At 69.8% G+C, this 55,902-nt stretch carries 53 protein-coding genes and 1 tRNA gene (2 of these 54 cut by a window edge); 24 read left to right on the forward strand and 30 right to left on the reverse strand.

Annotated elements, in window-relative coordinates:
- The 4 genes in view from mmsB to DJ021_RS16310 are tightly spaced (at most 50 nt apart) and all read right to left on the reverse strand, a layout consistent with a single transcriptional unit that may run on beyond the window.
- Positions 1–345, reverse strand: the start of a protein-coding gene (gene mmsB / locus DJ021_RS16295; protein ID WP_243626057.1) for a 3-hydroxyisobutyrate dehydrogenase. The gene continues 681 nt to the left of window position 1, outside the view; the window shows 345 of its 1,026 coding nt (coding positions 1–345); it begins with the start codon at positions 343–345; the stop codon falls past the left edge of the window.
- Positions 233–988, reverse strand: a complete 756-nt coding sequence (locus DJ021_RS16300; RefSeq protein WP_111458543.1) for a class I SAM-dependent methyltransferase — start codon at positions 986–988, stop codon at positions 233–235. Before DJ021_RS16300 ends, mmsB begins: the two co-directional genes overlap by 113 nt.
- 50 nt (positions 989–1,038) lie before the next feature.
- Positions 1,039–2,091, reverse strand: coding sequence for an enoyl-CoA hydratase/isomerase family protein (locus DJ021_RS16305; RefSeq protein WP_111458544.1), 1,053 nt, complete (start codon positions 2,089–2,091; stop codon positions 1,039–1,041).
- Positions 2,088–3,227 carry an isobutyryl-CoA dehydrogenase gene (locus DJ021_RS16310; RefSeq protein WP_111458545.1) on the reverse strand — a complete coding sequence of 380 codons (1,140 nt, stop codon included), beginning with the start codon at positions 3,225–3,227 and terminating at the stop codon, positions 2,088–2,090. The genes DJ021_RS16305 and DJ021_RS16310 overlap by 4 nt, the downstream gene beginning before the upstream one ends.
- Positions 3,228–3,333: 106 nt before the next feature.
- On the opposite strand from DJ021_RS16310, the gene hemB reads away from it, so the two are divergent.
- Positions 3,334–4,350 (forward strand): porphobilinogen synthase, encoded by a 1,017-nt coding sequence (gene hemB / locus DJ021_RS16315; protein ID WP_111458546.1) that lies wholly within the window; start codon positions 3,334–3,336, stop codon positions 4,348–4,350.
- A 155-nt stretch (positions 4,351–4,505) separates the two neighbouring features.
- Here the strand turns inward: hemB and DJ021_RS16320 are convergent, their stop codons facing one another.
- Both DJ021_RS16320 and DJ021_RS16325 read right to left on the reverse strand, forming a co-directional pair.
- Entirely contained in the window at positions 4,506–5,015 is a 510-nt protein-coding gene (locus DJ021_RS16320; protein WP_111458547.1) for a GNAT family N-acetyltransferase, read from the reverse strand.
- A gap of 13 nt (positions 5,016–5,028) precedes the next feature.
- Positions 5,029–5,889 (reverse strand): NAD(P)-dependent oxidoreductase, encoded by an 861-nt coding sequence (locus tag DJ021_RS16325; RefSeq protein ID WP_111458548.1) that lies wholly within the window; start codon positions 5,887–5,889, stop codon positions 5,029–5,031.
- A gap of 85 nt (positions 5,890–5,974) precedes the next feature.
- Here DJ021_RS16325 and DJ021_RS16330 point away from each other — a divergent pair, with 85 nt between their 5' ends.
- The 6 genes from DJ021_RS16330 (at position 5,975) to DJ021_RS16355 (ending at position 13,252) form a co-directional block, all read left to right on the forward strand.
- Positions 5,975–6,877, forward strand: a complete 903-nt coding sequence (locus tag DJ021_RS16330; protein WP_111458549.1) for a flagellar motor protein MotB — start codon at positions 5,975–5,977, stop codon at positions 6,875–6,877.
- A 77-nt stretch (positions 6,878–6,954) separates the two neighbouring features.
- Positions 6,955–7,722: an arginyltransferase gene (locus DJ021_RS16335; protein WP_111459150.1), complete on the forward strand. Its 768-nt coding sequence runs from the start codon at positions 6,955–6,957 to the stop codon at positions 7,720–7,722.
- A 119-nt stretch (positions 7,723–7,841) separates the two neighbouring features.
- Positions 7,842–8,504, forward strand: a complete 663-nt coding sequence (locus DJ021_RS16340; RefSeq protein WP_111458550.1) for a DnaA ATPase domain-containing protein — start codon at positions 7,842–7,844, stop codon at positions 8,502–8,504.
- A 66-nt stretch (positions 8,505–8,570) separates the two neighbouring features.
- Positions 8,571–10,781, forward strand: a complete 2,211-nt coding sequence (locus DJ021_RS16345) for an RNA degradosome polyphosphate kinase (RefSeq protein WP_111458551.1) — start codon at positions 8,571–8,573, stop codon at positions 10,779–10,781.
- Complete coding sequence (locus DJ021_RS16350) at positions 10,762–12,261, forward strand: Ppx/GppA phosphatase family protein (RefSeq protein WP_111458552.1); 1,500 nt, start codon at positions 10,762–10,764, stop codon at positions 12,259–12,261. Before DJ021_RS16345 ends, DJ021_RS16350 begins: the two co-directional genes overlap by 20 nt.
- Positions 12,262–12,265: 4 nt before the next feature.
- Positions 12,266–13,252 carry a D-2-hydroxyacid dehydrogenase gene (locus DJ021_RS16355; RefSeq protein WP_111458553.1) on the forward strand — a complete coding sequence of 329 codons (987 nt, stop codon included), beginning with the start codon at positions 12,266–12,268 and terminating at the stop codon, positions 13,250–13,252.
- A gap of 427 nt (positions 13,253–13,679) precedes the next feature.
- Here the strand turns inward: DJ021_RS16355 and rnd are convergent, their stop codons facing one another.
- Positions 13,680–14,861: a ribonuclease D gene (rnd, locus tag DJ021_RS16360; RefSeq protein WP_111458554.1), complete on the reverse strand. Its 1,182-nt coding sequence runs from the start codon at positions 14,859–14,861 to the stop codon at positions 13,680–13,682.
- An 82-nt stretch (positions 14,862–14,943) separates the two neighbouring features.
- Here rnd and purM point away from each other — a divergent pair, with 82 nt between their 5' ends.
- Entirely contained in the window at positions 14,944–15,969 is a 1,026-nt protein-coding gene (purM, locus tag DJ021_RS16365; RefSeq protein WP_111458555.1) for a phosphoribosylformylglycinamidine cyclo-ligase, read from the forward strand.
- Here the strand turns inward: purM and DJ021_RS16370 are convergent.
- Genes DJ021_RS16370 through DJ021_RS16380 form a run of 3 tightly spaced genes read right to left on the reverse strand, consistent with a single transcriptional unit; the run spans position 15,966 to position 20,616 of the window.
- Positions 15,966–17,021, reverse strand: a complete 1,056-nt coding sequence (locus tag DJ021_RS16370) for a 2-oxoacid:ferredoxin oxidoreductase subunit beta (protein ID WP_111458556.1) — start codon at positions 17,019–17,021, stop codon at positions 15,966–15,968. The genes purM and DJ021_RS16370 overlap by 4 nt on opposite strands.
- A complete protein-coding gene (locus tag DJ021_RS16375; protein WP_111458557.1) occupies positions 17,018–18,844 on the reverse strand; it encodes a 2-oxoacid:acceptor oxidoreductase subunit alpha in 1,827 nt (608 codons plus the stop codon). Before DJ021_RS16375 ends, DJ021_RS16370 begins: the two co-directional genes overlap by 4 nt.
- Positions 18,829–20,616, reverse strand: coding sequence for an FAD-dependent oxidoreductase (locus DJ021_RS16380; protein WP_111458558.1), 1,788 nt, complete (start codon positions 20,614–20,616; stop codon positions 18,829–18,831). Before DJ021_RS16380 ends, DJ021_RS16375 begins: the two co-directional genes overlap by 16 nt.
- A gap of 310 nt (positions 20,617–20,926) precedes the next feature.
- Between DJ021_RS16380 and DJ021_RS18750 the strand changes: the two genes are divergently transcribed.
- Complete coding sequence (locus tag DJ021_RS18750; protein ID WP_133255043.1) at positions 20,927–21,106, forward strand: hypothetical protein; 180 nt, start codon at positions 20,927–20,929, stop codon at positions 21,104–21,106.
- A 96-nt stretch (positions 21,107–21,202) separates the two neighbouring features.
- Here DJ021_RS18750 and tig read toward each other — a convergent pair whose 3' ends face one another.
- Both tig and DJ021_RS16390 read right to left on the reverse strand, forming a co-directional pair.
- Positions 21,203–22,561, reverse strand: coding sequence for a trigger factor (gene tig, locus DJ021_RS16385; RefSeq protein WP_279386496.1), 1,359 nt, complete (start codon positions 22,559–22,561; stop codon positions 21,203–21,205).
- A 161-nt stretch (positions 22,562–22,722) separates the two neighbouring features.
- Positions 22,723–22,807: transfer RNA gene (locus DJ021_RS16390), tRNA-Leu, on the reverse strand.
- Between the two features lie 106 nt (positions 22,808–22,913).
- Here DJ021_RS16390 and DJ021_RS16395 point away from each other — a divergent pair.
- Positions 22,914–23,771, forward strand: coding sequence for an HAD family hydrolase (locus DJ021_RS16395; RefSeq protein ID WP_111458560.1), 858 nt, complete (start codon positions 22,914–22,916; stop codon positions 23,769–23,771).
- Positions 23,772–23,812: 41 nt separating this feature from the next.
- Positions 23,813–23,977 (forward strand): hypothetical protein, encoded by a 165-nt coding sequence (locus tag DJ021_RS19000; protein ID WP_165837246.1) that lies wholly within the window; start codon positions 23,813–23,815, stop codon positions 23,975–23,977.
- Between the two features lie 74 nt (positions 23,978–24,051).
- On the opposite strand, the gene DJ021_RS16400 is transcribed toward DJ021_RS19000, so the two are convergent.
- Positions 24,052–24,669 (reverse strand): ATP-dependent Clp protease proteolytic subunit, encoded by a 618-nt coding sequence (locus DJ021_RS16400; protein WP_111458561.1) that lies wholly within the window; start codon positions 24,667–24,669, stop codon positions 24,052–24,054.
- 173 nt (positions 24,670–24,842) lie between these two features.
- On the opposite strand from DJ021_RS16400, the gene DJ021_RS16405 reads away from it, so the two are divergent.
- The gene (locus DJ021_RS16405; protein WP_165837247.1) at positions 24,843–26,093 is read left to right on the forward strand and encodes a glutamate carboxypeptidase; all 1,251 of its coding nucleotides are present in this window, start codon (positions 24,843–24,845) and stop codon (positions 26,091–26,093) included.
- Positions 26,094–26,095: 2 nt separating this feature from the next.
- Here the strand turns inward: DJ021_RS16405 and DJ021_RS16410 are convergent, their stop codons facing one another.
- A complete protein-coding gene (locus tag DJ021_RS16410; protein ID WP_111458563.1) occupies positions 26,096–26,734 on the reverse strand; it encodes a DsbA family protein in 639 nt (212 codons plus the stop codon).
- Between the two features lie 213 nt (positions 26,735–26,947).
- On the opposite strand from DJ021_RS16410, the gene DJ021_RS16415 reads away from it, so the two are divergent.
- Positions 26,948–27,160 carry a hypothetical protein gene (locus tag DJ021_RS16415; RefSeq protein WP_111458564.1) on the forward strand — a complete coding sequence of 71 codons (213 nt, stop codon included), beginning with the start codon at positions 26,948–26,950 and terminating at the stop codon, positions 27,158–27,160.
- On the opposite strand, the gene DJ021_RS16420 is transcribed toward DJ021_RS16415, so the two are convergent.
- Both DJ021_RS16420 and ndk read right to left on the reverse strand, forming a co-directional pair.
- Entirely contained in the window at positions 27,157–27,507 is a 351-nt protein-coding gene (locus DJ021_RS16420; RefSeq protein WP_111458565.1) for a DUF6481 family protein, read from the reverse strand. The two genes, DJ021_RS16415 and DJ021_RS16420, sit on opposite strands and share 4 nt — an antisense overlap.
- 66 nt (positions 27,508–27,573) lie before the next feature.
- Positions 27,574–27,993, reverse strand: a complete 420-nt coding sequence (ndk, locus tag DJ021_RS16425) for a nucleoside-diphosphate kinase (RefSeq protein WP_111458566.1) — start codon at positions 27,991–27,993, stop codon at positions 27,574–27,576.
- Between the two features lie 254 nt (positions 27,994–28,247).
- Between ndk and DJ021_RS16430 the strand changes: the two genes are divergently transcribed.
- The gene (locus tag DJ021_RS16430) at positions 28,248–30,128 is read left to right on the forward strand and encodes an ABC-F family ATP-binding cassette domain-containing protein (RefSeq protein WP_111458567.1); all 1,881 of its coding nucleotides are present in this window, start codon (positions 28,248–28,250) and stop codon (positions 30,126–30,128) included.
- A 70-nt stretch (positions 30,129–30,198) separates the two neighbouring features.
- Positions 30,199–31,251, forward strand: coding sequence for a YihY/virulence factor BrkB family protein (locus DJ021_RS16435; RefSeq protein WP_111458568.1), 1,053 nt, complete (start codon positions 30,199–30,201; stop codon positions 31,249–31,251).
- Between the two features lie 21 nt (positions 31,252–31,272).
- Here the strand turns inward: DJ021_RS16435 and DJ021_RS16440 are convergent, their stop codons facing one another.
- Complete coding sequence (locus tag DJ021_RS16440) at positions 31,273–31,554, reverse strand: hypothetical protein (RefSeq protein WP_111458569.1); 282 nt, start codon at positions 31,552–31,554, stop codon at positions 31,273–31,275.
- 278 nt (positions 31,555–31,832) lie between these two features.
- Here DJ021_RS16440 and DJ021_RS16445 point away from each other — a divergent pair, with 278 nt between their 5' ends.
- The 3 genes from DJ021_RS16445 to alr all read left to right on the forward strand — a co-directional run bounded on the left by DJ021_RS16445 (position 31,833) and on the right by alr (position 37,019).
- Positions 31,833–34,244, forward strand: coding sequence for a TonB-dependent receptor (locus tag DJ021_RS16445; protein ID WP_111458570.1), 2,412 nt, complete (start codon positions 31,833–31,835; stop codon positions 34,242–34,244).
- Between the two features lie 164 nt (positions 34,245–34,408).
- The gene (locus DJ021_RS16450; protein ID WP_111458571.1) at positions 34,409–35,899 is read left to right on the forward strand and encodes a replicative DNA helicase; all 1,491 of its coding nucleotides are present in this window, start codon (positions 34,409–34,411) and stop codon (positions 35,897–35,899) included.
- Positions 35,900–35,924: 25 nt separating this feature from the next.
- Complete coding sequence (gene alr / locus DJ021_RS16455; protein ID WP_111458572.1) at positions 35,925–37,019, forward strand: alanine racemase; 1,095 nt, start codon at positions 35,925–35,927, stop codon at positions 37,017–37,019.
- On the opposite strand, the gene DJ021_RS16460 is transcribed toward alr, so the two are convergent.
- Complete coding sequence (locus tag DJ021_RS16460) at positions 37,001–37,648, reverse strand: Yip1 family protein (RefSeq protein WP_111458573.1); 648 nt, start codon at positions 37,646–37,648, stop codon at positions 37,001–37,003. The genes alr and DJ021_RS16460 overlap by 19 nt on opposite strands.
- A 133-nt stretch (positions 37,649–37,781) precedes the next feature.
- Here DJ021_RS16460 and radA point away from each other — a divergent pair, with 133 nt between their 5' ends.
- The 5 genes from radA to DJ021_RS16485 are packed head-to-tail and all read left to right on the forward strand — an operon-like array spanning position 37,782 to position 43,026.
- On the forward strand, positions 37,782–39,149 hold the full coding sequence (radA, locus tag DJ021_RS16465; RefSeq protein ID WP_111458574.1) for a DNA repair protein RadA: 1,368 nt from the start codon (positions 37,782–37,784) through the stop codon (positions 39,147–39,149).
- Entirely contained in the window at positions 39,140–39,763 is a 624-nt protein-coding gene (locus DJ021_RS16470) for a CvpA family protein (RefSeq protein ID WP_243626061.1), read from the forward strand. The genes radA and DJ021_RS16470 overlap by 10 nt, the downstream gene beginning before the upstream one ends.
- The gene (gene purF / locus DJ021_RS16475) at positions 39,760–41,250 is read left to right on the forward strand and encodes an amidophosphoribosyltransferase (protein WP_111458576.1); all 1,491 of its coding nucleotides are present in this window, start codon (positions 39,760–39,762) and stop codon (positions 41,248–41,250) included. The genes DJ021_RS16470 and purF overlap by 4 nt, the downstream gene beginning before the upstream one ends.
- Positions 41,247–42,254, forward strand: a complete 1,008-nt coding sequence (locus tag DJ021_RS16480) for a bile acid:sodium symporter family protein (RefSeq protein WP_279386497.1) — start codon at positions 41,247–41,249, stop codon at positions 42,252–42,254. Before purF ends, DJ021_RS16480 begins: the two co-directional genes overlap by 4 nt.
- A 10-nt stretch (positions 42,255–42,264) precedes the next feature.
- Positions 42,265–43,026, forward strand: coding sequence for an SDR family NAD(P)-dependent oxidoreductase (locus DJ021_RS16485; protein WP_111458577.1), 762 nt, complete (start codon positions 42,265–42,267; stop codon positions 43,024–43,026).
- Here the strand turns inward: DJ021_RS16485 and der are convergent.
- From der to DJ021_RS16545, 12 genes are all read right to left on the reverse strand, one after another.
- Positions 42,974–44,566 (reverse strand): ribosome biogenesis GTPase Der, encoded by a 1,593-nt coding sequence (der, locus tag DJ021_RS16490; protein WP_111458578.1) that lies wholly within the window; start codon positions 44,564–44,566, stop codon positions 42,974–42,976. The genes DJ021_RS16485 and der overlap by 53 nt on opposite strands.
- A gap of 23 nt (positions 44,567–44,589) precedes the next feature.
- A complete protein-coding gene (locus tag DJ021_RS16495) occupies positions 44,590–45,978 on the reverse strand; it encodes a PQQ-like beta-propeller repeat protein (protein WP_111458579.1) in 1,389 nt (462 codons plus the stop codon).
- Positions 45,975–46,748 (reverse strand): tetratricopeptide repeat protein, encoded by a 774-nt coding sequence (locus tag DJ021_RS16500; RefSeq protein ID WP_111458580.1) that lies wholly within the window; start codon positions 46,746–46,748, stop codon positions 45,975–45,977. The genes DJ021_RS16495 and DJ021_RS16500 overlap by 4 nt, the downstream gene beginning before the upstream one ends.
- Positions 46,749–46,854: 106 nt before the next feature.
- Entirely contained in the window at positions 46,855–47,682 is an 828-nt protein-coding gene (panB, locus tag DJ021_RS16505) for a 3-methyl-2-oxobutanoate hydroxymethyltransferase (RefSeq protein ID WP_111458581.1), read from the reverse strand.
- A 3-nt stretch (positions 47,683–47,685) separates the two neighbouring features.
- A complete protein-coding gene (locus DJ021_RS16510) occupies positions 47,686–48,063 on the reverse strand; it encodes a hypothetical protein (protein WP_111458582.1) in 378 nt (125 codons plus the stop codon).
- The gene (locus DJ021_RS16515; protein ID WP_111458583.1) at positions 48,056–48,640 is read right to left on the reverse strand and encodes an RNA polymerase sigma factor; all 585 of its coding nucleotides are present in this window, start codon (positions 48,638–48,640) and stop codon (positions 48,056–48,058) included. Before DJ021_RS16515 ends, DJ021_RS16510 begins: the two co-directional genes overlap by 8 nt.
- 25 nt (positions 48,641–48,665) lie before the next feature.
- Positions 48,666–49,046 (reverse strand): DUF6249 domain-containing protein, encoded by a 381-nt coding sequence (locus DJ021_RS16520; protein ID WP_111458584.1) that lies wholly within the window; start codon positions 49,044–49,046, stop codon positions 48,666–48,668.
- A 265-nt stretch (positions 49,047–49,311) separates the two neighbouring features.
- On the reverse strand, positions 49,312–49,659 hold the full coding sequence (locus DJ021_RS16525; protein ID WP_111459152.1) for an ArsC family reductase: 348 nt from the start codon (positions 49,657–49,659) through the stop codon (positions 49,312–49,314).
- An 11-nt stretch (positions 49,660–49,670) separates the two neighbouring features.
- Positions 49,671–50,489, reverse strand: a complete 819-nt coding sequence (locus DJ021_RS16530) for a DUF6065 family protein (RefSeq protein WP_207801864.1) — start codon at positions 50,487–50,489, stop codon at positions 49,671–49,673.
- A gap of 14 nt (positions 50,490–50,503) precedes the next feature.
- Complete coding sequence (locus tag DJ021_RS16535; RefSeq protein WP_207801865.1) at positions 50,504–51,199, reverse strand: L,D-transpeptidase; 696 nt, start codon at positions 51,197–51,199, stop codon at positions 50,504–50,506.
- Positions 51,200–51,226: 27 nt separating this feature from the next.
- Positions 51,227–53,641: a two-partner secretion domain-containing protein gene (locus tag DJ021_RS16540; protein WP_111458585.1), complete on the reverse strand. Its 2,415-nt coding sequence runs from the start codon at positions 53,639–53,641 to the stop codon at positions 51,227–51,229.
- A gap of 53 nt (positions 53,642–53,694) precedes the next feature.
- Positions 53,695–55,329 (reverse strand): ShlB/FhaC/HecB family hemolysin secretion/activation protein, encoded by a 1,635-nt coding sequence (locus DJ021_RS16545; RefSeq protein WP_243626062.1) that lies wholly within the window; start codon positions 55,327–55,329, stop codon positions 53,695–53,697.
- Between the two features lie 541 nt (positions 55,330–55,870).
- Between DJ021_RS16545 and DJ021_RS16550 the strand changes: the two genes are divergently transcribed.
- Positions 55,871–55,902, forward strand: the 5' portion of a protein-coding gene (locus DJ021_RS16550; RefSeq protein ID WP_111458587.1) for a multicopper oxidase family protein. Its footprint extends 1,564 nt past the window's final position; only the first 32 of its 1,596 coding nucleotides appear in the window; the start codon lies at positions 55,871–55,873; its stop codon lies beyond the right edge, outside the window.

Consider the following 55,902-nt stretch of genomic DNA (forward strand, 5'->3'; position numbering starts at 1 on the left):
CTGGCCGGCCGGCAGCATGGTGATGACCACGTCGGCGTCCTTCACCGCCGCGGCGGCGGAGCCGGCCGCCCGGCAGCCGGCGGCGACGGCCTTCTCGACCGCCGCCGCCACCAGGTCGAAGGCCATGACCTCACGCCGGGCCCGGGCCTGGTTGGCGGCCATGCCGCCGCCCATGTTGCCGAGGCCGATGAACGCGATCCGGGTCATGGAAACACCCTTTGTTCTCTGACGCTTACTTCGGTTTACGGAACTTGTAGACGAACTGGTCCGTATGGCCGCGAAGCGCCGGATCGAACACCGCCTTGGAGTGGTCGTCGGTGGCGTTGGCGAGGGTCTTGTCCTCACCGTCGAACTTGAAGCCGGCCGCCTCGACCTCCCGGCGCACCACCGCCGGATCGATGCGGTGCAGGGTGCTGGTGACGTCGGCGCCGGGGGCCGCGGCGTGGTCCAGGACCACATAGACGCCGCCGGGCTTCAGCGCGTCGTAGACCGCCTTGTTGAAGGCGGCGAGGTCGAGGCCCTTGCTGTTATGCAGGTCGTGGTAGTTCTGGGAGGTCCAGACCAGGTCGGCCTTCTGCGGCACGGCGAACGACGCCGGGGTCGCCTGCACCGCCTTGACGTTGGCGTAGGCCGGATCGGCGGCGATGGTCACGGCGCCCGGCGTCGGCGTGGGCTTCGACGGGTCGGCCGGCGCGCGCGGCGGTGGGTAGACGGCATAGACGACGCCCTTCGGCCCCACCGCCTTGGCGAAGATGCGGGTGAAGTAGCCGCCGCCGGGCAGGAAATCGACGACCGTCTGGCCGGGCTTCACGCCGGCGAATTGCAGCATCTCGGCCGGCTTGCGGTCGGCGTCGCGCTTGGTGTCGGCCTCGGGCCGGCTCTTGTCGGCGACCGCCGCGACCACGTAGGGCGCCGGCGCGGCCTGGGCCGAGGCGCCGGCGGACAGGGCGATCGCCGCAACGGCGGCCATCATCAGCTTGGATTTCATGCACATTCCTCCCATCGCAGCGCTCGAGAGTCCCGGCGCGGCATTGGGGGTCACGGTAGCGGTGTCCACGCCTCGCCGGAAGGCAGGGGCGCAAATATCGCGTCCAGCATCTGCTCGGTGACGCCTTCCAGGGTCGGCGGGTCCCACCTGGGCGCGTTGTCCTTCTCGACGATCACGGCGCGCACGCCCTCCAGGAAGTCGTGCCGCCGCACGACCCGGGCGGCGATGCGGTACTCCATCTCCATGTTCTCGGCGAAGGTCTGGGCCTGGCCCAGCCGCAGCTGGCGGAAGGCCACCTTCATCGTCTGCGGCGACTTGGTGGCGAGGATGGCGAGCTGCTCCCGCGCCCAATCGCTGTCGGTGGCCTTCAAGGCCGAGACGATCGCCTCGACGCTCGGCGGGCTGAAGAGCCGGGCGATCTCGTCCTGGTGCGCCGCCAGCGTCGGGCGGCCGGCGTCGGTCTCGAACTCGGTCAGCAGCGTCTCGATGGCCGGCGGATCCTTCACGATCCAGCCCTTCAGCTCTTCGACGTCGGCGCTTTCGACGCAGTCGGTGGCGACGCCCACCAACTCGCAGTCGGCGGCCTTGATCCGCGCGCCGGTCAGCGCCAGCCACAGGCCGATGTGGTCGGGCATGCGCGGCAGGTACCAGCCGCCGCCGACGTCGGGGAACAGGCCGATGCCGGTCTCCGGCATGGCGAAGGTGGTCCGCTCGGTGGCGACCCGGAACCGGCAAGGCCGCGACAGGCCGACGCCGCCGCCCATGGTCACCCCGTCCATGATCGCCACGGTGGTCTTCGGATAGTGGAACAACAGGTGGTTCAGCCGGTACTCGGTGAAGAAGAATTCCCGCGCCGCGCGGCCGTCGCCGGCCCCGCTTTCGGCCAGCATGCGGATGTCGCCGCCGGCGCAGAAGCCGCGCTCGCCCGAGTGGTCCAGCAGCACCAGCTGGACGGCCGGGTCGTCGCGCCAGGCGACGAGCGCCTCGATCATCAGCCGGCACATGTTGGTGGTCAGCGCATGCAGCGCCTGGGGCCGGTTCAGCGTCAGCCGGCCGACGCGGCCTTCGACGCGGGCCAGGACTTCGGGTTCGGCGTCGCTCATTGCCGGAACAGCTCCCGCGCGGTGATCACCCGCATGATCTCGTTGGTGCCTTCGAGGATCTGGTGGACCCGCAGGTCGCGCACGATCCGCTCCAGCGGGAAGTCCTTCAGGTAGCCGTAGCCGCCGTGCAGCTGCAGGGCCTGGTTGGCGACCTCGAAGCCGGCGTCGGTGGCGAACCGCTTGGCCATGGCGCAGTACTGGGTGGCCCTGGGGTCGCGGTTGTCGAGCGCATGCGCCGCGCGGCGCACCATCAGCCGGGCGGCCTCCAGCTCCGTCGCCATGTCCGCCAGCCGCCATTGCAGGCCCTGGAAGTCCTTCAGCGGATGGCCGAACTGCCTGCGGGTTTCCAGGTGGGCCTTGGCGGTGTCGAGCGCCAGGCCGGCGCCGCCCAGCGAGCACGAGGCGATGTTGATCCGCCCGCCGTCGAGCCCGGCCATGGCGATGCGGAAGCCCTCGCCCTCGGCGCCGATGCGGTTGGCCGGCGGCACGCGGCAGTCGTCGAAGTTCACCTGGGCGGTCGGCTGGGCGTTCCAGCCCATCTTCTTCTCCTGCGCGCCGAACGAGAGGCCGGGCGTGTCCTTCTCCACCACAAAGGCCGAGACGCCCTTGGGGCCCGGTCCGCCGGTGCGGGCCATGACCACATAGATGTCGGAGGTGCCGGCCCCGGAGATGAACGCTTTCGAGCCGTTCAGCACGTAGTCGCCCCCGTCCTGGCGCGCGCTGGTCGCCAGCGCCGCGGCGTCGGACCCGGAGCCGGGCTCGGTCAGGCAGTAGGAGGCGATCAGCTCCATGGTGGTCAGCCTGGGCAGGTAGCGGCGGCGCAGCTCGTCGGCGCCGAACCGGTCGATCATCCACGAGGCCATGTTGTGGATCGAGATGAAAGCCGCCGTCGCCACGTCGCCGTAGGACAGCTGCTCGAAGACGATCGAGGCGTCGAGCCGCGACAGCGCCGAGCCGCCGACGTCCTCCTGCACATAGAGGCCGGCGAAGCCCAGTTCCGCGGCCTTGCGGAGCACGTCGACGGGGAAGTGCTTCTCCTCGTCCCAGCGGGCGGAATGGGGGCTGAGCTCGGCGGCGGCGAAGGCGCGGGCGGCGTCCTCGATGGCGCGCTGATCGTCGGTCAGGCTGAAATCCATGGATCGGCTCTTGCTCCGCGCCCCAGCGCTGTCAACGGGGGCTGTCAATCGCCGTGCTGTCAATCAGGCTTGCGCCTGGACGGGCGAAGGTCCACAGGCCGGCGCCATGACGAACGCTCCGCTCGCCGCCTACCCCGCCCTGCGCCTGCGCCGCCTGCGCCAGGCCGACTGGATCCGCCGCCTGGTGCGCGAGACGGTGCTGACGCCCGCCGACCTGATCTGGTCGATGGTGGTGCACGACGGCGAGGGCCAGGTCCCGGTCGCCGCCATGCCGGGCGTCTTTCGCCTGTCGGTCAAGGACGCGGCCGCCGCCGCCAAGGAAGCCCGGGCGCTGGGCATCCCGGCCATCGCCGTCTTCCCGCACATCGACGGGGCCAAGAAGGACGCCGCCGGCAGCCTGGCCGACGATCCCGACGGTCTGATCGCGCGGGCGGTGAAGGCCATGAAGGACGCCGCCCCCGAGGTTGGCGTGATGTGCGACGTGGCCCTCGACCCCTTCACCGACCACGGCCACGACGGGCTGATCGAGAACGGCCGCATCCTCAACGACCCGACCATCGAACGGCTGGTGGCGCAGGGGCTGATGCAGGCCAAGGCCGGCTGCGACATCCTCGCGCCGTCCGACATGATGGACGGCCGCTGCGGCGTGCTGCGTCGGGCGCTGGAGGCCGAAGGCCTGCAGGACGTGATGATCATGTCCTATGCGGCGAAGTTCGCCTCGGCCTTCTACGGCCCCTACCGCGAGGCGATCGGCTCGGGGAAGCTGGGCACGGGCTCGGTGGAGAACCCCGGCGACAAGAAGACCTACCAGATGGATTTCGGCAATTCGGACGAGGCCTTGCGCGAAGTGGCGCTCGACATCGCCGAGGGCGCCGACATGGTCATGGTCAAGCCGGGGATGCCCTACCTCGACATCGTCCGCCGCGTGGTCGACGCCTTCGCCATGCCGACCTTCGCCTTCCAGGTCTCCGGCGAGTACGCCATGCTGATGGCGGCCGCCCAGAACGGCTGGCTGGAGGAAGAGCGCGCGATCATGGAAAGCCTGGGCGCTTTCAAGCGCGCCGGCGCGGCGGGCGTGATCACCTATTTCGCGCCACGGGCGGCGCGGCTGCTGGGCGCGTGACCATCGAGGTCGTGGCCGGGTTGATCCGCGACGCGGAGGGCCGGCTGCTGACCGTGCGCAAGGCCGGGCGCCGAGATCACCGACCTCCTGTGGATCGACCCTGCCGCTCCGGCCGCAACGCGTGACGCGGCGATGTCCGATCCGTCCCCCTCACCCTAGGTGGTGAAGTAGCTGCTCTCGCCGCTGTGGCCCGGCAGCTGGATCATGCCGGCGAACGTCAGGCCGATCTTCTCCAGCACGGCGATCGAGCCGGCGTTGGCGGGCGTGGTGATCGCCACCACCTTCTCGAGGCCAATGGCCAGGCGCGCATGGTCGAGGACCGCGGCGGCGGCCTCCACCGCATAGCCCTGGCCCCAGAAGCGTTCCAGGAAGGCGTAGCCGATGTCGGCGTCCTCAAGCCCCTCGCGCTTCACGAGGCCGCAGATGCCGATCGGCTCGCCGGTCTTCAGCGCGGTCAGCCACAGGCCGTAGCCGTACTTCTGGTAGCTGGCGCCCGGCCCCTCGCTCACATAGCGGCGGGCGTCGTCCAGGGTGCGAACGCCGCGGTCGCCGATGTTGTCGATGAAGCCGCGCTCGTTGAGCAGCTCCAGGATGAAGGGCGCGTCCTCCTCGGTGAGGTGGCGCAGGATGAGCCGCTCCGTGCGGAGCACCTCCACGCCGCTCATTGAGGCGCTCCGCTCATTCGGGTTTCTCCAGCCGCGCGACCAGGCTGGAGGTGTCCCAGCGCTGGCCGCCCAGCGCCTGCACCTCGGCGTAGAAGCCGTCGACCATGCGGGTCATGTCCAGGGCCGCGCCGTTGCGTCCGGCCTCGTCCAGCACCAGGCCGAGGTCCTTGCGCATCCAGTCGACCGCAAAGCCGAAGTCGAACCTGTTCTCGGCCATGGTCTTCCAGCGGTTGTCCATCTGCCAGGACTGGGCGGCGCCCTTGGAGACCGCCTCGTAGACGGCCTGGGTGTCGAGGCCCGCGCGCTTGGCGAAGTGCATCGCCTCGGCCAGCCCCTGGACTACGCCGGCGATGCAGATCTGGTTGACCATCTTGGCGAGCTGGCCGGACCCCGACGCGCCCATCAGCCGCGAGGCCTTGGCGTAGGCGGCGATCACCGGCTCGACGCGGGCGAAGGCTTCCGGTTGGCCGCCGCACATGATGGTCAGCTGGCCGGCTTCCGCGCCCGCCTGGCCGCCGGACACGGGAGCGTCGACGAAGGCGCGGCCGCTCTGCGCGGCCAGGTCGGCCATCTCGCGGGCGACGACCGCCGAGGTGGTGGTGTGGTCGACCACGATACCACCGGGCGCCATCACCGGCAGCGCCTGCGACACCACCTGCCGCACGTCGTCGTCCTTGCCGACGCAGAGCACGAAGACCTCGACGCCGGCCGCGGCTTCGGCCGCCGTCGCGCCGGCGCGGCCGCCGAAGGTCTCGGCCCAGCGGGCGGCCTTCTCCGGGCTGCGATTGAACACCGACACTTCATGCCCGGCCTTGGCCAGATGCCCGGCCATGGGAAAGCCCATGACGCCCAGGCCCGCAAACGCAACCTTCATGCCCTCGAAACTCCCTTGGACTGCAACGCCATCTTAACGCGCCTCGCGCACCTTGCGCCTGTATCAGGCTTAACCGGGGTGAACCATGTCGATGGGCGACCAGCCGATCGTCATCAAGCGGATCAAGAAGGTCAGCGGCGGCGGACACCATGGCGGGGCCTGGAAAGTCGCCTACGCCGATTTCGTGACCGCGATGATGGCCTTCTTCCTGCTGATGTGGCTGATCAACACCACCTCGCCGGAGCAGAAGCGCGGCATCGCCGACTATTTCGCCCCCGCCAGCGTCTCGGAGACCACCTCCGGGTCGGGCGGCATCCTGTCCGGAACGGCGCTCGGCGACGACGGCGCGAAGGGCAACGGCACCCGCTCGGTGATCGAGGAGCTGTCGCCGGAATCCAAGAACCCCGACAACGGCAAGAGCACCGACGGCGGCAAGTCCAGTTCCTCCGATCCGGCGGCTGAAGCGATCAAGGAAGCGCAGCAGAAGCGCGAGGAAGCCGCCTTCGCCTCAGCGGCCCAGTCGCTGCGCCAGGCGCTGCAGGACATGCCGGAACTGGCGGAGCTGTCGAAGAACATCATCGTCGACGAGACGCCCGAGGGCCTGCGCATCCAGCTGGTCGACCAGGAAGGCCGCTCGATGTTCAACCAGGGCTCGGCCCAGCCCAACGACCGGGCCAAGGTGCTGCTGCGGGCGATCGCCAAGACCATCAACCAGCTGCCGAACCGCATCAGCGTCTCCGGCCACACCAGCGCCACCGTCGGCGGCGCCAAGTCCGAGAGCGACTGGCCGCTGTCCGCCGGCCGCGCCGACGCCTCGCGGCGGATCCTGCAGAGCGGCGGCGTGGACGCCGATCGCATCTACCAGGTCTCCGGAAAGGCCACCTCGGAGCCGCTGTACCCGGACGATCCCACCCTCCCCGGCAACCGCCGTATCGCCATCGTGTTGTTGCGCGAGGCGCCGGTTCTTCCCCCGGACCAGGGTCCCTAGCGATCCGCCTTGCGCAAGGGCCCGGCATGACGCCTAATCAGCGAAAGGCGAACTGGGATGAAGGCGACCGGAAGGCCGTGACGCAGCATTTTCCGACACGACAGCTCAGGTTCTTCCTGACGGCGCCGTCGCCCTGCCCCTACTTGCCTGAACGGTTCGAGCGCAAGGTGTTCGCCCACCTGCCGCTGTCCGACGGCGCCTCGGTCAACGACTCGCTCACCCAGGTGGGCTTCCGGCGCTCGCAGAACATCGCCTACCGCCCGGCGTGCGAGTCCTGCACCGCCTGCGTCTCTGCCCGCCTGCCGGCGGCGGACTACGTCTTCTCCCGCTCCGAACGCAAGGTGCTCGGTCGCAACGAGGACCTCGAGCGCCACCTGGTGGAAGCTGAGGCCACGATGGAGCAGTTCGACCTGCTCCGCCGCTACCTGACGGCGCGCCACGCCGACGGCGGCATGGCCGAGATGACCTGGCCGGACTACGTGGCGATGGTGGAGGACACCGCCGTCCGCACCCACCTGATCGAGTACCGGCGCCAGTCGAGGGACGGCGGTCCCGGCGACCTGATCGCCTGCGCCCTGGTGGACCTGATGAGCGACGGCCTGTCGCTGGTCTACAGCTTCTACGATCCGGCCATGAGCCGGCGGAGCCTGGGCTCCTACGTGATCCTCGACCACGTCATCCAGGCCTGCCTGACCAATCTGCCCTACGTCTACCTGGGCTACTGGGTCCGCGGCTCGGAGAAGATGGACTACAAGGCGCGCTTCTCGCCCATCGAGCTGCTGCGGCCGGAGGGCTGGACCCTGATCGCCGCCCGCGACCTCAAGGACCTCGGCGAGCGCCCCTGAGGCGCCCGGCATGCGCCCTGGACATGTGAATGGCGGGGACGGCCGCGCGTGCGCGGTGGCGCCCACCGCGCCGCAGTTGCTACACTCCCCCGCGTGAGTTTCCCCATCGGACCAGGCGCATGGCGCAACAGCTTCGGCTGAGGCTTCGACGCCCCGCCTCCTATTCCAGGGACGAATTCGTCCAGGGCCCCTCCAACGCCCAGGCGACGGCGGCCGTGGACGCCTGGCCCAGCTGGCATGCCGGCTGCCTGGTGCTGGTGGGCGGCGAGGGCGTCGGCAAGACCCACCTGGCGCAGGCTTGGGCGGTCAACGCCAAGGCCGTGGTCCTGGGGCGCGAGGCGCCCGACGTGGCCGCCGCCGCAGGTCGCCCGGTCCTGTTGGAGGACGTCGATCAAGGCGTCCCCGACGAGGCGCTCTTCCACCTGATCAACCTGGCCGGCCACAAGGGCGGCGGCCTGCTGCTGACCGCCCGCACCGCCCCGGCGCGCTGGCCCGCGACCCTGCCCGACCTGCGTTCGCGCCTGAACGCCCTGCCGGTGGCGGAAGTCGAGGAACCCGACGACGTGGTCCTTGAGGGCGTGCTGAGAAAGTTCTTCCGCGAACGGAGCATTCGTCCGCCGAAAGAGGTTTATGCCTACCTGCTGAGGCGCATGGAGAGGTCGATCCCCGGCGCCCGAGAGATCGTGCGGCGTCTGGATGAAGCTGCGGATGGACCGATTTCACGCGTGCTCGCCCGCGAGGTGCTTGAGGGCGATAACCAAAATCTTGACCTTTTCGAGTGAAGACTTGCACCCGAGTCGAGGCGGTTTAAGACGTCGAAACCGCCCGGCGCTCCGGAGCTTGACTTGATGACCTACGTCGCGCCCATCGCCTCGCATCCCGCGAACGACGCAGCGCGCACGCGGGCGACCCTCGACGTCGAGCTGACCGCCTCCCCGGCCCGGTTCTTCAACCGCGAGCTCTCCTGGCTGTCGTTCAACCGCCGGGTGCTCGCCGAGAGCAAGAACCCGCGCCATCCGCTGCTGGAACGGCTGCGGTTCCTGGCGATCTCGGCCAACAACCTCGACGAATTCTACATGGTGCGCGTCGCCGGCCTGAAGGCGCAGGTGCGCGAGGGCGTGCGCGTGCTCAGCCAGGACGGCCTTTCCGCCGCCGAACAGCTGGTGCGGGTCAACGCCGAGGCCGCCGACCTGATGGCCGACCAGCAGACCCGCTGGCTCGAGCTGTGCCAGGAATTGGCCGACGAAGGCCTGCACCTGGTGGGGTCGTCCGACGTCACCAACGCCGAGCTGGACGCGCTGGAGGAGCCGTTCATCTCCCAGCTGTTCCCGGTGCTGACGCCGCTGGCCATCGACCCGGCCCACCCGTTCCCGTTCATCCCGAACCTGGCGTTCTCGCTGGTGCTCAAGCTGAAGCGGATGTCCGATAGCCGGCTGCTCTATGCGCTGGTGCCGATCCCCGCCCAGGTGGCGCGGTTCTGGGAGCTGCCGGCGCAGCGGACCGGCCGCAAGCGCTCGGAGCGCCGGTTCGTGTCCCTGGAAGGGCTCGTCAGCCTGTTCGTCGACCACCTGTTCCCCGGCTGCCAGGTCGAGGGCCAGGGCGTGTTCCGGCTGATCCGCGACAGCGACGTGGAGATGGAGGAAGAGGCCGAGGACCTGGTGCGCGAGTTCGAGGCGCTCCTGAAGCAGCGGCGCATGGGCTCGGTGGTCCGCGTCGAGGTCGAGGCCGCCATGCCCGACGAACTGCGGGCCTTCATCTGCGAGAACCTGCACGCCCAGCCGGAAGACATCATCCTGATCGACGGCCTGCTGGGCCTGGACGAACTCACCCAGCTGATCCCCGCCGACCGCCCCGAGCTGAAGTTCAAGCCGTTCGAGCCGCGCTTCCCCGAGCGGATCCGCGACCATGCCGGCGACTGCTTCGCGGCGATCCGCGAGAAGGACATCCTGGTCCACCATCCGTTCGAGAGCTTCGACGTGGTGGTGCAGTTCCTCCGCCAGGCCGCGCGCGACCCCAACGTGCTCGCGATCAAGCAGACGCTCTATCGGACCTCCAAGGACAGCCCGATCGTCGCCGCCCTGATCGAGGCGGCCGACAACGGCAAGAACGTCACCGCGGTGGTGGAGATCAAGGCCCGCTTCGACGAGGAAGCCAACCTCAAGTGGGCCCGCGATCTGGAGCGCGCCGGGGTCCACGTCGTGTTCGGCTTCGTGGAGTACAAGACCCACGCCAAGCTTTCGACGGTGGTGCGCAAGGAAGGCGACTCGCTGCGCAGCTACTGCCACTTCGGGACCGGCAACTACCACCCGATCACGGCGCGGATCTACACCGACCTGTCGCTGTTCACGACCGATCCGGCGCTCGGCCGCGACTCGGCGCGCCTGTTCAATTTCGTCACCGGCTACGCCCAGCCCGAAGGCCTGGAGAAGCTCTCCTTCTCGCCGATCACCATGAAGCGCGACCTGCTGGGCCTGATCGCGCACGAGGCCGACAACGCCGCCGAGGGCAAGCCGGCCGCCATCTGGGCCAAGCTCAACTCCCTGGTCGATCCGGAGATCATCGACGCCCTCTACGCGGCCAGTGGCGCGGGCGTGGACATCCAGCTGGTGATCCGCGGCATCTGCTGCCTGCGCCCCGGCGTGCCCGGCCTGTCCGAGAACATCCACGTGAAGAGCATCATCGGCCGGTTCCTGGAGCACGGCCGCATTGTCGCCTTCGCCAACGGCTCGCCGATGCCGTCCTCCGAGGCGCGGGTGTTCATCTCCTCGGCCGACTGGATGCCGCGCAACCTCGACCGCCGCGTCGAGGCCCTGACGCCGATCGAGAACCCGACCGTCCACCGGCAGGTGCTCTACCAGATCATGGTCGCCAACCTCCGCGACGAGGCCCAGAGCTGGACGTTGGACAGCGAGGGCCGCTATACCCGGGACCCCGCCTGGGACCACCCGGACGCCTTCTCCGCGCACGAGTATTTCATGACCAATCCCAGCCTCTCCGGACGGGGACACAAGGTGAAGGACATGCCGCGCGCGATCGACGATGTGGCCCCGCGCGGATAGCCGGCCGGAGGGCCGGCAGGCGGCCGTCATCGACGTCGGATCGAACTCGGTCCGCCTGGTGATCTACCGCCTCGAAGGGCGGGCCATCTGGACCATCTTCAACGAGAAGGCGCTGGCCGGCCTCGGCCGCGACCTGCCCGCCTCCGGCCGCCTGTCCCCCGACGGCATCGAGACCGCGATGACGGCGCTGCGCCGGTTCCGCACCCTGCTGGACGGCTGGCGGGCGGAGGATGTCACCGCCGCGGCCACCGCGGCCGTGCGCGACGCCGCCGACGGCTCCGCCTTCCTGCGCCGGGTTCGCGAGGAAACCGGGCTGGAGGTCCGCACCCTCACCGGCGAGGAGGAGGCCCGCTACGCCGCCCTCGGCGTCATCGCCGGCCAGCCGGACGCCCAAGGGGTGGTGGGCGACCTGGGCGGATCGAGCCTGGAGCTGGTGCGCCTGAACGGCGGCGTTGGCCCGACCGACGGCGCCACCCTCCCGCTGGGCCCCTTCGCGCTCGGCGCGCCCCGCAACCTGGACATCGACCGCACCCGCAAGGTGATCGAGGCCGAGCTCGCGCCGATGGCCAACCGCTTCGCCACCCGCCACTTCCACGCGGTCGGCGGCGCCTGGCGCAACCTGGCGCTCCTGCACATGGAGCTGGCGGACTACCCCCTGCGGGTCGCCCACCAGTACGAGATGAGCCGGTCGGACGCGATCGACGTGGCGCGCTTCGTCGAGCGCCAGTCGCGATCGTCGCTGGAACGCATCCAGGGCCTCTCCAAGAAGCGCTTCGACACCCTGCCCTATTCGGCCCTGGTGCTGGAGGCGGTGATCGAGCGGCTGGGGGCCGAACGGGTGGTGATCTCCGCCTACGGCGTGCGCGAGGGCCTGCTGCTGGAAGGCATGGACCCGGAGGTCCGCCGCCGCGACCCGCTGATCGCCGGCTGCGAGGCGCTGACCGCCGTCCGGGGCCTGTCGCAGGAGCTGGGCGGCGCCCTGGAGGCGTGGCTCGGGCCCGCGTTCGAGCGGTTGGCGCCGGTGTTCGGCGGCCGCGACCCCGTGCTGCTGGCGGCCGCCTGCCGGCTGGCCGACATCGGAGCCCGGCTGCACCCGGACCATCGCGCCGACATCGCCTTCGAGCAGGTGCTCCGCGCGCCGGTGGCCGGGATGAACCACCCCGAGCGGGCCTTCCTGGCCAGCGCCGCCTTCGCGCGGCATTCGTCGGCCACCTCCACGCCGGAAGCTTCGGCCATCGCCCGCGTGCTCTCCAGCGAACGCCGCCAGCGGGCCCGCGCCCTGGGCTCGGCCGTCCGGCTCGGCTGCGACCTTTCCGGCCGCAATCCGCACCTGCTGGAGAAGTCGGGACTGACCATCCGTGGCGACCGGCTGGTGCTCACCGCCGGCCGTGGCTGGGAGGACATGCTGCTGGGCGAGCAGACCGCCAAGCGCGCCCAGACCCTGGCCTCGGCGCTGAAGCTGAAACTGGAGCTCGGCTGAGCGCATGCAGATCCTGATGACCCAATCCGGCTACGACCGGATCCGCGACCGGCTGGCGCCGCTGGCCGCCGGCCACCAGATCGTCACCGTGTCTGCCAACGACGTCTTCGAGATGGACGGTCGGCCGGTCGATCCGGAGGCGGTCAACCCGGAGGTCGTCTGGCTCAGCCTCGACAGCCGCGCCTCCGGCCTGTTCCGGACGCTTGCCGTGCGCCTGCTGAAGAGCCCGGCCACGCGCTGGACCCAGGTGTTCAGCGCCGGCCTCGACGATCCGTCCTTCCAGAAATTCATGGCCAAGGGCGTACGGATCTCCAAGAGCAGCTCCCAGGCCGTGCCCATCGCCGAGTACGTGGTCGGCCACGCCGTCAGCCTGCTGGTCCCCATCGAGGCCCAGCGCGACGCCCAGGCGGCGCATGAATGGCGCCACACGCCGTGGCGCGAGGTCGGCCACACCCGCTGGCTGCTGGTCGGCTACGGCTCCATCGGCCGTGAGATCGCCCGACGCATCAAGCCGTTCGGCGTCGACCTGACCGTCGTCCGACGCTCGAAGACGGAGACCGAGCTCGCGGACCGGGTGGTGACCCAGGCGGAGCTACCTGCCGTGCTGCCGGAGGCGGATGTGGTGGTGCTGGCCTGCCCGCTCACCGACGAGACCCGCGGCATGGCCGACCCGGCCTTCTTCGCGGCCATGAAGCCGGGCGCCATGCTGATCAATATCGGCCGCGGCGCCCTGGTGGACGAGGACGCCCTGCGCGCCGGCCTCGACCGCGACCAGCCGGGACGGGCGGTGCTCGACGTCTTCGCCACCGAGCCGCTGCCGGCCGACAGCTGGTTCTGGGATCACCCCAAGGTGCGGGTCAGCGCCCATACCTCCAACGCCGGCGACGGCAACGTCGGCCGCGGGGACGCCCTGTTCCTGGAGAACCTGCGGCGCTACCTGGCCGGCGAGGCGCTGCTCAACGAAGCGCAGCCGCGCGAGGTCGGGCTGTGAGCGAGCGCCCATAGCAAGAGGGCGGCGCCCCAGGAGACCCGGAACACCGCCCTCTGAACCAGATCCGTTGGGGGACCTGAGCGTTCAAGGTCGCGGGAGAGATCAGCTCCGCGGGTCGCCCCGCTCGGCCTCAGCTCGCCCCCGGTGTCCCTAAGATCGGAGAGACCCAGGTCGCCCCGCATCCCTCCAGTTTCAGGAACCTCCTGCCCGCTTGCCGCCCGGTCTCCCGGTCCGCCGCGCCGCAGTCCCTCTCGGCAAGTGGAGGTTCACGCCGATCCCGGATGGGCGCAAGCCGACCGCGCCGCACGGCTGTGGGCGAACAGCGGTACGGCCGGTGGACAGGCTGTGCACAGGCGGGGGACGAGGGCGAAAAGCCGCGCGCGATCAAGGCGCGCGACTTATCCTCAGGGAAGCGTTGGAGACCGGCTCAGCCGGCCGCGGCGGTCGCCTTCGGCGCGCGGCGGACCTCGACGACCCGCACGCGGGCGCCGTCCAGCACCAGGGCGAGCTCGCCCCGCTTGAGCCGCAGCGCGTCCTCGCCGAACGCCTCGCGCCGCCAGCCGGTCAGCGCCGGGGTGGCCGCCTCGTCGTCGTTGGCGATCAGCTCCAGGTCGGAGACGGTGGCGATCAGCTTGGAGGCCACGCCGGTTTCCTCGGCGCGCGCCTTCAGCAGCACCTTCAGCAGCTCGACCACGGCTCCGGCGGCCGGCGACGGGGCTTGCCGGTTGCGGTCGATCACCGGCGCGTAGCCCTCGGGATCCTTCAGCGCCTCGCGGATGGCGGCCAGCAGGTCCGGCCCGAACCGCGAGCCGGAGAAACCCTTGGGCACCGAGCGCAGCCGGTCCAGCGCCTCGGCGTCGGTGGGCGCCTGCGTGGCGACCTCGTCGATGGCCTCGTCCTTGAGGATGCGGCCGCGCGGCTGGTCACGCTGCTGGGCGGTGCGCTCGCGCCAGGCGGCGACGGCCTTGTAGACCGCCAGGTACTTGGCCGTGTGCTTGCGCGGCCGCAGCCGCTTCCAGGCGTTCTCCGGCTCCACGTCGTAGTTGGCCGGGGACGTCAGGTTGGTCATCTCGTCGGTGACCCAGCCGATCCGGCCCTCCTTCTCCAACCGCTGGCGCAGCATGGGGTAGAGTTCCGCCAGGTGGGTCACGTCGGCCAGCGCATAGGTGAGCTGGGCGTCGGACAGCGGCCGGCGCGCCCAGTCGGTGAACCGGCTGGACTTGTCGAGCTCGATCTTCAGCATCTGCCGGACCAGGGCGTCGTAGGCGATCTGCTCGCCGAAGCCCGCCGCCATGCCCGCCACCTGGGTGTCGAACAGCGGCACGGGCATGGCCTGCAGGTTGTTGAAGATCTCCACGTCCTGCCGGGCGGCGTGGAACACCTTCAGGATGCGCTGGTCACGCATCACCTCCAGGAACGGCTCCAGGTCCATGCCGTCCGCCAACGGATCGATCACCGCATGGGCGTTCGGGGCCGCGGCCTGGATCAGGCACAGCTTTGGCCAGTACGTGGTCTCGCGCATGAACTCGGTGTCCACAGCGACGAACGGCTGGCCTTTGAGTTTGTCGCAAAACACCGCCAGTTCCGCGGTGGTCGTAATCGGGATCATCGATTAGCTATAGCCCGGCGCCCGCCCGAGTCTGCAAGTCCGCGATGCGCACAAGATGCATTTCCTTTAAGGCGTCACCACAATGTCCGAACGGCCGAACGGTCTCACCTACGCTCAAGCCGGCGTCGACATCGACGCCGGCGCCGCCCTCGTCGAGCGGATCAAGCCCCTGGCCAAGGCCACGCGGCGCCCCGGGGCGGAGGCCTCGCTGGGCGGTTTCGGGGCGCTGTTCGACCTCAAGGCCGCCGGCTATGCCGATCCCCTGCTGGTCACCACGACCGACGGGGTGGGCACCAAGCTGAAGGTGGCCATCGAGACCGGCATCCACGACACGGTCGGCATCGACCTGGTGGCCATGTGCGTCAACGACCTGCTGGCCCAGGGCGCCGAGCCGTTGATGTTCCTAGACTATTTCGCCACCGGCAAGCTCGACGTGGAGGCCGCCGCCACCGTGGTGGCCGGCATCGCCGAGGGCTGCCGGCAGGCCAACTGCGCCCTGGTGGGCGGCGAGACCGCCGAGATGCCGGGCATGTACGCCGAGGGCGACTACGACATGGCGGGCTTCTGCGTCGGGGCCGTCGATCGCGACAAGGTGCTGCCGCGGATGGGCGACCAGAAGCCCGGCGACCTGCTGATCGGCCTGGCCTCCTCCGGCCCGCATTCCAACGGCTATTCGCTCGTCCGCCGCATCGTCGAGCGCTCGGGCCTCGCCTGGGACGCTCCGGCGCCGTTCGAGGCCGGCAAGACCCTGGCCCAGGCCCTGCTCGCGCCGACGAAGATCTACGTGAAGACCGTGCTGCCGCACCTGAAGGCCGGCCGAATCGAGGGCCTGGCCCACATCACCGGCGGCGGCCTGATCGAAAATCCGCCCCGCGCCATCGCCGAGGGCCTGGTCCCGCGCTTCGACTGGAACGCCTGGGCCCTGCCGCCGGTGTTCGCCTGGCTGCAGGAGGTGGGCGGCGTATCCGACCACGAGCTTCGCCGCACCTTCAACTGCGGCGTCGGCCTGATGCTGATCGTCGACCCGCACCAGCTGCCCGACGTGCTGGAAGGCCTGGCCCGCGCCGAGGAAGACGCCTTCGTGATCGGCGAACTGGCGGCGGCCTAGCGTAGCGCCGCGTTGATCGCCGCCAGCGCCGCCGAGCCCGGCACCAGATCGGCCTGGCCGAGCTGGTTCAGCGGCGTGTCCACCGTCTCCAGGCTGTCGTGCAGGTCGCCGCTGTCGGGGTCGATGTAGAGCAGGCCGGTGACCACCTGCCCCCGCGCCTGCCGGGCCTGGAGGTAGCCCAGCGCCTGGGCGCGGTTGTTCGGATTGTAGAGCTCGGCCAGCTTGTGCAGCGACAGCACGCTCCCGTCGTGCTGGGCGACCTTCACCGTCTCGCCGGGCGCATAGTCCACGCTGATCGGCCCGCGCGGCGGTATCACGTCCAGCCGGTTCACCGCCTCGTTGTGCTCGCGCACATAGTCGAAGCTCTTGGTCGAGCCCTGGTGGTTGTTGAACTGCACGCAGGGGCTGATGCAGTCGATGAAGGCCGCGCCCTTGTGCATCAGCCCGGCCTTGATCAGTGGCACGAGCTGGGCCTTGTCGCCGGAGAACGAGCGGGCGACGTAGGTGGCGCCCAGCTGCAGGGCCATGCCCACCAGGTCGATGCCGGCGTCGTGGTTGACCACGCCGCGCTTGGACTTCGAGCCCTTGTCGGAGGTGGCCGAGAACTGGCCCTTGGTCAGGCCGTACACGCCGTTGTTCTCGACGATGTAGAGCATGTTGACGCCGCGCCGCACGGCGTGGGCGAACTGGCCGAGGCCGATCGAGGCGCTGTCGCCGTCCCCGGAGACGCCCAGGTAGATCAGGTCCTTGTTGGCGAGGTTGGCGCCGGTCAGCACCGAGGGCATCCGCCCGTGGACGGTGTTGAAGCCGTGGCTGGCGCCCAGGAAATAGTCCGGCGTCTTCGACGAGCAGCCGATCCCCGACAGCTTGGCGATCCGGTGCGGCGGCAGGTCCAGCTCGAAACAGGCCTGGATGATCGCCGAGGAGATGGAGTCGTGGCCGCAGCCGGCGCAGAGCGTCGAGACCGAGCCCTCGTAGTCCCGCCGCGTGAAGCCCAGGCTGTTCTCGGCCAGCAGCGGGTGATGCAGCTGGGGCTTGGTGATGTAGGTCATTCCGCGGCCTCGATCTGCGCCATGGCCATCAGCTGGGCGATCTGTCCGGCGATGAACCGGGCGGTGATCGGCGTGCCGTCGTAGTGCAGCACCGGCACGAGCTTGGCCGGGTCGACGCCGCCCTCGTTCATCAGCAGGGTCCGCAACTGGCCGTCGCGGTTCTGCTCGACCACGAACACCCGCTCGTGGCCGGCGACGAAGGCCATCACCTCGTTGGAGAACGGGAAGCCGCGCAGACGCAGCGCATCGACGTGCCGCCCCTGCCCTTCCAGCGCCTCCAGGGCCTCGTGCATGGCCGGCGTGGTGGAGCCGAAGTAGATCACCCCGTCAGGGGTCTTGCGCCTGGCCTTGCGCTCGATCGGCGGCGGGATCAGCGCCTTGGCGGTCTCGAACTTGCGCAGCAGCCTTTGCATGTTGTCGACGTAGACCGCGCCCTCCTCGGAGTAGCGCGCATAGGGGTTCCGCGAGGTGCCGCGGGTGAAGTAGCCGCCGCGGGACGGGTGCACGCCGGGATAGGTGCGGTACGGGATCCCGTCGCCGTCCACGTCGAGGTAGCGGCCGAAGTCCTTGCCGGCCTCCAGCTCATCGTGGGTCATCACCTTGCCGCGGTCGAGCGCGCGGGCGTCGTCCCAGGCGAAGGGCTTGGTCAGCCACTCGTTCATGCCGATGTCGAGATCGAGCATGACGAAGACGGTGGTCTGCAGCCGGTCCGCCAGGTCGAAGGCCAGCGCGCCCATCTCGAAGCATTCGCCGGGATCGGCCGGCAGCAGCATCGGGTGCTTGGTGTCGCCGTGGCTGGCGTAGGCGGCGCCGATCAGGTCGGCCTGCTGGGTGCGCGTCGGCATGCCGGTGGACGGCCCGCCCCGCTGCACGTCGAAGATCACCGCCGGGATCTCGGCGAAATAGGACAGGCCGATGAACTCGGTCATCAGCGAGACCCCCGGCCCGGAGGTGCAGGTGAAGGCCCGCGCGCCGTTCCAGCCGGCGCCCACCACGATGCCGATGGAGGCGATCTCGTCCTCCGCCTGGACGATGGCGTAGCGGGCCTTGCCGTCGGGATCGGTGCGCAGGTCCTCGCAGTAGCCGGTGAAGGCCTCGGCCAGCGAGGTGGAGGGCGTGATCGGGTACCAGGCGCAGACCGTGGCCCCGCCGTAGACCGCGCCGAGCGCGGCGGCGGAGTTGCCCTCCACGTAGATGCGGTCGCCCACCGCGTCGGCGCGGCGCACCTGCAGGCGCAGCGGCTCCAGGTTCTCGGTGACGTAGTCGTGGCCCATGTGCAGGGCCGCTACGTTGGCGGCGATCAGCTTGGCGCGGCCCTCGAACTGCTCGCCCAGTAGCTGTTCGATCACCGCCAGATCGATCCCCAGCAGCGCCGCCAGCGCGCCAACGTAGACGATGTTCTTGAACAGCTGCCGCTCCCGCGGGAGCTGGTAGGCGGCGTTGCACATGGCGGTCAGCGGCACGCCAATGACGGTGATGTCGTTGCGGAATTTCGCCGCCGGCAGCGGCTTGGTGCAGTCGTAGAACAGGTAGCCGCCGGCCTCGATCTCGGCGACGTCCTTGTCCCAGGTCTGCGGGTTCATGGCGACCATCAGGTCGACGCCGCCGCGCCGCCCCAGGTGGCCGGCCTCCGTCACCCGCACCTCGAACCAGGTCGGCAGGCCCTGGATGTTCGAGGGGAAGATGTTGCGCGCCGCCACCGGCACGCCCATCCGCAGGATCGACTTGGCGAACATGCCGTTGGCGCTGGCCGAGCCCGAGCCGTTCACGTTGGCGAACTTGACCACGAAGTCGTTCACGCGGGTCTTCACCGGCTCTGGCATGCGTGCCCCGCGTGCGTGATCTCGAGCATGAACTTCTGCATGTCCCAGGCCCCCGTCGGACACCGCTCGGCGCAGAGGCCGCAGTGCAGGCAGACGTCCTCATCCTTCACCATCACCCGCCCGGTCGGCAGCGAGCCGGAGACGTAGAGCGCCTGGTCGAGGTGCGGCGCGGGCGCCTTCAGCCGGGTGCGGAGGTCCTCTTCGTCGCCGTTATCGGTGAAGGTGATGCAGTCCACCGGGCAGATGTCGACGCAGGCGTCGCACTCGATGCACAGCGGATCGGCGAACACCGTCTGGATGTCGCAGTTCAGGCAGCGCTGGGCCTCGCGGAAGCCGAGCTCGCGGTCGAAGCCCAGCTCCACCTCCAGCCGCACGTCCTTCAGGGCGGTGGCCTTGTCGCGCAGCGGCACCCGGTAGCGGCGGTCATTGGCGACGTCGTTGTCGTAGCTCCACTCGTGGATGCCCATCTTCTGGCTGACCAGCGAGGTGCCCGGCGGCGGCCGGTCGGCGACGTCCAGCCCCTGGCAGAACTGGTCGATGGAAACCGCCGCGTCGTGGCCGTGCGCCACCGCCCAGATGATGTTCTTCGGCCCGAAGGCCGCGTCGCCGCCGAAGAAGACGTTCGGCAGGCTCGACTGCATGGTCACGGTGTCGACGACGGGCATGCCCCATTCGTCGAAGGTCAGGCCGACGTCGCGCTCGATCCACGGGAAGGCGTTCTCCTGGCCCACCGCCACCAGCACGTCGTCGCATGGGTAGTGCTCGTCCGGCGCGCCGGAGGCCACGAGCCGGCGGCGGCCCTGGTCGTCGTATTGCGCTTCCACGACCTCGAACAGCACGCCGCTCAGCCGTCCGCCCTCGTGGGTGAAGGCCTTCGGAACCCGGAAGTTGATGATCGGGATGTCCTCGTGGATCGCGTCCTCCTTCTCCCAGGAGGACGCCTTCATCTCCTCGAAGCCGGAGCGGACGATCACCTTGACGTCCTCGCCGCCCAGCCGGCGCGAGGTGCGGCAGCAGTCCATGGCGGTGTTGCCGCCGCCCAGCACGATGACCCGGCGGCCGATCTTCCCGATGTGGCCGAAGGAGACCGACGACAGCCAGTCGATGCCGATGTGGATATTGGCGCGACCCTCCTCGCGGCCCGGCAGGTCGAGGTCCCGGCCGCGCGGCGCGCCGGAGCCCACGAAGATGGCGTCATAACCCTCGGCGAGCAGGCCCTTGAGGCTGTCGATCCTCTGGCCGAGCCGCAGCTCCATGCCCAGGCCGGTGATGTAGCCGACCTCCTCGTCGATCACCTCTTCCGGCAGGCGGAAGCGGGGGATCTGGCTGCGGATCATGCCGCCGGCCTTGGCGTCGCCGTCGTAGAGCACCAGTTCGTAGCCCAGCGGCGCGAGGTCCCGCGCCACGGTGAGCGAGGCCGGGCCCGCTCCCACCAGGGCGACGCGCTTGCCGTTCTTCCGGGCGGCCGGCGGCGGCAGACGGGCGGTGATGTCGTCCTTGTTGTCGGCGGCGACCCGCTTCAGCCGGCAGATCGCCACCGGCTCGTCCTCGACGCGACCGCGGCGGCAGGCCGGTTCGCACGGCCGGTCGCAGGTCCGCCCGAGGATGCCGGGGAAGACGTTGGAGTCCCAGTTGATCATATAGGCGTCGGAGTAGCGGCCCTCCGCGATCAGGCGGATGTACTCCGGAACCGGCGTGTGCGCCGGGCAAGCCCACTGACAATCCACGACCTTATGAAAGTAGTCGGGGCCTTCGGTACTGGTGCGCTGCAAAACGGCTTCCTTCCCGACACGCTCTCCTCCCGGGGCGGCGAAGGCGAACTCGGCGAAGCGCAGAGTGGGCCCGCCGTCACGACGCGGCGTCCAGCTAGGAGGTTACGTCCCGATTGTGGTCGAAGCCAAGCCGGTTTCTGACCGCTGCTTGCCGATTTCTCGACCTTCACCTCCGAACACTCCCGGCGGCGCGGCGACGACCGCGGTCAAGCGAACGTGACAGCAGCGTCAGCGTTTCTGCCGCCCGGCCGAAACGGTAAATGATAGCTTAACTTCGGGAGCCCCCGCCGGGGGCGAGGGAGAACTGACGATGAGTGGTCCGAGCGACGCCATTCCTGTGCCCGCGTCCCCCCTACTCCAGGCCGAGCCGCGGGTTGCGGAAGGCCTGTTCGAGGAGCAAGCCGACAGCGATCGGGTCTTCCAGGAGATCAACGCCCGCCGCGCCCTGGTGGAACGCCCCGAACTGCTGCGCGGCCTGCGCGGGCTCTAGGGCCCGGCCCACAGCAAGAAAGCCCCGGACCTGCGTCCGGGGCTCCTCGTACTCGTCAATTCTCGTGCGGCGCCCGCGGAGCGGGCTTGCGGCTGATCAGCCGCCGTAGCCTTCCGGCAGGTCGTCGTCCTTCAGCAGGTCCTCTTTCGAGACCTTCTGGTCTTCGACCTTGGCCTTGCCGACGATCAGGTCGACCACCTTGTCCTCGAAGATCGGGGCGCGCAGTTGGGCCTGGGCGTTGGCGTTCTGGCGGAACAGGTCGAACACCTGCTGCGCCTGCGGGCCATAGCGCATGGCTTCCTGGCGCATGGCCTCGGCCAGCTCCTGGTCCGTGACCTGGACGTTGTTGGCGCGGCCGATCTCGGCCAGCACCAGGCCCAGGCGGACCCGGCGCTCGGCGATCTTGCGGTATTCGCCCTCGAGCGTGGTGTCGTCCTTCTCGAGGTCCTCGGCCGGCAGGCTGCCATTGGCCTTGTCCTGCTGGACCTGGGTCCAGATGGAGGCGAACTCGGCTTCCACCATCTTCGGCGGCAGCGGGAAGTCGTGCTGGGTGTCGAGCTGGTCGAGCAGCGCGCGCTTCAGCTTGAAGCGGGTCGCGCCGGCGTACTGCTGTTCCAGGTTGGTCTTCAAGAGCTCGCGCAGCTTCTCGAGGCTTTCCACGCCCAGCCGCTCGGCCAGCGCGTCGTTGGCCTCGGCGTCGACGGGCGCCTTGACCTCCTTCACCTTGACCTCGAACACCGCCTCTTTGCCCTTGAGGGTCTCGGCCTGGTAGTCCTCGGGGAAGGTGACCTTCACCTCGACGTCGCTGTCGGGCTTGGCGCCGACCAGTTGGTCTTCGAAGCCCGGGATGAACTGGCCGGAACCCAGCACCAGCTCGGCGTCGGTGGCCGCGCCGCCTTCGAAGGCCACGCCGTCCAGCTTGCCCAGGAAGTCGATGACGACCATGTCGCCGTCCTTGGCCTTCACGGTCTTGCCGGTGCGCGGCTCATAGGTGCGGTTCTGCTTGGCGAGCTCGGCCAGCGCCTCGTCGACTTCGGCGTCGGCGGGCTCGTAGACCGGGCGGGTCAGCGACAGGGTCGCGGGATCGATCGGCTCGAACTCCGGCATCACGTCGAGGGCGATCTCGTAGGCGAGGTCCGCCTTGCCGTCGATCACCTGCTGCATGTCGCCTTCCGGCTTCAGGTCGGGGTCGCCGGCCGGGCGCAGCTTGTTGTCTTCCAGCACCTTCTGGGTGCCCTCGTTGAGCGTCTGTTCGACGACCTCGCTCATCAGCGCCTTGCCGTACAGGCGGCGCACGTGGGCGGTCGGCACCTTGCCGGGGCGGAAGCCCTTGATGTTGAGGGTCGGCGTGATCTCGGCGATCCGCGCCTCCAGCTTGTCGGTCAGGTCCTTGGCGGGGACCGTCACGCCGTAGACGCGGCTCAGGCCTTCGCCAGACTTTTCAACGATCTGCATCGACATTCTTGAACTTCCGGGCGCCGCGCGGAGCCTTGCGCGTTGAGCCGCCATAGCGTGAAAATGAGACCCGCCGAACGGCTCCGGCAGGGGCGGCGACTTATGTCACGGCCCGCCAGCGCCTCCAAGCCAAAAGGCGGCTCGGCGGAGGCCGGCGAAGCTGGTGCGGATGAGAGGACTCGAACCTCCACGCCTCTCGGCGCTGGAACCTAAATCCAGTGCGTCTACCAGTTCCGCCACATCCGCATCGGGCGTCCTTAGGACAGATGGCGGCGAGCCGCTAGAGGGCCACGGTTCCCCCGCCGCGCGTGGGGGGCTAGGACTGGCCGCCAGGTCCGCTGGAAAGGCGCCCATGAGCTTCGAACGGCCCCGCGTGGTCTTCGCCTACGACTTCGACGGCACGCTGGCGCCCGGCCACATGCAGAACCACGCCTTCATCCCCGACGAGCTCGGCATGGACCGCGCCGACTTCTGGGAGGAGGTCCGCGCCCTGGCCGTGGCCCAGCGCGGCGACGAGATCCTGGCCTACATGCACGTGATGCTGACCAAGGCGCAGGAACGGGGGCTGGAGCTGTCGCTGGAGAGTTGGCGCCGGCGCGGGGCGGACCTGAAGCTGTTCCCCGGCGTCGAGGCCTGGTTCGAGCGCCAGAACCGCCGGGCCGAGGAGCTGCAGCTCGACCTGCGCCACTTCATCATCTCCTCCGGCAACCGCGAGCTGATCGAGGGCTCGCCCATCGCCCGCCACTTCGAGCGGATCTACGCCTCGGCCTTCATCTTCGACGCGAAGCAGGAGGCGGTGGGGATCGCGCTGGGGGTCAACTACACCTCCAAGACCCAGTACCTGTTCCGCATCAACAAGTGGACGCTGGAGGAGTGGGACAGCGTCGCCATCAACCGCTCGCTGGACAAGGACCATCGCCCGGTGCCGTTCGACCGGATCGTCTACTTCGGCGACGGCTTCACCGACATTCCCACCATGCGGCTGGTCACCGACCAGGGCGGCTATGCGGTGGCGGTCTACCACGAGGGCGATCCTGCCAGCGAGGCGGCGGCGCTCAGCCTGCGCAAGGACGGCCGCGCCCATCTCGCCGGGCCGGGCGACTACACCGAGGGCTCGGCGCTCGACGGCCTGGCGACCGCCATGTTGACCGAGATGGCGGCCCGCGCCCACGCCCAGAACCTGGTGAAATGGCCCGACCAGCCGACGTAACCGACGGTTAAGGCTCAGCGCCTAGGCTGACGCTCGTGTCCATGTCGATTCAAGCCGTGACCTTCTACCCGATCCCGCCCGTGCGGCCGGTCGTGAGGTCTGACGACCAGCAGGCGCCGGCCACCACGGCGGCCCCTGAAGCGGCGCCCTCGCCCGCCCCCGCGCCGGCCCAGGGTTCCGGACGCCTCCTCGACATCCGCGTCTAGCGCCAAAAAGATCGAGGCGCCCGCCGTCGCCGGCGAGCGCCTCCAATTCGTCCTGCAATTATACTCGTGCGGCGTCAGCCCTCGGCTTCGCGCTTTTCCCAGACGTGGTCGACGATGCCCCAGGCCTTGGCTTCCTCGGCGCTCATGAAGCTGTCGCGGTCGAGCACTTCCTCGACGGTCTCGACCGTCTGGCCGGTGTGCTTGGCGTAAAGCTCGTTCAGCCGGCGCTTGGTCTTCAGGATGTCCTCGGCGTGGCGCTCGATGTCCGAGGCCTTGCCGGAGAAGCCGCCCGACGGCTGGTGGACCATGATCCGCGAGTTCGGCAGCGCGATGCGCTGGCCCTTCTCGCCGGCCATCAGCAGGAACGAGCCCATCGAGGCCGCCATGCCGAGGCACAGCGTGATCACCGGGCTCTTGATGTATTGCATGGTGTCGTAGATCGCGAGGCCCGAGGTCACCACTCCGCCGGGGGAGTTGATGTACATCTGGATCTCTTTCTTCGGGTTCTCGGCTTCCAGGTGCAGCAGCTGGGCGCAGATCAGCGCCGCCATGTTGTCCTCGACCGGGCCGGCCAGGAACACGATGCGGTCCTTCAGGAGGCGGGAGAAGATGTCGTAGGCGCGCTCGCCTCGGCTCGTCTGTTCGACGACCATCGGCACGAGGCCGAGCGCGGTGGTGACGGGGTCACGCATGAAAAGGAAGTCCTTCTTGGAATTTCGGATGAGCCTGCCGGTAAGCTCGTCCCCTCCGATATCGCGTGCCGCGAGCCGAGGCGCAAGGTGAGTGAGCGCCGCAAGCGGTTTCAGCTTGGTCCGCGCGCTGAGCACGGCCATGGTCTGTCCAGTGCAGCTTATGGAGACTGGGCGTGAGGATCGACAGGTTCATCGGAGTGGCGGCGGTGGCGCTGGCGGCGGCCGGGACGGTGCAGGCGGCGCCTACCGCGCGTGACGCGCGCGTCTGGTCGGCGGCGCAGGCGGCGCGCCCGGCGCAGCTCCAACTCCTGCAGCAGGCCGTCGACATCGATTCGGGGACCGGCGACGTGGAGGGCGGCCGCAAGCTCGCCGCCCTGCTGATCCCGCGCCTCCAGGCGCTCGGCATGACCGTGGAGACCGTGGCCGCCGAGGCGCCCGGCCTGCCGGAGAACATCGTCGCGACGCTGAAAGGGACCGGCAAGGGCCGCATTCTGCTGATCGGCCACATCGACACGGTGTTCGGTCCGGGCACGGTCGCCCAACGGTCCTTCCGCATGGATGCGGAGAAGGCTTATGGCCCCGGCGTGTCCGACGAGAAGGGCGGCGTCATCGAGGGCGTCTACGCCCTGCAGATCCTGCACGACCTCGGCTTCAAGGGGTTCAAGCAGATCACCTTCCTGATCGAGACCTCGGAGGAGCGCGGCTCGCCGGGCACGCAGGCCCTGATCCACAGGCTGCTGACCGACGCCGACGTGGAGCTGAACCTGGAGCCGGGCGATCCGCCGGACGCGCTGACCGTCTGGCGCAAGGGCTCGACCACCTTCCACATCGACGTGAAGGGCCGCGCCGCCCACGCCGGCATCGCCCCGCAGGACGGCCGCAACGCCGCCGTCGAGCTGATCCACCAGTTGCAGGGCGCCGACAGCCTGCCCAGGTCCGGCGACGGCCTCACCGCCAACCTGACCCTGATGAGCGCGGGCACGCGCAACAACACCATCCCCGAGAACGCGCAGGCGCAGATCAACGTCCGGGTTCGCGACAAGGCGGACATCGAGCGGGTCGACCAGCTGCTGCGGAAGAACGCCGAGACCACGGCGATCCCGGACACCAAGGTCACGATCAGCCGCGAGCCGGCCTATCCGCCCCTGCCCTCCAACCCCGCCACCGACGCCCTGGCCGGACGCGCCGAGGCGATCTACGCGGGCCTGGGGATGAAGATCGGCCGCGCCGGCAACGGCGGCGCCTCGGAATCGGCGATGGCGGCGGACGCCCATGTCCCGGCGCTGGACGGCCTGGGTCCGGTGGGCGGCGGCTTCCACTCCGACGCCGAGTACCTCGACCTGAAGTCGGTGACGCCGCGCCTCTACCTGCTCACCAAGCTGATCATGGAGCTGGGCGCGAACCCGCCTGCGCCGATGAAATAGGCTCAGGCGGCGATCCGCTCGATCCAGTCGCGCAGCACCGCCAGCACCTGCTCGCCCGGGGCGTAGCCCCGGGTGACGACGCCGTAGACGCCCTCGGCGTTCGGCCCCGCGACCAGGGTCGGAAAGCCGGTGACGCCGGCGCGCTGGGAGATCGCGTAGTCGCCCCAGGTCTCCTGCTTGGCGTCCTCCGAGGCCCATTGCTCGAGGAAGCGTGCGCGGTCGAGGCCCAGCTCGGCGGCTAGGTCGGCCAGCACCTCGGGCGCAGTGACGTCGCGATCCTCGGCGTAGAAGGCCGCCTGGGCCCGGCCGAGGTAGGTCAGCGCCAGCTCCGGGTCCTCGCGGCGGACCACCACCACGGCGCGGGCGGCGGGATCGGTGTCGTAGACAAAGCCCTCGCGCGCCAGCACCGCCTCATTGAACGGCAGGCCGGAGGCCTCGTGGACATGGCGCCAGTGGCCGGCCACCTCGCGCCGGGCCGCCTCGGTCATCCGCTCTTTCGTGCCCGGCCGCAGGCCGCCCATCACGAGCTGCACCGGCAGGCCGCGTCCGAAGGCTCGGCGGATGCCCTCGATCACCGGCGAGAAGCCGTAGCACCAGGAGCACATCGGGTCGGCGAAGTAGATGAGGTGGGGTCCGTCCATGCGGGGTTCCTCCTGGGCGGAGCATCGCAGCGATGGCCCGACAGGTCACGTCTCATGGACATGCGCACGTCACGTCTGCGCGACGCGCGGCGGCTTGAAATGACGGTTCCGGCGTTCTGCGAGTCAGCAAAGACTGAGGCGAAGCAGCGCTCTATGCCCGCGTTCGGAACCATTTGATGGGTTCGTACGCTGAAGCTTTCGCGAGGGATGCGAATGGTCCAGTACGCAGTGACGCTCAAGGACGGAGACTGGACGGTCTTCTGTGACGGCCAGGCGCTGGAGCGCGGGCTGACGCGATCGGCCGCCATCCAGATGGCCAAGGACCTGGCGTTCGTCGCCGAGGAGCGCGGCGACAGCGTCGAACTGCTGATCCAGGGCTATTACGGCGACCTGTCCCGCCGGCTGACCGGCGGCGCCGAAGACTAGCGTCGCGCCGCCGACTTCGCCTCGCGCTTGGCGCGGGCCTCGGCCTTGGCCTGGGCCTTGCGGTCCTTGCGCTCCTGACGTTTCAGCTCGAGCTGAGCCTCTTCGTTGTTCTCGAGCGCCAGGCGGGCAGCTTCGGCGGCGGCTTCCGCGCGCAACCGGGCCTCTTCCTTCTCCGCCGCGCGCTTGGCGCGGACTTCTTCCACCTCGCGGGCCTTGCGCTCGGCGCGGGTCTCGAGGACCTCGGCCTGGACCATCGGCTTCGGCTTGAACTTTTCCAGGAGGGCCTTCCGCGCCTCGGCCTGGGTCTGCAGGCGCTCCGTAAAGCCCCCGATCTTGGACTCTCGCATCGTCACTTTCTGAACAGGATAGTCGTCGGCGAGCAGAACCCGCCGACGTCGTCTCGGGTTTCGGCCTTAGCCGACGATCTCGTCGTCGGAGAAGAATTGGGCGATCTCGAGCTTGGCGTTCTCCAGGCTGTCGGAGCCGTGCACGGAGTTCTCGCCGACGCTTTCCGCGTAGAGCTTGCGGATCGTCCCCTCGGCCGCCTGGGCCGGGTTGGTCGCGCCCATGACTTCGCGGTATTTCGTCACGGCGCTTTCGCCTTCCAGAACCTGCACCACCACCGGGGCGGAGGTCATGAATTCCACCAGCTCGCCGAAGAACGGCCGCTCGCTGTGGATCTCGTAGAACTTCTCGGCCTGGGCGCGGCTCATCTGGATGCGCTTCTGCGCCACGATGCGCAGGCCCGCGTCCTCGATCACCGCGTTGACCTTGCCGGTCAGGTTGCGACGCGTGGCGTCCGGCTTGATGATCGAGAAGGTGCGTTCGGTCATGATCTCGGTTCTGGTCTCGATTGGGAGGAGGCCGCGGCGGGCCGCGAAGTGGCGGGCTCTATAGCTGCGAGTTCCGCTGTCGCCAAGGCGCTGCGCTGCAACAATCTGGCGACGGCGGCATGACGGGCGGGCCGGCGTCTGCTATGCAGCGCGCCGTTCAGGCGGCGGCGCGGCTCTCGAACGCCTGACGTCCCCCATTTTCGCAGGTCGGCGAGCCGCCGGCCTCCGCGCCCAACCTCCGGCCTTGCGTCCCTATGCTCCAGATCAACGACCTCGTCTTCGACGCCTGGGGCCGCCGCTTCTTCGACCAGGCCAACGTCAACCTGCCCAAGGACGCCAAGGTCGGCCTGGTGGGCCGCAACGGCGTCGGCAAGTCGACCCTCTTCAAGCTGATCCTCGGACACCTGATCCCCGGCTCCGGCGAGATCGGCCTCCCGCGCGCCGCCCGCATCGGCTCGGTGGACCAGGAACATCCGTCGACGCCCGTGGGCCTGCTCGACACCGTGCTCGCCGCCGACGTTCGGCGCGCGACCCTGCTGGCCGACCTGGAGACCGCTGAGCCCGAGCACATGGGCGAGATCTACGCCCAGCTGATCGAGATCGACGCCGACCGCGCGCCGTCGCGCGCCGCGGAGATCCTGGCCGGCCTCGGCTTCACCAACGAAGACCTGGCGCGGCCGATGTCGGAGTTCTCCGGCGGCTGGCGGATGCGGGTGGCGCTCGCCGCGGCGCTGTTCGCCGAGCCCGACGTCCTGCTGCTCGACGAACCGACCAACTACCTCGACCTGGAAGGCGCACTGTGGCTCGAGGCGCGCCTGCGGAAATACCCGCACACCGCGATCATCATCAGCCACGACCGCGAACTGCTGAACAACTCCGTCGACCACATCCTGCACCTGGCCGACGGCAAGCTCGACCTCTACCCGGGCGGCTACGACAACTTCGAGAACCAGCGCGCCGAAAAGCTCCGCCTGCTGGAAGCCAACCGCGCCAAGGTCGAAGCCAAGCGCGCCCACATGCAGTCGTTCGTCGACCGCTTCGGCGCCAAGGCCTCGAAGGCCACCCAGGCCCAGTCGCGCCTGAAGGCGATCGCCAAGCTGCCGCCGGTGTCGGCGACCATCGAGGAGCGGGTCGCCCCGTTCATCCTGCCGTCGCCGGAGCGGCCGCTGCCGCCGCCGCTGCTGCGGCTCGAGGACGCCGCGGTCGGCTATGGCGCGGCCCCGATCCTGCGCAGGCTGGACCTGCGCCTCGACATCGACGACCGCATCGGCCTGCTGGGCGTCAACGGCGCGGGCAAGTCGACCTTCGCCAAGCTGGTGGCCGGCGCCCTGACCGTGCAGGCCGGCCGGCTGCACCGCAGCCAGCGCCTGCGCGTCGGCTGGTTTCACCAGCACCAGATCGAGGCGATGGACCCCTCGGACACGCCGCTGGAGATCATCCGCCGTGCGCTGCCGGAGGAGAGCGAGTCCCGCCGCCGCTCGCGGCTGGCGCAGTTCGGCCTCGGCTTCGAGAAGGTGGAGACCACCGTCGCCAACCTCTCCGGCGGCGAGCGCGCCCGCCTGCTGCTGAACCTTGTGGCCATGGAGGCGCCGCACCTCCTGATCCTCGACGAACCGACCAACCACCTGGACATCGACAGCCGCCGCGCCCTGCTGGATGCGCTCAACGACTACGACGGCGCGGTCATCCTGATCACCCACGACCGCTCGCTGATGGAGCTGGTCGCCGACCGCCTGTGGCTGGCCGCCGACGGCACGATCGCGCCATTCGACGGCGACATGGAGGACTACGCCCGCTTCGTCCTCGACCGGGCCCGGGTCGCGGCGCGCGCGCCGACCCAGGTGCGCGAAGCGCCCGTCGCCGCGCCGCCTCCGCCGCCTCCCGCGCGCGCCAAGACGCCCACCGGCCCGGCCCGCCGACGCGCCGAGGCCGCCGAGGCGGCGCTGGGCCGCGCCACGGCGGCGCTCGCCCAGATCGACCAGGGACTCACCGACCCCGCCGTCTTCGCCAAGGACCCGGCCAAGGCCGCCGACCTCGGCCGCCGGCGCGAGCAGGCGCAGGCCGCCGTCGACGCCGCGGAGCTGGAATGGCTCGCCGCCCAGGAAGCCTACGAGTCGCTACGCGCCGACGCCTGATCGCGCTCGCGGAACCTCGCCGCGCCCTGCGCATTGCCGCCGTCGATCGTGGGCATGTGAGGGAGCTGGGATGGCGCGGGGTATCGGCAAGTTCGCCCTGGATCTGGCGCCGCTGGTGATGCTGGCCGGGGCCGGCGTGGCGCTGCTGCAGGAGCCGGGCCTGCGGCGCGCCAAGGCTCAGGTCGGCCGCGGCCGCGGCGCGCGCTCGCCGCGCCAGATCCCGGCCCGCGGGTGGAAGGACATCCTGCTCCGCACCCGCAAGGAATTCTCCGACGACCAGATCCCGATGATTGCTGCCGGCGTGACCTTCTACACCCTGCTGGCGATCTTCCCGGGGCTCGGCGCCTTCGTCGCCCTCTATGGGCTGTTCGCCGACGTCGCCGTGGCGCAACGGCACCTGCAACTGCTGGCCTTCATCCTTCCGGGCGACTCCCTGAGGTTCATCGGCCAGGAGATGATCCGGCTGGCGTCGGCCAACACCGGCGGCCTGTCGCTGGCGTTCGTGGTCGGCCTGCTGGTCTCCATCTGGAGCGCCAACGGCGCCGTCAAATCCCTGATGACCGGGCTTAACATCGCCTACGAGGAGCATGAGCAGCGCGGCTTCCTGCGCCGCACGCTGACCTCCCTCGCCTTCACCCTCGGCTTCCTGGTGTTCGGGATCAGCGCCGTCACCATCCTCGCCGCCGGCCCGGCGATCGAGACCTTCATCGGGCCGCACGCCGCGATGGTGTTCGGCTGGATCAGCTGGCCGCTGCTGCTCGCCGGGCTGACCGTGGGCCTGGCGCTGCTCTACCGCTTCGGTCCAAGCCGCGACCCCGTCCAGTGGAAGTGGATCAGTTGGGGCAGCGCTGCGGCGGTGTTGCTCTGGGTGGCGGTGTCGGCCCTGTTCTCACTCTACGTCAGCAACTTCGCTCACTACGACCGCACCTACGGCTCGCTGGGTACGGTGGTGGGCTTCATGACCTGGCTGTGGCTTTCGAACATGGTCGTGCTCGGCGGCGCGGAGCTGAACGCCGAGATCGAGCACCAGACGGCGGTCGACACGACGACAGGCGCGCCGAAACCGCTGGGGTTCCGGCGCGCCGTGATGGCCGACACGGTAGGGGCGGCGCAGGCGCGCTGAAACACGCCTGCGCGCGAGCGCTCAGGTGATGTGTTTGGGGCTGATCGGGTCGCTGGAGGGGAAGGTCTCCTCGATGGCCTCATCGAGCAGCGCCTCCTGGCGGTCCTCGGCGCAGGCCTCCTTCTCCGCCATGTGATCGTGCTTTTCGTGTTCGGCCAGGGGCTCGACCTGGCGCGAGTGCGGCACGTCGATATGCCGGTCCTCCGGCTTCGGCTGGCCTTCCACGGCCATGTCGGCGGTGGCGCCGCTGGAGCCATGGCTGAAGGACCGCTTGGCCTCTTCCTCGGTCTGCTTGGCGGACATAGGACGCTCCTTTTGCCGTTGTCTTGACCGTAACCCCTCAGACCCTCGGGTGGTTGCCGCGACTCCAGGTTGCCGGCGCGCGAGCCGCAGCTTCACGGTGCGTCAATCGCGATGCCGTTTTGCATCCGTTCCGGAAATACGCCGAAAACTTGGCCGTTAGGCCAGTCGTGTTGCAAAAATATCATATCATGATGCTGCAGCGCACCCTAGCTAGACCGCTCCAAGGGTCAGTCTGAACCGCCGCCGGCTCAACCGCCGGCTGCAAGGGGTATTGCCTAATGAACTATCGCATTCTTCTGTTCGCCGCCGCGTCGGCCGCCAGCCTCCTGGCCACGGCCGCCGCCGCCCAGCCTGCGCCGGCCGGCGAAGTCGAGGAGCTGGTGGTCACCGGCAGCCGCGGCGACGCCCGCTCGCGCCTTGAGTCGCTTGCGCCCGTCGACGTGGTGAGCGCCGTGAACCTGCAGAAGCAGGGCCGGACCGAACTCGCCGCCGCCCTGTCGGCCACCATCCCGTCCATCGACTTCCCGCGTCCGGCGAACACCGACGGCACCGACGCGATCCGTCCGGCCACCCTGCGCGGCCAAGGCCCCGACCAGACGCTGGTGCTGATCAACGGCCAGCGCGCCCACACCGCGGCGCTGCTGAACATCAACGGCTCCGTCGGCCGCGGCTCGGCCGCCGTCGACCTGAACACCATCCCGGAAACCGCGATCGACCACATCGAAGTGCTGCGTGACGGCGCCTCGGCCCTCTATGGCTCGGACGCCATCGCCGGGGTGGTCAACGTCATCCTGCGCGGCGTCGACCACGGCGGCGGCGCGTCGGTGAGCTATGGCGAATACGTCACCAGCTTTGACGGCTACTACGGCGGCAGGCGCAACATCACCGACGGCGGCACCACCACCGTCAGTGGCTGGCAGGGCCTGAAGCTCGGCTCCGACGGCTTCCTGACCGTTTCGGCCCAGTACACCGACCGCAACCACACCAATCGCAGCGACGTGGACCCGCGGGTCACGCCCGTCCGGATCGACTCGCGCTTCGGCGACGGCGACGTGCAGGACGGCAACGTCTACCTGAACGCCGCCAAGCCGCTGGTGGGCGACCTCGAGGCCTTCGGCTTCGTCGGCTACGACCAGAAGAAATCGCAGACCGCGGCGACCTTCCGCCTGCCCAACGATGCGACCCAGAACATCCCCTCGGTCTACCCCAACGGCTACCTGCCGCTGCTCGACACCCGCTCCAAGGACGTCTCCACGGGCGCCGGCGTGCGCGGCACGATGCTCGGCTTCAAGTCGAACATCAGCCTCGACTACGGGTGGAACCAGATCGACTTCAACGTCGAGAACACGCTCAACCCGTCGCTCGGCCCGACCTCGCCGCACGCGTTCTACGCCGGCCAGATGACCTATGACCAATGGGTCGGCAACGCCGACTTCAACCGCGACTTCGACCTCGGCCTGGCCGGTCGGACCAACGTGGCGTTCGGCCTCGAGGCGCGCCGTGAAGGCTTCGCGATCGGCGCCGGTGAGCCGGGGTCCTACACCCGCGGCACGGTCCGTCCGGACCTGGCGCTGGGCTCGCGCGGCTTCACGGGCTTCACCCCGTCGAACGTCGTCGACAAGCACCGGACCAACGTCGGCGTCTACCTCGCCGTCGAAGGCAAGCTGATCCAGGACCTCACCGGCTCGGTGGCGGTCCGCCAGGAGCACTATTCCGACTTCGGCGACAACACCTCGGGCAAGGTCTCCCTGCGCTACGACGTGACGCCGGCGTGGGCCTTCCGCGGCTCGGCCGAAACCGGCTTCCGCGCCCCCAGCCTGCAGCAGCAGTACTTCACCTCCACGGCGATCGTTTTCGTGAACAACGTCCCGTTCGAGACCGGCACCTACCCGTCGACCAGCGCGGTCGGCAAGGCGCTGGGCGGCGAGCCGCTGAAGCCGGAAACCTCGAAGAACTATTCGCTGGGCACGGTCTTCCACGCCAACGGCTTCGAACTGACGGTCGACGCCTATGAGATCGACGTCAACGACCGCATCGTGCTGTCGGAAATCCTGACGGGCAGCAGCACGGCCGCGGCGGGTTCCAACGCCCTGGCGCTCTACAACCTGCTGTCGCCGCTCGGCGCCTCCGCGGCCCGCTTCTTCCTGAACGGGGTCAACACCAAGACCCAGGGCGTGGACGTCGTCGCCCACTACCGGATCCTCGACGACCAGGCCGGGACCTTCGACCTGACCGCCTCGGGCAACATCAACGACTTCAAGGTCACGCAGACGCCGACCACCAAGCAGACGGTGCTGCCGACCCCGGTCTCGCTGTTCGCCCGCCAGGCGGTGCTGCGGTTCGAGGACGGCACGCCGAAGTGGAAGTCGACGCTGGAAGGCGACTGGTCGCGTGAGAACTGGGGCGCCACCGTGCGCACCACCTTCTACGGTGACGTCCTGTCGCCCGGCACCCTCGCCGACGGCAGCGCCGACGTGCACTCCGGCGTGCGCGGCATCGTCGACCTCGAAGGCCGCTACACCCTGCCCCACAACGTGACCGTGGCGTTGGGCGCGGACAACGTGTTCGACCAGTATCCGCAGCAGATCACGCCGAACAACAACACGACGGGCGCTGCGCCCTTCACCTCGTTCTCGCCGTTCGGCTTCAACGGCCGCTTCATCTACGGCCGCGTGAGCATGAGCTGGTAGGCGCTGACGCCAACCTCTGACGACGGCGCGGGACCCCGGTCCCGCGCCGTTTTCTTTTGGGGCCGCGCGCCCATCGGTCACGCTTCGTCCACAGGCCTGTGAATCACGGGGATGGGCGGATGGCCGCATGATCACGGCCCATGTGATCGGGTAACAGTTGGGCCATGGCAATCGTCCCGGCCCTCGACCTCCGACCCGTGTCCAACGACATCGCGATCGCGCACGTCCCCGCCAACGTGGAAGCCGAGCAGGCCCTGCTGGGCGCCCTGCTCTACGACAACGCGGCGTTCGAGCGGATCGGCGACTATCTGCAGGGCCGCCACTTCTTCGAACCCTTCCACCAGCGGCTGTTCGCGGCGCTGGAGAGCCATATCCGCAAGGGCCAGCTGGCCGAGCCGATCCTGCTGGCCGAACAGTTCGCACGCGACCCGGCATTCGAGGAGCTGGGCGGCGTCCGCTACCTGGCCGACCTGGTGGACCGCGCCCCGCCGGCCGCCAACGCGCCGGACTACGCCCGCGCCGTCTATGACCTGGCGCTGCGCCGCGACCTGATCCGGATCGGCGGCGACATCTCGACCATGGCCGCACAGGGCGATCCCGAGCTCTCCGCCCGCGACCAGATCGAACAGGCCGAGCAGAAGCTCTTCACCCTCGCGGAGACCGGCGGCGTCAGTCAGGGCTTCGTGACCTTCGCCGACGCCCTGCACGGCGCCGTCACCATGGCCGCCGAGGCCCACAGCCGCGACGGCGGCCTGGCCGGCGTCTCCACCGGCCTGATCGACCTCGACCAGAAGATCGGCGGCCTGCACCCCTCCGACCTGGTGATCCTGGCCGCCCGCCCCTCGATGGGTAAGACCTCGCTGGCCTGTAACATCGCCTTCGACGTGGCCAAGAACTACGCCTGGGAGCCCCAGCCGGACGGCTCGAAGAAGACCGTCCGCGGCGGCGTCGTGGCGTTCTTCTCCCTGGAAATGAGCGCCGAGCAGCTGGCCATGCGCCTGCTGGCGGAAGTCTCCGGGGTCTCCGGCGACCGCCTGCGCAAGGGCGAGATCGACGCCATGGAGTTCGGGCGCGTGCGCGACGCCGCGCTCGAGATCCAGGAGGCGCCGCTCTACATCGACGCCACCGGCGGCATCACCATCGCCAAGCTCGCGGCCCGCGCGCGGCGCCTGAAGCGGATGGTCGGCCTCGACCTCCTGATCATCGACTACCTGCAGCTCGTCACCGGCGGCGCCGGCAGCTCCGACAACCGGGTGCAGGAGGTCTCGATGATCACCCAGGGGATGAAGGCGCTCGCCAAGGAACTGTCGATCCCGGTGCTCGCCCTGTCGCAGCTCTCCCGCCAGGTGGAGAACCGCGAGGACAAGAAGCCCCAGCTGTCCGACCTGCGCGAATCCGGCTCCATCGAGCAGGACGCCGACATGGTGATGTTCGTCTACCGCGAGAGCTACTACTTGAGCCGCATGGAGCCGCGCGAAGGCACCGAAGAGCACTTCAAATGGCAGGAGCAGATGGACCAGGTCCGCGGCCTCGCCGAGATCGTCATCGGCAAGCAGCGCCACGGCCCGATCGGCAACGTGAAGCTGTCCTTCAACGAGGACATCACCAAGTTCGGCAACCTGGCCCGCGACGCCAACCGCTACGACCCGCACTGAGCCACGATGGCCGAGCCCCGTTCCCATGGCTGAGCCCGCGATCGCGCGCCTGACGATCGATCTCGACGCCCTGGCCCACAACTACGACGTCCTCCGCGCCGAGGCGGCCGGGGCCGAGGTCGCGCCGGTGGTGAAGGCCGACGGCTATGGCCTGGGCGCCGTCCAGGTCGCGCGACGGCTGTGGGCGCAGGGCGCGCGCAGCTTCTTCGTGGCGCGGCTGGCGGAGGCCGAAGCCCTGCGCGCCGGACTGGGTCCCGACCGCGCCGCGACGATCTATGTCCTCGACGGGCTGACCGCCGGGGCCGGTCCCAGGCTCGCCGCCGCCGGCCTGACGCCGGCGCTCTCCACCCTGACACAGGTCGCCGAGGCCAGCCGGCTGGCGCAGGCCGCCGGCCGGCCGATTGCGGTCGCGCTGCACGTCGACACCGGTATGAACCGCCAGGGGGTCACCCCGGCCGAAGCTCGGGCGCTGGTCCAGGCGATCGACCGGCTCAAGGGCCTCGACGTCCAACTGCTGATGAGCCACCTCGGCTCCGGAGCCGAAGCCGCCGATCCTCGCAACGCCCAACAGCTGGCCCGCTTCCAGGCTGTCCGGCGGCTGTTCCCGCAGGCCCGCGCCAGTCTCGCCGCCTCGGCCGGGATCTTCCTCGGACCCGACCACCGCTTCGAGCTGGTGCGCCCCGGGATCAGCCTCTACGGCGGCGGGCCGCTGGAGCGGCCGGACGACCGGCTCAAGGCGGTGGCGACGCTCTGCGCCCCTATCGTCGACATCCGCAACGTCGAGGCGGGCGAACAGATCGGCTACGGCGGCCAGGTCCGGGTCACGGCGCCCACCCGCGTGGCGGTGGTGGCGGCCGGCTATGCCGACGGGGTGATCCGCGCCGCGAAGGGCGACGGCTACGCCTGGTTCGCCGGCGCGCGGCGGCGGTTGCTGATCGTCAACATGGATATCCTGGCCATCGAACTGGGGGACACCGAGGCCCAGCCTGGACAGATGGTCGAGCTCCTGGGGCCGAATGCGCGCCTCGACGATCTCGCGACCGCCGCGGGCACGGTGGCGCACGAACTGCTGGTGCGGCTCAGCCGCCGCGCCGAACGGGTCTACGCCGGCGATGTCTGAAGGCGAGCCGCCATCGACATCGGCCCGCCCATGTCGCGGATCCGCTCGGTGACGCCGCCGAGCACCAGCGCCACCGTCACGGCCAGCAGCAGCACGACGGCGAAATAGGTGAGCACCTGCTCCTGCGGCGCCTTCATCAGCTTCGGCAGGCCCAGGTATAGCAGGTAGAGGCTGTAGAGCCCGCCCAGCATGCCCGCCAGCCAGCCCACGGAGGGATAGAGGGCCAGCACGCCGGCCACCCAGGCCGCGGTGCCCGAATAAGCCACCAACTTGAACGCCTGCATCTGGTTTCGGACCCCGCCGAAGGTCGGGGCCAGGAGATCGATCGCCACCGCCAGCACGTAGACCTCGGCCAGGGCCACCGCATAGCCCACCAGCATCTCGGCGATGGCGGGGACGAGGTGCGGTCGCAGGCCGACCCCGAAGATGCCGATGCCGAACACCAGCATGCCGATGGCGCCGCAGACCGCCGGGATCGCCGCCAGCGGCGCGATCCAGTCCCGATAGAGCCCCTTCAGCGTCGCCGGCTCAGCCTCGATGGCCTCCCAGGTCTGCGCCGGCCGGCTCAGCACGGCCCAGACGCGCCCGGCGAGGCGCGGCCCCGCCGACCCCGGCTCCACAACGCTCATCGCCCCGCCTCCAGCCCACTCAACTCACAGCCCGCCTCGACCGTATCGCAAGCGTCCGCCGCGGCAAGCCGGCGCAACACACGTCCCCGCCCGGGTCGGCTACACTGGCCTCCAACCCGAATCAGGAGCGCCCATGGCCCGCGACGGCGCCGTCTACGCCTGCCAGTCCTGCGGCACGGTCCAGACCAAGTGGGCGGGGCAGTGCCCGGCCTGCGGCGCGTGGAACGCCCTGGTCGAGGAGGTGCAGAGCCGTCCGCCGGGCGCACTGGCCCCCAGCAAGGCCTCGCGCACCCGCGGCCTGGCCTACGAGGGCCTGGAGGACGAGACCCCCGCCCCGCCGCGGATCGTCACCGGGGTCGAGGAGTTCGACCGGGTCTGCGGCGGCGGCGTGGTCCCCGGCTCGGCCATCCTGCTGGGCGGCGACCCGGGGGTCGGCAAGTCCACCCTGCTGCTCCAGGTGGCGGCCTTCGCCGCCCGACGCGGGGCGGCCTGCGCCTACATCTCCGGCGAGGAGGCGGTCGAACAGGTCCGCTCGCGCGCCCAGCGGATGGCCCTGGCCGACGCCCCGGTGAAGCTCGCCGCGGAGACCTCGCTGCGGGACATCCTCGACAGCCTGAAGCGCGAAGCCTTCGACCTAGTGGTGATCGACTCCATCCAGACGCTGTGGAGCGACGCCCACGAGGCGGGCCCGGGCTCGGTCACCCAGGTCCGCGCCGCCACCGGCGAACTGGTGCGGCTGGCCAAGAAGCGCGGCCTGGCGGTGATCCTGGTGGGCCACGTGACCAAGGAGGGCGCGATCGCCGGGCCGCGGGTCATCGAGCACATGGTCGACGCGGTGTTCGCCTTCGAAGGCGAGCGCGGCTACCCGTTCCGCATCCTGCGCGGCGCCAAGAACCGGTTCGGGGCGACGGACGAGATCGGGGTCTTCGAGATGGCCGATTCAGGCCTCGCGGAGGTGAAGAACCCCTCGGCCCTGTTCCTCAACACCTCCGGCGAGCGGGCGGCCGGCGCGGCGGTGTTCGCCGGCATCGAGGGCTCGCGCCCGGTGCTGGTGGAGTTTCAGGCCCTGGTGGCGCCCTCCGCCTACGGAACGCCGCGGCGCGCGGTGGTCGGCTGGGATTCCGGGCGCCTGGCCATGGTGCTCGCCGTATTGGAGGCGCGTTGCGGCCTTGGTTTCGGCGATCGCGACGTTTATCTGAACGTCGCCGGCGGACTTCGCATCTCGGAACCGGCAGCCGACCTGGCGGCGGCGGCCGCTCTGGCCTCCTCCGCGCTCGACCAGGCCCTGCCGCAGGACTGCGTGGTGTTCGGCGAGATCAGCCTTTCTGGCGAGGTCCGGCCGGTGAGCCGCATGGACTCGCGCCTCAAGGAAGCCGCCAAGCTGGGGTTCCGCCGGGCGCTGGGCCCTGCCGACGTGGAGAGCGCGCCGCCGATGAAAGTCACCGGCGCGGGACGGCTCGCAGACGCTATCGCCCGCATCGGCGACGGCGCATGGGACTAGAACACGTGACGCAATTCGATTTCATCGTCCTGGCGCTGTTGCTGATCTCCGCGGCCGTGGGGTTCGGGCGCGGCGCGGCGCGTGAGATCGCCGCCATGCTGGCCCTGGTGGTCGCGGCCGCCCTGGCGATCTTCGGCCTGCCGTTCAGCGCGCCGATCGCGCGCCGGTTCATGCATCCGGACTGGCTGGGCACGATCGCGGCGTTGGTGGTGGTGTTCGGCGTCACCTACCTGCTCCTGCGGTTGATCGGCGCAGGGGTTGCGCGGCGCATCCAGCAGACCGATGTGCTGGGCGCGCTGGACCGCACGGTGGGATTGCTCATCGGGCTGGTCCGGGGCCTCGTCGTACTGGGCGCCCTAAACCTGATGTTCAACGCCGCCACCCCGCCGGACCTGCAGCCGCGCTGGATCCTGCACGCCCGAACCTGGCCGCTGGCGCAGAACATGGGGCACATGCTGCAGGCGCTCGCGCCCAAGGGGCTCGACATCGCCGGACGCCTGAAACCCGCTTTCGACCGCGCGGTGAGGGACAGCTCAGGTGACAGACGTGCGACGGACGGCTACGACGCGCGCCAACGCGGCGACATCGACGATCTGGTGGAGAAATCCCGATGACCCAGGCTCTGGACCGATGGTCGCCGCCCATGCGCGACCCGGACGACGATACCCCGCGCCTTGAATGCGGGGTGTTCGGGGTCTTCGACATCGACGACGCGGCGGCGATGACCGCGCTCGGCCTGCACGCCCTGCAGCACCGCGGCCAGGAGGCCTGCGGCATCGCCTCCTTCGACGGCCAGCGGTTCCACACCGAGCGCCACATGGGTCACGTGGGCGACGCCTTCGGCGGCGGTGGTCTGGCCGAGCGCATGCCCGGCCGGTTCGCCATCGGCCACACCCGCTATTCCACCGCCGGCGGCTCGTTCATCCGCAACGTCCAGCCGATGTTCGCCGACATGGAAGCCGGCGGCGTGGCGCTGGCCCACAACGGCAACCTGACCAACTTCCTGACCCTGCGCGAGCAGCTGGTCTCCGACGGGGTGATCTTCCAGTCGACCTCCGATTCCGAGGTGATCCTCCACCTGATCGCGCGGTCGCGGAAATCGCGCTTCGTGGACCGGTTCACCGAGGCGCTGTCGCGGATCGAGGGCGGCTACGCCCTGGTGGCGCTGACCAACAAGAAGCTGATCGGCGTCCGCGACCCGCTGGGCATCCGTCCGCTGGTGCTGGGCGACCTGGACGGCAAGGCCGTGCTGGCCTCCGAGACCTGCGCGCTCGACATGATCGGCGCCCGCTTCGTGCGCGACATCGAGCACGGCGAGATGGTGATCATCGACCGCCACGGCATCGAGAGCCTGCGGCCCTTCCCGGCCAAGCAGGCGCGGCCGTGCATCTTCGAATACGTCTACTTCGCCCGCCCGGACTCGGTGGTGAACGGCCGCTCGGTCTATGACGTGCGCAAGCGCATGGGCCGCCGCCTGGCCCAGGAGGCGCCCGCCGACATCGACGTGGTCGTGCCGGTGCCCGACAGCGGCGTCCCCGCCGCCCTCGGCTTCGCCCAGGAAGCCGGCGCGCCCTTCGAGATGGGCATCATCCGCAACCACTACGTGGGCCGCACCTTCATCCAGCCGACCCAGGGCGCACGGGAACTGGGCGTGCGCATGAAGCTCGCGCCGAACCGCGCCGTGCTGGCCGGCAAGAAGGTCATGCTGATCGACGACTCCATCGTCCGCGGCACCAACTCGGTGCGCGTGGTGCGCATGGTGCGCGAAGCCGGCGCCGCCGAGGTCCACCTGCGCTCGGCCTCGCCGCCGATCCAGTGGCCGGATTACTACGGCATCGACATGCCGGACCGCGACAAGCTGCTGGCGGCCAACCATTCCGTCGAGGAGATCGCCAAGATCCTCAACGTGGACTCCATGGGCTACCTGTCGGTGGAGGGGCTCTACTGGGCGATGGGCGTGGGCCCGCGCGACGAGGCCAATCCGCAGTTCACCGACCACTACTTCACCGGCGACTACCCCACCCGCCTGCTGGACCGCGAGATCGCCGAGGGCCGCAACGAAGCGGTCGACCGCCAGCTTTCCTTCCTCGTCGACGCGTGAGCGCAGTTAGCCCGGCCGCCCGCCTGAGCCTGTTCGCTCGCCTGCGCCCGGACTGGTACCTCGTCCTCATCATCTCGATGGTGGCGGCGGCGTCGCTGGCGCCTGCGCGTGGAGCCGCCGGCCCGGCGTTCGACTGGGCGACCAAGGTCGCCATCGGCCTGGTGTTCTTCCTGCATGGGGCGCGGCTGTCGCGGGAGGCGGTGATCCGCGGCCTGACCCACTGGCGGCTGCATCTGGTGGTGTTGGCCGCCACCTTCGTGCTGTTCCCCGTGCTCTGCCTGGCCGTGGCCGCCCTGCCCGGCTGGATCACGCCCAGGGAGCTTGCGGGCGGGATCGTCTTCCTGGGCTGCCTGCCGTCGACCATCCAGTCGTCGATCAGCTTCACCGTCGTCGCCCGCGGCAACGTCGCGGCCGCCGTAGCCGCGGCGTCGGCCTCCAACCTGCTGGGCATCGTGCTGACGCCGGTGCTGGTGGGCCTGCTGCTGCACGCCCAGGGCGCGATGTCGGCGAGCGCGGCGGAGTCCATCGTCCTGCAACTCCTGGTCCCCTTCCTGGGCGGCCAGCTCCTGCGGCGCTGGATAGGACCGTGGATCACCCGCAACGCCAGGACGCTGTCGATGATCGACCGCGGCTCGATCCTGCTGGTGGTCTACACCGCCTTCTCCGGGGCGGTGATCGCCGGCGTCTGGTCGCGCGTCAGCGCGCTCGACCTGATCCGGCTGCTCATCCTCTGCGCCGTCCTGCTGGCGGCGGCGCTGGCGGCCACCCTCGCCATAGCGCGAGCCATGGGCTTCAACACCCCGGACCAGATCGCCATCCTGTTCTGCGGCTCCAAGAAGAGCCTGGCGGCCGGCGTTCCGATGGCCGGCGTGCTGTTCCCGCACGCCGCCGCGGGGCTGGCGCTGCTGCCGCTGATGCTGTTCCACCAGATCCAGCTGATGGCCTGCGCGGCGATCGCCCAGGCCTATGCGAAGCGACCTGACTTGGGCGACGAGACCGTCTAGAGAGCGGCGCATGTCGGACACCTCCTCCTCGCCCCGCCCGCTCGCGGACAAGATCGCCCTCGTCACCGGCGCCAGCCGCGGCATCGGCCGCGCCGCCGCCCTGGCCCTCGCGAACGCCGGCGCCCACGTCGTCGCCGTCGCGCGCACGCAGGGCGGACTGGTGGAGCTGGACGACGAGATCCGCGCCGCCACTGGCCAGCCGGCGACGCTCGTGCCCCTCGACGTCGCCGACGGCGATGCGGTCGATCAGCTCGGATTCGCGATCCACCAGCGGTTCGGCCGCCTGGACGTCCTGGTCCACGCCGCCGGGGTCCTCGGACCCATGACGCCGGTCTCGCACATCGAGCCCAAGCACTGGGACCGGGTGATGGCCGTGAACCTGACCGCCGCCTACCGGCTGATCCGCACGACGGAGCCGCTGCTGCGCGCCTCGACGGCGGGGCGGGCCATCTTCCTCACCTCGGAGCGCGCCACGCAGCCGAAGGCCTTCTGGGGCCTCTACGGGACGACCCAGGCGGGGCTGGAGGCGATCGTCCGGGCCTGGGCCGACGAGCTGGAGCAGACCCCGGTCCGCGCCGTGTTGCTGGATCCGGGCGCGATGCGCACCAAGCTGCGCGCCGAGGCCATGCCCGGCGAGGACCCGCTGACCCTGCCGGAGCCGGCGGAGATCGGGCCGCTGGTAGTCGAGCTGGCGCAGGCCGATCTCGGCCTGCCCACGCTCACCGTGGGCTTCGACGCGTGGAAGTCGGGCGGGACGCTCGCTTCGGCTTGACGCCGGGACGCAGGAGCTTGGCCGCGCGGCCGCGGGGATTGCCCGGCTTGGCCTTGGCGCCCTGCGGCTTGGCCTTGCCGTGCAGCTTGGGCTTGCCCACCGCGCCGGCCTTCGACTTCTCCGCCGCAGCGATCCGCCGCTTGGCCACCAGCCCGGTCTTCGCGCCCGGCGCCGAACGGGTCGGACCGGCCGAGCCGCTCTTCTCCTCGCCCTCGGCGTAGGGGTTCTTGTTCGACTTCACCGTCACCCGGATCGGCACGCCCGGCAGGTCGAAGCTCTCGCGGATCGAGTTGATCAGGTAGCGGCGATAGCTCTCCGGCAGCTGGTCGGCGCGGGTGGCGAACAGCACGAAGGTCGGCGGCCGCGCCTTGGTCTGGGCCATGTACTTGGGCCGCACCCGGCGCCCGCCCACGGCCGGCGGCGGGTGGCGCTCGATGGCCATGTGCAGCCAGTCGTTGAGGTCGCGGGTCTTCACCTTGGTCGACCAGTCGGAATGGACCTTGAAGACGGCGGGCATCAGCTTGTCGAGGCCACGCCCGGTCTCGGCCGACAGCGCGATGATCGGCGCGCCGCGCACCTGCGGCAATTGCCGCTGCGCCTCCTCGATCAGCTCGGCGAGCTTGGCCTGCGGATCCTCGACGAGGTCCCACTTGGCCAGCACGAAGACCAGGCCGCGGCCTTCGCGCTCGACCAGGTCGGCGATCTGCAGGTCCTGGATCTCGAACGGATGGGTGGCGTCCATCACCAGGATGACGATCTCGGCGAAGGTGATCGCCCGGATGCTGTCGTGGGTGGAGAGCTTCTCCAGCTTCTCCTGGACCTTGGCCTTGCGGCGCAGGCCGGCGGTGTCCACCAGCCGCACCGGGCGGCCGCCCCATTCCCAGTCGACCGGGATGGCGTCGCGGGTGATGCCGGCCTCGGGCCCGGTCAGCAGGCGGTCCTCGCCGATCAGCCGGTTCACCAGCGTCGACTTGCCGGCGTTCGGCCGCCCGACGATGGCGATCCGCACGTGTTTTTCGCCGTCGTCGTCGGACTCCGCGTCGGTGTCGGCGCCGACCGCGGTCAGGGCGGCGTAGAGGTCGGCCATCCCCTCGCCGTGCTCGGCGGAGATCGGCACCGGCTCGCCGAGGCCGAGGCCATAGGCCTCCAGGATACCGTTGTCGCCCGCCCTGCCCTCGGCCTTGTTGGCCGCCAGCACCACCGGCTTGTCGCGCTTGCGGAGGATCTCGGCGAACACCTCGTCGAGGGGGGTGACGCCGTCGCGCGCGTCGATGACGAACAGCGAGACGTCGGCCTCGTCGATGGCGAGCTCGGTCTGGGCGCGCATGCGCGATTCCAGGCTCTCGTCGGTGACGTCCTCGAAGCCGGCGGTGTCGATCAGCTCCAGGTCGAGGTCGCCCAGCCGTCCGACGCCGAAGCGGCGGTCGCGGGTGACGCCCGGCTGGTCATCGACGATGGCGAGCTTCTGCCCCGCCAGCCGGTTGAACAAGGTGGACTTGCCGACATTGGGACGGCCGACGATCGCAAGCTTCAACGCCATGGTCGGTCAGCCTATCCCGCGGCTCAGCGCAGCGCGATGAGTTGCGCGGCGTCGGTCACCACATAGACGGTGTTGCCCACGGCGATCGGTCCGATGACGGCCGGGCCGCCGAGTTCGACGCGCTTCTCGATCTCGCCGGTCTTGGCGTTGACCGAGACGAGTTCGCCGGAGGAGCCGGCGATCAGCAGCCGGTTGTTGGCCAGGAGCGGGCTCGACCAGATCGGCCGCAGCGTCTTGTGGCTGCCGATCTTCAGGAAGCCGCCCACGCGCTTCGGCTTGAAGCCCGCGTTGAGGTCGCGGATCCAGTAGACCTGGCCGCTCTCGCGGGCGGCGCAGATCACCTCGCCGGCCTTGGAGACCACGTAGACCACGTCGCCGGCCGGCCAAGGCGTGGTGATGCCCACCACCGGCAAGCTCCAGCGCGCCTGGCCGGTGCGCAGGTCGGTGGCGGCGAACACGCCGGAGTGGCTCACCGCATAGACGTCGCCCTGGTAGATCACCGGGCGGCCGGGAATGTCGCGGATCTCCGACAGCGCGCTGGTGCGGCTGGCCCGCGACAGGGCCTCGTTCCACAGGTCGTTGCCGTTGGAGGAGCGCAGCGCCACCAGTTCGCCGGAGCCGAAGGAGGCGACCACGGTGTCGCCCTGCACCGCGGGGCTCGAAGCCGCCAGGATGCGCGCCGATTCCGACAGCGCCTGGTAGGTCCAGCCCGGCGCGCCGGTCGCGGCGTCGAAGGTCAACAGGGTGTTGTCGAGCGACACCACCAGCACCCGACCGCCGGAGACGTTGGGCGCGGCGTGCATCGGTTGCTCGGTGCGGGTGCGCCAGCCCATGGCGCCGGTGGCGGCGTCGAGCTGCACGACTTCGCGGTAGCCCGACGAGACGTAGAGCTTGCCGTCGGCATAGGCCACGCCGCCGCCGGACCCTTCACGGTCGCGCTTGTTGTCGGTGGGCTTGATGCTGGTGCGCCAGATCTGCGCGCCGCTCTGGGCGTCGTGCGCCGAGACCGTGTCATCGGCGTCCATGACGAAGATCTTGCCGCCGGCGGCGACCGGCGGAGCAGTCAGCTGATAGCCGGCCTTCGAGCCCTGGCCGAAGCCACGGCGCCAGGCGATCGCCAGGTTCGGCGCGGCGTCGACGTGCTCGATGGACTGTTCCGGCGTGCCGCCCGGCAGCGGCCAGTCGGCGACGACAGTCGGGGTCGGCAGGGCGAAGTCGACGCCCTTCAACGCATCGGCGACCTCGAGCTTCTGGTCCGCGGCGACGATGGAGATGCGCTCCCCCTCGCTGGCGGTCTCCTGCGGTCCGGCCTTGCCGTGGAAGGGATTGATCCGGCTGATCGTCGAGCAGCCGCTCGCGCCGACGGCGGCGACCAGGAAGACGGCAAGGAGACTGTTGCGGCGCGACGTCATTGAGGACCGGGGGCTTGCGGTTGGGCTTGCGCGGGCGCCGCACCGGGCGGCATCGCCCCGGGCGCCAGGAGAACGGACGGCGGCAGGGCCGCGGCGGCCCTGGCGGCCGCAGGCACCGCCTTGGCGGAGCCGGAATCGATCAGGTCCTTGGCGGCCGAGGCGCGGGCCCGGGCGCCTTCAGGCGCATCCAGCATGCCGGCGATGATCACGAAGTCGGTCCGCGCCCCCGCCGTATTGCCGGCCATCAGCTTGGCGAACGCCAGCGCCTCGCGGGCCTGGACCCGATAGGGGTGGCCGTCCTTCATCAGCGGGGTCAAGCGCGCCTCCACGTCCTTGTAGGGGGCGGTGTCCAGCAAGGCGAAGGCGGATTTGAGGCGCGCGGCGTCGCCGAGGATGTCGTCCGGCGCGGCCGCGGCGGCCTCGTCGAACAGCTTCACGGCCTCGTCGCGCTTGTTGTCGCGGACCTTGAGCCCGCCGAGCTGCATCAGCGCCAGGGTCTTGTAGCCCTTGGCGGGCGACTTCGCGACCTCGCCCCACAGCTGCACGGCCTGGGCGTCGCGGCCCTGGCCGAAGGCGTCGAGCGCCGTCGAATACTGTTCGGAGGCCTTGTTGGCCGCCTGCTCGCGGTACTTCTCCCAGCCCCAGAAGGCCAGGGCCGCGATCAGCGCGGCGGCGAGCACGGCCAGCACCCAAGGCAGGGCCTTCAGCACAAGCGTCCGGTATCGGTCGGAGCGAAGCTGCTCCTCGACCTCTTCAAACAGATCGGCCACGAATGGGGACTCCGGACTCTTCGGTAGGGGCGTCAGACAGAGGCCGGGAACCTATAGCGCGCCGACCCGCGCCGCAACGCTCCCGGTTCCCGCGGGCCAGATAGGCTCAGACCGCCTTGGCGAAATAGATTTCAGCGGGGCCCGGGAAGCGCCGCTCGCGGACGTCTTCGGCGTAGGCCGCCACCGCGCGGCCGATCTCGCCGCGCAGGTCGGCGTAGCGGCGGACGAACTTCGGGGTCCAGTCGAACAGGCCCAGCATGTCGTCGGTGACCAGGATCTGCCCGTCGCAACCCGACGAGGCGCCGATGCCGATGGTCGGGACCGGGATCGCCTCGGTGATCTCCCGCGCCAGGCCCTCGGCCACGCCTTCGACCACGACGGCGAAGGCCCCCGCCTCGGCGGTGGCCTTGGCGTCCTCCAGGATTCGGCGCCGCTCGTCGCCGGCCTTGCCCTTGGCCTTGAAGCCGCCGTCCACCAGCACCGCCTGCGGGCGCAGGCCCACATGGCCCATCACCGGGATGCCGCGCTTGACCATGTAGTCGATGGTCTCGGCGATGGTCGGGCCGGCCTCGACCTTCACCGCCTGGGCGCCGGTTTCCTTCATCAGCCGCGTGGCGTTGGCGTAGGCGACCTCGGCGGAGCCCTCGTAGGACCCGAACGGCATGTCGATGACCACCATGGCGGTCTTCGATCCGCGCATCACCGCCTGGCCGTGGAGAATCATCATCTCCAGGGTCACGCCGACGGTGTTCGGCAGGCCGTGGACCACCATGCCGACGGAATCGCCGACCAGCAGCAGGTCGCAATGCTCGTCCAGCAGCTCGGCCATGGGGGCGGTGTAGGCCGTCAGGCAGACCACCGGCGTTTTGCCCTTGCGGGCCCGGACGTCCGGCGCGGCGAGGCGTCTGACCGCCTCCTGGCGATGGGATGACAAGGCTCAGATCTCCTCGATCACGCGGGTCAGCACAAAGCCCATCATCAGCACGGCCAGCCCGACGGCGATCCACACCACGCCGCCGCCGGCCGACAGCGACGACAGCCATTCGGCCCGGGGCTTCATCTCGCTCAGCCCGGTGGAAAGCAGGCGCACCGAGCTCTCGGCCGATTCCACCCGCTGGTAGACGTTGGACACGATCAGCTGGCTGGCGCCGATGACCCCGCCGCACACGCCGGCCGCGCCGATCAGCCAGCGGCGCGTGTTCCAGCCGCGATCGAGCCGGCGCTCCACGCGCTCGGCGAAACCGTCGGCGTCGGGCAACTCAGGCCCCTCGGCGAAGAAGCGTTCAAGGCGGCGTTCGAATTCGACCTCAGCCATTGCCGCGCCTCCCTTCCAGAGCAGCGCCGTCGGTCGGCGCCAGTCGCGTTCTGAGCTTTTCCAGACCACGTTTGACATGCGATTTGACCGTTCCAAGCGGCAGGTTCAAGGCCTCGGCCGCCTCGGCGTGGGACAGCCCTGCGCCGAAGCAGAGCGATACGCAAAGCCGTTCGGCCGGCGCGAGCGATTTCAGCCCCTCGTCCAGGTCGATCGCCGCGTCGGCGTCGCCGGTCCGGACCTCGACCTCGTCCTCCGCGCCCTCGAAGGCGAATGCGCCCAACCGGCGCTCCCGCTGCAGCCGGCGCAGATAGAGCCGGGCGGCGATCCGCTTCACCCAGCCCGCGAACGTGCCCTCGCCGCGGAATTCGGCGATGCGTTCGAAGGCGGCCAGGAAGGCGTCCTGCGCCACGTCGTCGGCTTCGGAAGCCTGCGCGCCCATCCGGCGCAGCAGCCCTCTGACGGTCGAGCCGTGCCGACGCACCAGCTCGCCGAAGGCTCGCCGTTCGCCCGTCGCGGCGTGGGCGCAGAGCTCCACGTCGTGCAGGCTGGCGAACCGTAAGTTTCTTGAGCCCGGCATGGGCTGTTCCCCCGGCTAGCCCAGTCTACTTGCGGTCTCGATTGAGGAAGGAAATTACGATGAACGCCAGGCCGATGAAGGCCGGGAAGGCGGCGATGCCGATCAGCGGATAGGTGGCGTCGGGTTCGTCGAAGCTCAGCGCCACGCCGAGCGCCGCCATGCCGATGCCGACTCCCAGCCAGATGATCCCGGTCCGCAGGTCGCGGCTCGACGACGGCAGGGTGCGGTCCGGCTTCACGTCGGTGGTCATGGCCGCGACCACTTCCGGCGGCAGCGGTTGGCCCTTCTCGATCGCCGCGCGCAGGGTGTCCTGCAGCTTCTGGCGTTCGAGGCTCTTGAAGTAACGCGGCGCGATGACGATCGCTGCGATCATCGCGAACAGGGTGATGGGGATCAGTATTTCCATTTAATCTTCTCCTCTCGAAGTTGCGCGGACGGTTCAGCCCGTTCCTGATAGCAAAGAGGCGCCCGGCCCGCCTGATAGATGCAGTCGGGCCCATGAATTCTTCGTCATGATTTGGGACGAGACGCCACGGCTTTGAGGCGGGCCGGCCGCAGTCTCCGCGCGCATCACGGGGCGCAGGCGCGGTCGGGCCGCCGCCCCAACGACTGCGGATCAAGGTAACATGGGTCAGCGAGTGGACCCAGGGACGGATGGCCTGGGGAGACGGCTAGGGAAACGTCGCCGCGTAGATCTCGGGCTTGAAGCCGACGACCAGGGCGCCATCGGCCTCCAGCACCGGCCGTTTGATCATCGACGGCTGGGCCAGCATCAGGGCGATGGCCTTGTCCTGGGTGAGGCGCGCCTTGTCGGCGTCAGGCAGCTTGCGGAACGTCGTCCCCGCGCGGTTCAGCAGCGTTTCCCAGCCGATCTGCCCGGCCCAGAGTTCCAGGCGCGCAGGGTCTATGCCCTGCGTCTTGTAGTCATGGAAGGCGTAGGCGACGCCATGCTGGTCGAGCCAGGTCCAGGCCTTCTTCATCGTGTCGCAGTTGCGGATTCCGTAGAGGGTCGCGGCCACCGTGCTCACTTTCACTCGGCGGAGTCGGGATCCGCGCTGTTCCTCACCGGGCAGGCCGGCGCGACCGCGGCAGGCGCGCCGGTCCACCCCGAGGCGTCGGGCGCGAACGGCTGGGCGCGCACCTTGGTGCGGTGGTCGTCTACATGGCTGCAGCCGCTGGCGTCGACCCCGCGATAGTAGTGCTTCTGCCATTTGTCGGCCGGCTTCTGCGGCGGATTGCGGACCATCTCCTCGTGGAACGCCTCCCGCGACTGGCTCCAGCCGTAGAACGCCGCCTGCAGTTCCGGCGCCGAATCGAGCGGGGCGAACCGCGGCTGGAAGGATTCCAGCGCCGCGCGCTGCACGGGAAACAGGAAGGCGATCGGCTCGTCGGCCTCGAACCGCACGCGATGGTGCGGCCGCGTGAAGCGCCAGTTCATGGTGAAGGTGAACGGCGACCAGTCCGTCTCGACCAGGCCCGACAGGGCGAAGAGGCCATCCTTCGGCTGGTTGGGCGGGCCGCCAACCCACAGGTTCCACCCCGGCGGCGTGCGGAACAGGCCCGCCAGGTGGAAGGTGAGCACCCCCTGCCCGAAGATCGACACGGGCGCGGTCACCGGATCGGCCTGCCCTTCGACCTGGATCTTCACGGCCTCGACGCCCGACCCGCCATCCCACCAGGCTTCCAGGGCGGTCGGGGTGGCCACCTCCCAGCCGTGGGCGTTGGCGATGCTGAGCGGCAGGCAGCGGTAGGCGAAGGACTCCGGCGTGTCGTCCATCCAACTGCGTTGCGCGCTCGCGGGGCGGACCAGTGGCCGCCAGCCCGGATGCAGATAGCAGATGAGTTCCATCGCGGGCCGCTCCGTCATTGCGCCGGCGCCGCGGAGGTCACCTCCGTCCGGCCGTGCGCGTCGGCGCGATAGCCCGGAAATACGCTCCGGATCGGGCGGATCTCCGGCAGGATGTAGACGATCCCGTTCGTGCCTGTGAAAGCCGGCCGCACCACCGTGTCGTAGAACCTGGCCGGGACATTGATGCAGCCGTAGGAGATCCGGTTGTCCAGGGTCGACGGGGTCGCCAGCCGCTGCAGCCGACGCTCCTTGGAATTGCTGGTGATCACGCGGTGCAGGGAGATCGCCGCCGCATAGTCCACCCAGACGATGTCCTTCTCGCCAAGGTCGTTCCCTATGGAGGCGACGAACCGGCCGGCCGGGGTGGTGCGCTCCTCCGGCCGGATGGTCGAGAGCTTGCGATCGCCGATCCCGGGCACGGAATCATCGCCGCGCGCCGCGCCGAGAAGCACAGGCGATGTGCCCCGAAGCCGCCCGTCCGGATAGAAGACGAAGACCCTCGCGCCCACCTTGTCGACGAGCACGAAGGGCAGTCCGTGACTGTCGCCCGAGGCATTCACCCAGCCCGCGACCTGCCGCACGTCGTTCGACATCGGCGCGGGGCCGGGGTCGGCGCGGCCGGGCGGCCGGGCGGCGGCGGCCGCCGCCGAGGCCACGCCGGCCGACAGCAGGCCAAGGCAGAGGATCAGCGCCCTCGTGCTCTCACGCATGTCTGAAGCTCCGTTCCCCGCCTACGGCTAGTTGCGGTCCTGCTTGCGAGGGTAGACCGGGGCCACGTAGGGCGCAGGCGTCGGCGCGGGGGTCGGCTGAACTTCCGCCACCACCGGGATCGGCTGCCGCTCGGCCACCAGCACGACCGGCATCTTCACGCCGCCGCCGAGGACGGCGAGGGTCAGGCCGGCGGGCGCCACCACTACCAACGGCAGGGACTCGGGGCTTGAAGGCGTCCAGACCGCCGGCGTCGCGACCGGCGTGGGGGTCGGAGTAGGCGTGGGCGTCGGGGTTGGCGTAGGCGTTGGGGTGGGAGTCGGTGTCGGAGTAGGAGTCGGTGTCGGAGTAGGCGTCGGTGTCGGCGTGGGCGTAGGCGTGGGCGTGGGCGTAGGCGTCGGCGTCGGGGTGGGGGTCGGCGTCGGGGTGGGCGTCGGCGTGGCCGCGCTTATGGTCCCGGTGGTGCGGAAGGTGGGGGTGCAGCAGGCGACCGCCAGCGCATAGGCGCCGGCATTGGCGCCCCCGAGGGTATATCCGCTGTAGGTGACCCCGACGTTCGTCCCGACCGCCGAGCTGTCGAACACCGCCGTGCTTCCGGCGCCGGAGACCAGGGTGACGCCGGCCGGCAGGCCGCTGGCCGCGGTGCTGTTGAAGGACGTGAGGGTCGTCGACGTGCCGCCGTCGAAGGCCTTGCTGCCGTTCGGGAACACCAACATGTGCTGGGTCAGCGAGGCCCCGCCCGTCAGCGTGAAGTGACCCGAATAGTTGGTCGGGGTCGCGTACGAGGGCGGGTTGTAGTTGATGGTGACCGGCGCGTTCGGCCCCGTGACCACGACGGGCGGGGCCAGCGGCGCAAAGATCACCGTGCCGCCGGCGACTCCAGGTCCCGTGCCGGCATAGCCGGCGATCAGCACCATACCGGTCGTCAGGCCGAGGCTCTGGGCCGGAATGCTGCTGCCGCGGGTCAAGGTGACTGCGGAGGCGATGTTGAGGTCCAGGCCGGCGCAGATGGTGATGTTGCCGTCGGTCGTCGTCAGGCCGCCGCCCGCGTTCAGGAAGACATTTCGTCCGGCGCTCAGCAGGACGCTGCCGTTGGTGGTGGTGATGGCCGCATTCACGTTGGCGTCGCGGCCGCAACAGACCACGACGTTGCCGTTCGTGGCGGTGATCGCCCTGTTCACGTTCACGTCCCGATCCGCATTCAAGGTCAGGGTCGTGGTGCTCGGCGTCGCGGTCCAGCTGACCGCCTCGTTGACGTTGATGTCGCCGTTGCCGGGGCTGGCCGTATGAAGACCGCTCACGGGCGGCGTTCCGGCCACCGTTGTGTTGGCGCCGGTGGTCGTGCTGATCGTGACGCTGTTGGTCACCAGCAGCGCGGACAGCGTCGCTCCGGAGATGTTGCCGCCGGCCGCGATGGTGAAGTCCTGCGGGTCGATCAGCCAGCTACCCGTGCGCCCCAGGGGGGCCGCGGTGGTGATCTTTGCGGTGTCGGAGATGTTGACGGTCGCCGCCGAGGTCTCGATGGCCCCGCCGTCGCCGCCGTTCGGCGCGCTGGCGTCGAGGGCGCCGCCGACGTTCGCCACGCCGCTCTGCATGTCTCCCATCAGGCTGATCGAGCCGTTGCGGCTCCCGAGGCTGCGCGCCTCGATCACCCCGGTGTTGTTGACCGCCGTGCGCAGAAGCGCGCCGGCGGAGCGCGCGGTCATCAGCACGCGGCCGCCGTCGGCGCTGATCAGGCCGCCGTTCTCGGCCAGGGCGTTCAGCGCGCCCTCGTTGACCGTGACGTTGAGCAGGCCGTCGCCGGCCACGTCGAGCGTCATGGCGGCGCCCGCCGCCAGCGACACGGAGCCCAGCCGGGCCGAGATCACGCCCTGATTGCTGACGTGGGCGCCCAGCAGCGCCACCGAGCCGCCGTCGGCGACGATGGAGCCCTGGTTGACGACCGAACCCGGGCCCGCTCCGGAGAACCGGTACTGGCCGGCCATGAAGTCGGCGTCCTTGATCTGCACGGTCGAGGCGACGAGGCCGCCGACGTTCACCTGCGAGCCGGCCCCGAACAGCACGCCGTTGGGGTTGACCAGGAACACCTGTCCGTTGGCCGAGAGCCGGCCGAGGATGGTGGAGGGGTCGGAGCCCAGCACGCGGTTGAGCGCCACCGAACTGGCGCTGGGCTGCACGAACTGGACGGACTCGCCCTGCCCGATGCTAAAGCCCTGCCAGTTGATCGCCGCGTTCTGGCTCGACTGGTTGATGGTCAGGCCGCCGGGCGTGCCGGCGATGGTCGCCTGGCCGGCCACGACGACACCGTCGGTCGGCAGGGCGTAGGCGCCGGAGGCGAATGCAAGGGCCAGCGAGCCCGCGAGGGCGGAAGAGGCCGCGAGCCAGGCCCGCCCGCCGGTGGTCCTGCGGCCTGGCGAGGCCGTCGTGCGAAGATTGGCGATCATGAAAGCGATCCTTTGGGCTGAAGGCGAAGCTGCGGTGCGTGCTGACGCCGCCATCAGAAGAATTTCGAGACCTGGACCCAGAGACGGCCGGAGCGGTCGGGGGCCGAGGTGGCGGGCTCGTCGCCGAGCTTGAAGGCGTAGGAGACCTTGATCACGAGGTTGCTGGCGTCCGCCCAGGTCAGGCCGACACCGGCGGCGCTGAGGTCGCGGTGGTTGGGGCCGGCGGCCCACGGGTTCTTGTTCAGGGTGATGGAGCCCTGGTCGGCGAAGGCCACGGCCGTCAGCTGCCCGCCGGTGTGTTCGGAGAGCTGCGCCAGCCTCAGCCGCGCCTCCAGGGTGGCGATATAGCCCTGGTCGCCGTAGGCCTCGCCTTCGGGATAGGCCCGGACGCCGTAGGCGCCGCCCAGCTCCATCTTCTCCGAGGAGTCGAGGTTCTTCGAGGCCAGTTGCCCCCGCACCTCGCCATAGAGCGAGAGCGGTCCGCCCAGCTCCTGCAGGCGGGCGACGTCGAAAGTGACCTTGTTGTAGGAGCCGTTGGTGCGGGCGGTGGCGGCGTCGAGCGCCCTCACCAGAGGGGTTTTGATATCGAGGTCGCCCATCCCCCAGTTGACCGAATAGGACGTCCAGGCGCCGCCCCACAGCCGGTCCCGATGGTCGCCCGCCAGGCCGAGGTTGAACACCCGGGCGTCCCGCTCCGAGACCGAGGAGGTCGCGCCGGTCTTGTCCTCGAACCGCTTGGCGTCGAAGTCCGCCAGGCCGTACAGGTTGTTGTCATGCGAGCGGATCAGCGGATAGCTGCCGTAGATGCTGGCGATGTCCGCCGTGCCCCGGGCGTGCAGGGCCGAAAACTCCCGTCCGAGCCGGTAGTCCAGGTGGGCGTAGGCCACCCCCACCGTCGCGTTCTGGATCCGCGCCTGATAGGAGCCGCGCACATAGTTGAGGCCGGAGCCGGCGGTCAGGACGCGCAGGCTGGCCACGTCGCCGTGGCCGATAAGCTCGTTGAAGTTCACCGTTCCGCCGCCGCGGTACTCGCCCGTGTAGCGGTTGCCGGCGTTGTCGGCTTCGAGGCTGCCGGTGATCCGCCGACCGGGCGCCAGATCGACCAGCAGGTCGGAGGTTCCCACCGCCTCGCCCGGCGTCAGGGTGGACTTCACCGCCACACCGGGAAGGTCGGACAGCAGCAGCAGCCGTCGCTCCAGCGGCGCCGTGGCGACGATGTCCCCCGGCTCCAGTCCGGCGAGGACGCTATGCGCCAGATGGTCCGAGACGTTGGTCTGGTTGTTCAGCCCGACCTTGCCGTAACGGCCCTCGATGACCGCGATGGTCACGGCCCCGTTCTGGACGTCCTGGGCCGGCACGTAGGCTTGCGCCACGAAGTAGCCGTGCCGGTTGTAGAAGTCCGAGATCCGCGCGGCCATCGTCCGCAGGTCGGCCAGGTCCAGCTCGCTGCCCGGTCGGAACCCTGCCGCTGCGATCAGCTCGGCTTCGGTGAACCGGGTCTCGCCCGTCACGTGAAGCGAACTGACCACGATCCGGGCTCCCGCTTCGCCCGGGCTGGCGGGAGGCTGGCCGCGCTCGATGCGCATGTCGGGGATGGATTTCGGCTGCGCGGGAGCCGGAGGGATCTGCTGGATCTGACCTCCGGCGCCGACCGGTTGGGCGAACGCGCTGGTGCCAGCCGCCAGCATGGCGACTGCCAATAAAGATCGCTTTATCATTTAACTGCCCCAAGCTCATGGCAGACGTCGATAGACGGCCGACCGGCGAGCTCATGTTTTCACGTACGGTAACGCTTGTTCTTGTCTAAACGTTCCGCGGAAAATCTATTAAATGTTGTATCAGATTTATTCGCAACCGACGCGGTTATCTTTTGCCAAATCCCTGCGGCATTCTGTCAAATCTCGATGACAAGAAATAGACGCCCCCAGAACACCGGCGCCATGACCGGCGCGGCCCTCTCCTGTCGGAACGCCATGACCGGCTTGGCGGGGTTCTTCACAGCGCACGGACCTCATCGCGCACCGGTTCCGGGGCCTCAGCGGCGCCGCAGAGTTCGCCGCTCGCAACGAATTTTCGAACATTTCGGCAGCATCGCGGGGCTCGTCATGGTGGCGTAACTTGCCAGGGCGCCTTACCGAGACCGGGTCAGCGCCCCCGCTTCAGCGAACCCAACGAGGCGATCGGCTCTGACGGGGTTACGCTCGCGCCGCCTGCACGGGAGTCGTTGAATTGAAGGTCCTCATATCGTCGGCGCTCCTCGC

It is taken from the genome of Phenylobacterium hankyongense (assembly GCF_003254505.1).
In the GTDB taxonomy this organism is placed as follows: Bacteria; Pseudomonadota; Alphaproteobacteria; order Caulobacterales; family Caulobacteraceae; genus Phenylobacterium; species Phenylobacterium hankyongense.

Coding starts and splice junctions, on each gene's coding strand:
- DJ021_RS16300 (WP_111458543.1), bottom strand. CDS start 988: ATGAAATCCAAGCTGATGATGGCCGCCGTTGCGGCGATCGCCCTGTCC.
- DJ021_RS16305 (WP_111458544.1), bottom strand. CDS start 2,091: ATGAGCGACGCCGAACCCGAAGTCCTGGCCCGCGTCGAAGGCCGCGTC.
- DJ021_RS16310 (WP_111458545.1), bottom strand. CDS start 3,227: ATGGATTTCAGCCTGACCGACGATCAGCGCGCCATCGAGGACGCCGCC.
- hemB (WP_111458546.1), top strand. CDS start 3,334: ATGACGAACGCTCCGCTCGCCGCCTACCCCGCCCTGCGCCTGCGCCGC.
- DJ021_RS16320 (WP_111458547.1), bottom strand. CDS start 5,015: ATGAGCGGCGTGGAGGTGCTCCGCACGGAGCGGCTCATCCTGCGCCAC.
- DJ021_RS16325 (WP_111458548.1), bottom strand. CDS start 5,889: ATGAAGGTTGCGTTTGCGGGCCTGGGCGTCATGGGCTTTCCCATGGCC.
- DJ021_RS16330 (WP_111458549.1), top strand. CDS start 5,975: ATGTCGATGGGCGACCAGCCGATCGTCATCAAGCGGATCAAGAAGGTC.
- DJ021_RS16340 (WP_111458550.1), top strand. CDS start 7,842: ATGGCGCAACAGCTTCGGCTGAGGCTTCGACGCCCCGCCTCCTATTCC.
- DJ021_RS16345 (WP_111458551.1), top strand. CDS start 8,571: ATGACCTACGTCGCGCCCATCGCCTCGCATCCCGCGAACGACGCAGCG.
- DJ021_RS16350 (WP_111458552.1), top strand. CDS start 10,762: ATGTGGCCCCGCGCGGATAGCCGGCCGGAGGGCCGGCAGGCGGCCGTC.
- DJ021_RS16355 (WP_111458553.1), top strand. CDS start 12,266: ATGCAGATCCTGATGACCCAATCCGGCTACGACCGGATCCGCGACCGG.
- rnd (WP_111458554.1), bottom strand. CDS start 14,861: ATGATCCCGATTACGACCACCGCGGAACTGGCGGTGTTTTGCGACAAA.
- purM (WP_111458555.1), top strand. CDS start 14,944: ATGTCCGAACGGCCGAACGGTCTCACCTACGCTCAAGCCGGCGTCGAC.
- DJ021_RS16370 (WP_111458556.1), bottom strand. CDS start 17,021: ATGACCTACATCACCAAGCCCCAGCTGCATCACCCGCTGCTGGCCGAG.
- DJ021_RS16375 (WP_111458557.1), bottom strand. CDS start 18,844: ATGCCAGAGCCGGTGAAGACCCGCGTGAACGACTTCGTGGTCAAGTTC.
- DJ021_RS18750 (WP_133255043.1), top strand. CDS start 20,927: ATGAGTGGTCCGAGCGACGCCATTCCTGTGCCCGCGTCCCCCCTACTC.
- tig (WP_279386496.1), bottom strand. CDS start 22,561: ATGCAGATCGTTGAAAAGTCTGGCGAAGGCCTGAGCCGCGTCTACGGC.
- DJ021_RS16395 (WP_111458560.1), top strand. CDS start 22,914: ATGAGCTTCGAACGGCCCCGCGTGGTCTTCGCCTACGACTTCGACGGC.
- DJ021_RS19000 (WP_165837246.1), top strand. CDS start 23,813: ATGTCGATTCAAGCCGTGACCTTCTACCCGATCCCGCCCGTGCGGCCG.
- DJ021_RS16400 (WP_111458561.1), bottom strand. CDS start 24,669: ATGCGTGACCCCGTCACCACCGCGCTCGGCCTCGTGCCGATGGTCGTC.
- DJ021_RS16410 (WP_111458563.1), bottom strand. CDS start 26,734: ATGGACGGACCCCACCTCATCTACTTCGCCGACCCGATGTGCTCCTGG.
- DJ021_RS16415 (WP_111458564.1), top strand. CDS start 26,948: ATGGTCCAGTACGCAGTGACGCTCAAGGACGGAGACTGGACGGTCTTC.
- DJ021_RS16420 (WP_111458565.1), bottom strand. CDS start 27,507: ATGCGAGAGTCCAAGATCGGGGGCTTTACGGAGCGCCTGCAGACCCAG.
- ndk (WP_111458566.1), bottom strand. CDS start 27,993: ATGACCGAACGCACCTTCTCGATCATCAAGCCGGACGCCACGCGTCGC.
- DJ021_RS16430 (WP_111458567.1), top strand. CDS start 28,248: ATGCTCCAGATCAACGACCTCGTCTTCGACGCCTGGGGCCGCCGCTTC.
- DJ021_RS16435 (WP_111458568.1), top strand. CDS start 30,199: ATGGCGCGGGGTATCGGCAAGTTCGCCCTGGATCTGGCGCCGCTGGTG.
- DJ021_RS16440 (WP_111458569.1), bottom strand. CDS start 31,554: ATGTCCGCCAAGCAGACCGAGGAAGAGGCCAAGCGGTCCTTCAGCCAT.
- DJ021_RS16445 (WP_111458570.1), top strand. CDS start 31,833: ATGAACTATCGCATTCTTCTGTTCGCCGCCGCGTCGGCCGCCAGCCTC.
- DJ021_RS16450 (WP_111458571.1), top strand. CDS start 34,409: ATGGCAATCGTCCCGGCCCTCGACCTCCGACCCGTGTCCAACGACATC.
- alr (WP_111458572.1), top strand. CDS start 35,925: ATGGCTGAGCCCGCGATCGCGCGCCTGACGATCGATCTCGACGCCCTG.
- DJ021_RS16460 (WP_111458573.1), bottom strand. CDS start 37,648: ATGAGCGTTGTGGAGCCGGGGTCGGCGGGGCCGCGCCTCGCCGGGCGC.
- radA (WP_111458574.1), top strand. CDS start 37,782: ATGGCCCGCGACGGCGCCGTCTACGCCTGCCAGTCCTGCGGCACGGTC.
- DJ021_RS16470 (WP_243626061.1), top strand. CDS start 39,140: ATGGGACTAGAACACGTGACGCAATTCGATTTCATCGTCCTGGCGCTG.
- purF (WP_111458576.1), top strand. CDS start 39,760: ATGACCCAGGCTCTGGACCGATGGTCGCCGCCCATGCGCGACCCGGAC.
- DJ021_RS16485 (WP_111458577.1), top strand. CDS start 42,265: ATGTCGGACACCTCCTCCTCGCCCCGCCCGCTCGCGGACAAGATCGCC.
- der (WP_111458578.1), bottom strand. CDS start 44,566: ATGGCGTTGAAGCTTGCGATCGTCGGCCGTCCCAATGTCGGCAAGTCC.
- DJ021_RS16495 (WP_111458579.1), bottom strand. CDS start 45,978: ATGACGTCGCGCCGCAACAGTCTCCTTGCCGTCTTCCTGGTCGCCGCC.
- DJ021_RS16510 (WP_111458582.1), bottom strand. CDS start 48,063: ATGGCTGAGGTCGAATTCGAACGCCGCCTTGAACGCTTCTTCGCCGAG.
- DJ021_RS16515 (WP_111458583.1), bottom strand. CDS start 48,640: ATGCCGGGCTCAAGAAACTTACGGTTCGCCAGCCTGCACGACGTGGAG.
- DJ021_RS16520 (WP_111458584.1), bottom strand. CDS start 49,046: ATGGAAATACTGATCCCCATCACCCTGTTCGCGATGATCGCAGCGATC.
- DJ021_RS16530 (WP_207801864.1), bottom strand. CDS start 50,489: ATGGAACTCATCTGCTATCTGCATCCGGGCTGGCGGCCACTGGTCCGC.
- DJ021_RS16535 (WP_207801865.1), bottom strand. CDS start 51,199: ATGCGTGAGAGCACGAGGGCGCTGATCCTCTGCCTTGGCCTGCTGTCG.
- DJ021_RS16540 (WP_111458585.1), bottom strand. CDS start 53,641: ATGATCGCCAATCTTCGCACGACGGCCTCGCCAGGCCGCAGGACCACC.
- DJ021_RS16545 (WP_243626062.1), bottom strand. CDS start 55,329: ATGCTGGCGGCTGGCACCAGCGCGTTCGCCCAACCGGTCGGCGCCGGA.